Origin of the sequence: Bacteroides sp. AM32-11AC (assembly GCF_003603515.1) — a bacterium.
Taxonomy (GTDB): Bacteria; Bacteroidota; Bacteroidia; order Bacteroidales; family Bacteroidaceae; genus Bacteroides; species Bacteroides uniformis.
On the sequence record NZ_QTNH01000005.1, the window covers coordinates 173,014 to 230,684 of the forward strand.

At 46.1% G+C, this 57,671-nt stretch carries 48 protein-coding genes and 1 tRNA gene (2 of these 49 only partly in view); 22 read left to right on the plus strand and 27 right to left on the minus strand.

Translation table 11 applies throughout. From position 1 onward, the window contains the following. The 4 genes from DW800_RS07155 to DW800_RS07170 all read right to left on the minus strand — a co-directional run. Nucleotides 1-762, minus strand: the 5' portion of a protein-coding gene (locus DW800_RS07155; protein ID WP_119957933.1) for a DUF1295 domain-containing protein. The gene continues 9 nt to the left of window position 1, outside the view; only the first 762 of its 771 coding nucleotides appear in the window; it begins with the start codon at nucleotides 760-762; its stop codon lies beyond the left edge, outside the window. 246 nt (nucleotides 763-1,008) lie between these two features. Further along, a complete protein-coding gene (locus tag DW800_RS07160; protein WP_009037962.1) occupies nucleotides 1,009-2,352 on the minus strand; it encodes a citrate/2-methylcitrate synthase in 1,344 nt (447 codons plus the stop codon). Between the two features lie 12 nt (nucleotides 2,353-2,364). Then, nucleotides 2,365-3,525 carry an NADP-dependent isocitrate dehydrogenase gene (icd, locus tag DW800_RS07165; protein WP_117680586.1) on the minus strand — a complete coding sequence of 387 codons (1,161 nt, stop codon included), beginning with the start codon at nucleotides 3,523-3,525 and terminating at the stop codon, nucleotides 2,365-2,367. Nucleotides 3,526-3,528: 3 nt separating this feature from the next. Further along, entirely contained in the window at nucleotides 3,529-5,772 is a 2,244-nt protein-coding gene (locus tag DW800_RS07170; RefSeq protein WP_119957934.1) for an aconitate hydratase, read from the minus strand. Between the two features lie 132 nt (nucleotides 5,773-5,904). On the opposite strand from DW800_RS07170, the gene DW800_RS07175 reads away from it, so the two are divergent. Beyond that, the gene (locus DW800_RS07175) at nucleotides 5,905-7,800 is read left to right on the plus strand and encodes an AAA domain-containing protein (protein ID WP_034529520.1); all 1,896 of its coding nucleotides are present in this window, start codon (nucleotides 5,905-5,907) and stop codon (nucleotides 7,798-7,800) included. Nucleotides 7,801-7,861: 61 nt separating this feature from the next. Here the strand turns inward: DW800_RS07175 and ilvC are convergent, their stop codons facing one another. From ilvC to ilvD, 5 genes are all read right to left on the minus strand, one after another. Next, on the minus strand, nucleotides 7,862-8,905 hold the full coding sequence (gene ilvC / locus DW800_RS07180) for a ketol-acid reductoisomerase (RefSeq protein ID WP_005833131.1): 1,044 nt from the start codon (nucleotides 8,903-8,905) through the stop codon (nucleotides 7,862-7,864). A 50-nt stretch (nucleotides 8,906-8,955) separates the two neighbouring features. Next, nucleotides 8,956-9,705, minus strand: a complete 750-nt coding sequence (locus tag DW800_RS07185) for an acyl-[acyl-carrier-protein] thioesterase (protein ID WP_034523242.1) — start codon at nucleotides 9,703-9,705, stop codon at nucleotides 8,956-8,958. Then, a complete protein-coding gene (gene ilvN / locus DW800_RS07190; protein WP_044467844.1) occupies nucleotides 9,705-10,265 on the minus strand; it encodes an acetolactate synthase small subunit in 561 nt (186 codons plus the stop codon). Before ilvN ends, DW800_RS07185 begins: the two co-directional genes overlap by 1 nt. A 32-nt stretch (nucleotides 10,266-10,297) precedes the next feature. Then, nucleotides 10,298-12,049, minus strand: a complete 1,752-nt coding sequence (ilvB, locus tag DW800_RS07195; RefSeq protein WP_009037958.1) for a biosynthetic-type acetolactate synthase large subunit — start codon at nucleotides 12,047-12,049, stop codon at nucleotides 10,298-10,300. 84 nt (nucleotides 12,050-12,133) lie between these two features. Next, on the minus strand, nucleotides 12,134-13,936 hold the full coding sequence (gene ilvD / locus DW800_RS07200; RefSeq protein WP_057281611.1) for a dihydroxy-acid dehydratase: 1,803 nt from the start codon (nucleotides 13,934-13,936) through the stop codon (nucleotides 12,134-12,136). Nucleotides 13,937-14,426: 490 nt separating this feature from the next. Here ilvD and DW800_RS07205 point away from each other — a divergent pair, with 490 nt between their 5' ends. Next, entirely contained in the window at nucleotides 14,427-14,999 is a 573-nt protein-coding gene (locus DW800_RS07205; RefSeq protein WP_119957935.1) for a peptidylprolyl isomerase, read from the plus strand. A gap of 113 nt (nucleotides 15,000-15,112) precedes the next feature. Here the strand turns inward: DW800_RS07205 and DW800_RS07210 are convergent, their stop codons facing one another. From DW800_RS07210 to DW800_RS07220, 3 genes are all read right to left on the minus strand, one after another. Next, on the minus strand, nucleotides 15,113-16,393 hold the full coding sequence (locus DW800_RS07210; RefSeq protein WP_117749856.1) for a serine dehydratase subunit alpha family protein: 1,281 nt from the start codon (nucleotides 16,391-16,393) through the stop codon (nucleotides 15,113-15,115). Between the two features lie 149 nt (nucleotides 16,394-16,542). Continuing rightward, nucleotides 16,543-17,877: a DUF4925 domain-containing protein gene (locus DW800_RS07215; RefSeq protein WP_117749857.1), complete on the minus strand. Its 1,335-nt coding sequence runs from the start codon at nucleotides 17,875-17,877 to the stop codon at nucleotides 16,543-16,545. A gap of 177 nt (nucleotides 17,878-18,054) precedes the next feature. After that, nucleotides 18,055-19,689, minus strand: a complete 1,635-nt coding sequence (locus DW800_RS07220) for a DUF4925 domain-containing protein (RefSeq protein WP_117749858.1) — start codon at nucleotides 19,687-19,689, stop codon at nucleotides 18,055-18,057. A gap of 524 nt (nucleotides 19,690-20,213) precedes the next feature. On the opposite strand from DW800_RS07220, the gene aroC reads away from it, so the two are divergent. Genes aroC through DW800_RS07240 form a run of 4 tightly spaced genes read left to right on the plus strand, consistent with a single transcriptional unit; the run spans nucleotide 20,214 to nucleotide 24,319 of the window. Continuing rightward, complete coding sequence (aroC, locus tag DW800_RS07225) at nucleotides 20,214-21,290, plus strand: chorismate synthase (protein ID WP_008664052.1); 1,077 nt, start codon at nucleotides 20,214-20,216, stop codon at nucleotides 21,288-21,290. 9 nt (nucleotides 21,291-21,299) lie between these two features. Beyond that, nucleotides 21,300-22,655: a dipeptidase gene (locus DW800_RS07230; RefSeq protein ID WP_119957936.1), complete on the plus strand. Its 1,356-nt coding sequence runs from the start codon at nucleotides 21,300-21,302 to the stop codon at nucleotides 22,653-22,655. A gap of 15 nt (nucleotides 22,656-22,670) precedes the next feature. Then, nucleotides 22,671-23,750, plus strand: a complete 1,080-nt coding sequence (locus tag DW800_RS07235) for an anhydro-N-acetylmuramic acid kinase (RefSeq protein ID WP_057252977.1) — start codon at nucleotides 22,671-22,673, stop codon at nucleotides 23,748-23,750. Nucleotides 23,751-23,764: 14 nt separating this feature from the next. Beyond that, a complete protein-coding gene (locus DW800_RS07240; protein WP_005827192.1) occupies nucleotides 23,765-24,319 on the plus strand; it encodes an NUDIX hydrolase in 555 nt (184 codons plus the stop codon). Nucleotides 24,320-24,330: 11 nt separating this feature from the next. On the opposite strand, the gene DW800_RS07245 is transcribed toward DW800_RS07240, so the two are convergent. From DW800_RS07245 to mutA, 3 genes are all read right to left on the minus strand, one after another. Continuing rightward, the gene (locus DW800_RS07245) at nucleotides 24,331-26,520 is read right to left on the minus strand and encodes a DNA topoisomerase 3 (RefSeq protein WP_117749936.1); all 2,190 of its coding nucleotides are present in this window, start codon (nucleotides 26,518-26,520) and stop codon (nucleotides 24,331-24,333) included. 314 nt (nucleotides 26,521-26,834) lie between these two features. Then, the gene (gene scpA, locus DW800_RS07255) at nucleotides 26,835-28,982 is read right to left on the minus strand and encodes a methylmalonyl-CoA mutase (protein WP_117963686.1); all 2,148 of its coding nucleotides are present in this window, start codon (nucleotides 28,980-28,982) and stop codon (nucleotides 26,835-26,837) included. A gap of 46 nt (nucleotides 28,983-29,028) precedes the next feature. Further along, nucleotides 29,029-30,927 carry a methylmalonyl-CoA mutase small subunit gene (gene mutA / locus DW800_RS07260; protein WP_022401430.1) on the minus strand — a complete coding sequence of 633 codons (1,899 nt, stop codon included), beginning with the start codon at nucleotides 30,925-30,927 and terminating at the stop codon, nucleotides 29,029-29,031. A 270-nt stretch (nucleotides 30,928-31,197) separates the two neighbouring features. On the opposite strand from mutA, the gene DW800_RS07265 reads away from it, so the two are divergent. Then, nucleotides 31,198-32,859, plus strand: coding sequence for a putative transporter (locus tag DW800_RS07265; protein WP_005827199.1), 1,662 nt, complete (start codon nucleotides 31,198-31,200; stop codon nucleotides 32,857-32,859). Nucleotides 32,860-32,935: 76 nt separating this feature from the next. On the opposite strand, the gene DW800_RS07270 is transcribed toward DW800_RS07265, so the two are convergent. Next, nucleotides 32,936-33,565 carry an AAA family ATPase gene (locus DW800_RS07270; protein WP_034532845.1) on the minus strand — a complete coding sequence of 210 codons (630 nt, stop codon included), beginning with the start codon at nucleotides 33,563-33,565 and terminating at the stop codon, nucleotides 32,936-32,938. Between the two features lie 104 nt (nucleotides 33,566-33,669). Then, nucleotides 33,670-35,022: an MATE family efflux transporter gene (locus DW800_RS07275; RefSeq protein WP_005827205.1), complete on the minus strand. Its 1,353-nt coding sequence runs from the start codon at nucleotides 35,020-35,022 to the stop codon at nucleotides 33,670-33,672. A 257-nt stretch (nucleotides 35,023-35,279) separates the two neighbouring features. Between DW800_RS07275 and DW800_RS07280 the strand changes: the two genes are divergently transcribed. The 5 genes from DW800_RS07280 to DW800_RS07300 all read left to right on the plus strand — a co-directional run bounded on the left by DW800_RS07280 (nucleotide 35,280) and on the right by DW800_RS07300 (nucleotide 40,876). Next, nucleotides 35,280-35,687 (plus strand): HU family DNA-binding protein, encoded by a 408-nt coding sequence (locus tag DW800_RS07280; RefSeq protein ID WP_005827207.1) that lies wholly within the window; start codon nucleotides 35,280-35,282, stop codon nucleotides 35,685-35,687. Between the two features lie 94 nt (nucleotides 35,688-35,781). Next, nucleotides 35,782-37,512: a lysine--tRNA ligase gene (gene lysS, locus DW800_RS07285; protein ID WP_005827209.1), complete on the plus strand. Its 1,731-nt coding sequence runs from the start codon at nucleotides 35,782-35,784 to the stop codon at nucleotides 37,510-37,512. A gap of 98 nt (nucleotides 37,513-37,610) precedes the next feature. Next, on the plus strand, nucleotides 37,611-38,606 hold the full coding sequence (locus DW800_RS07290; protein WP_044467854.1) for an NAD(P)H-dependent glycerol-3-phosphate dehydrogenase: 996 nt from the start codon (nucleotides 37,611-37,613) through the stop codon (nucleotides 38,604-38,606). A gap of 47 nt (nucleotides 38,607-38,653) precedes the next feature. Continuing rightward, entirely contained in the window at nucleotides 38,654-39,991 is a 1,338-nt protein-coding gene (locus DW800_RS07295) for a glucose-6-phosphate isomerase (protein WP_008664064.1), read from the plus strand. Between the two features lie 129 nt (nucleotides 39,992-40,120). Further along, on the plus strand, nucleotides 40,121-40,876 hold the full coding sequence (locus tag DW800_RS07300; protein ID WP_008664065.1) for an HAD family hydrolase: 756 nt from the start codon (nucleotides 40,121-40,123) through the stop codon (nucleotides 40,874-40,876). A 55-nt stretch (nucleotides 40,877-40,931) separates the two neighbouring features. Here DW800_RS07300 and DW800_RS07305 read toward each other — a convergent pair whose 3' ends face one another. After that, nucleotides 40,932-41,558, minus strand: a complete 627-nt coding sequence (locus DW800_RS07305; protein ID WP_119957946.1) for a hypothetical protein — start codon at nucleotides 41,556-41,558, stop codon at nucleotides 40,932-40,934. Between the two features lie 202 nt (nucleotides 41,559-41,760). Here DW800_RS07305 and DW800_RS07315 point away from each other — a divergent pair, with 202 nt between their 5' ends. Then, the gene (locus tag DW800_RS07315) at nucleotides 41,761-42,198 is read left to right on the plus strand and encodes a PepSY-like domain-containing protein (protein ID WP_005827221.1); all 438 of its coding nucleotides are present in this window, start codon (nucleotides 41,761-41,763) and stop codon (nucleotides 42,196-42,198) included. Between the two features lie 418 nt (nucleotides 42,199-42,616). Here the strand turns inward: DW800_RS07315 and DW800_RS07320 are convergent, their stop codons facing one another. From DW800_RS07320 to DW800_RS07340, 5 genes are all read right to left on the minus strand, one after another. Continuing rightward, entirely contained in the window at nucleotides 42,617-43,498 is an 882-nt protein-coding gene (locus DW800_RS07320) for an alpha/beta hydrolase (protein WP_119957937.1), read from the minus strand. 108 nt (nucleotides 43,499-43,606) lie between these two features. Further along, nucleotides 43,607-44,437: a MerR family transcriptional regulator gene (locus DW800_RS07325; protein WP_005833169.1), complete on the minus strand. Its 831-nt coding sequence runs from the start codon at nucleotides 44,435-44,437 to the stop codon at nucleotides 43,607-43,609. 90 nt (nucleotides 44,438-44,527) lie between these two features. Then, entirely contained in the window at nucleotides 44,528-45,001 is a 474-nt protein-coding gene (locus DW800_RS07330) for a hypothetical protein (RefSeq protein WP_005833171.1), read from the minus strand. Nucleotides 45,002-45,007: 6 nt separating this feature from the next. Then, the gene (msrA, locus tag DW800_RS07335) at nucleotides 45,008-45,649 is read right to left on the minus strand and encodes a peptide-methionine (S)-S-oxide reductase MsrA (RefSeq protein WP_034522775.1); all 642 of its coding nucleotides are present in this window, start codon (nucleotides 45,647-45,649) and stop codon (nucleotides 45,008-45,010) included. Between the two features lie 121 nt (nucleotides 45,650-45,770). Continuing rightward, nucleotides 45,771-45,843 (minus strand) — tRNA-Arg (locus DW800_RS07340). A gap of 212 nt (nucleotides 45,844-46,055) precedes the next feature. On the opposite strand from DW800_RS07340, the gene asnA reads away from it, so the two are divergent. Both asnA and ung read left to right on the plus strand, forming a co-directional pair. Further along, nucleotides 46,056-47,093, plus strand: a complete 1,038-nt coding sequence (gene asnA / locus DW800_RS07345; RefSeq protein WP_008664075.1) for an aspartate--ammonia ligase — start codon at nucleotides 46,056-46,058, stop codon at nucleotides 47,091-47,093. Nucleotides 47,094-47,197: 104 nt separating this feature from the next. Then, nucleotides 47,198-47,860, plus strand: coding sequence for a uracil-DNA glycosylase (ung, locus tag DW800_RS07350; RefSeq protein ID WP_005827240.1), 663 nt, complete (start codon nucleotides 47,198-47,200; stop codon nucleotides 47,858-47,860). 3 nt (nucleotides 47,861-47,863) lie between these two features. On the opposite strand, the gene DW800_RS07355 is transcribed toward ung, so the two are convergent. From DW800_RS07355 to DW800_RS07365, 3 genes are all read right to left on the minus strand, one after another. Further along, a complete protein-coding gene (locus DW800_RS07355) occupies nucleotides 47,864-50,641 on the minus strand; it encodes a putative LPS assembly protein LptD (protein ID WP_057097558.1) in 2,778 nt (925 codons plus the stop codon). A 79-nt stretch (nucleotides 50,642-50,720) separates the two neighbouring features. Continuing rightward, nucleotides 50,721-51,257 (minus strand): HD domain-containing protein, encoded by a 537-nt coding sequence (locus tag DW800_RS07360; protein WP_005827246.1) that lies wholly within the window; start codon nucleotides 51,255-51,257, stop codon nucleotides 50,721-50,723. A gap of 20 nt (nucleotides 51,258-51,277) precedes the next feature. Further along, nucleotides 51,278-53,011 carry an ArnT family glycosyltransferase gene (locus tag DW800_RS07365; protein WP_044467807.1) on the minus strand — a complete coding sequence of 578 codons (1,734 nt, stop codon included), beginning with the start codon at nucleotides 53,009-53,011 and terminating at the stop codon, nucleotides 51,278-51,280. A gap of 187 nt (nucleotides 53,012-53,198) precedes the next feature. Between DW800_RS07365 and DW800_RS07370 the strand changes: the two genes are divergently transcribed. From DW800_RS07370 to DW800_RS07400, 7 genes are all read left to right on the plus strand, one after another. Then, the gene (locus DW800_RS07370; protein WP_005833184.1) at nucleotides 53,199-53,576 is read left to right on the plus strand and encodes a GtrA family protein; all 378 of its coding nucleotides are present in this window, start codon (nucleotides 53,199-53,201) and stop codon (nucleotides 53,574-53,576) included. A 51-nt stretch (nucleotides 53,577-53,627) separates the two neighbouring features. Beyond that, nucleotides 53,628-54,599, plus strand: a complete 972-nt coding sequence (locus DW800_RS07375) for a glycosyltransferase family 2 protein (RefSeq protein WP_022401421.1) — start codon at nucleotides 53,628-53,630, stop codon at nucleotides 54,597-54,599. A gap of 358 nt (nucleotides 54,600-54,957) precedes the next feature. Then, nucleotides 54,958-55,245, plus strand: a complete 288-nt coding sequence (locus DW800_RS07380) for a hypothetical protein (RefSeq protein WP_117703633.1) — start codon at nucleotides 54,958-54,960, stop codon at nucleotides 55,243-55,245. Between the two features lie 256 nt (nucleotides 55,246-55,501). Continuing rightward, entirely contained in the window at nucleotides 55,502-55,984 is a 483-nt protein-coding gene (locus DW800_RS07385; RefSeq protein WP_087331997.1) for a GNAT family N-acetyltransferase, read from the plus strand. Further along, the gene (locus DW800_RS07390) at nucleotides 55,981-56,340 is read left to right on the plus strand and encodes a DUF3795 domain-containing protein (RefSeq protein WP_117703632.1); all 360 of its coding nucleotides are present in this window, start codon (nucleotides 55,981-55,983) and stop codon (nucleotides 56,338-56,340) included. The genes DW800_RS07385 and DW800_RS07390 overlap by 4 nt, the downstream gene beginning before the upstream one ends. Before the next feature lie 31 nt (nucleotides 56,341-56,371). After that, nucleotides 56,372-56,953, plus strand: a complete 582-nt coding sequence (locus DW800_RS07395) for a Crp/Fnr family transcriptional regulator (RefSeq protein WP_117703631.1) — start codon at nucleotides 56,372-56,374, stop codon at nucleotides 56,951-56,953. Nucleotides 56,954-57,094: 141 nt separating this feature from the next. Then, nucleotides 57,095-57,370 (plus strand): hypothetical protein, encoded by a 276-nt coding sequence (locus DW800_RS07400; protein ID WP_005833197.1) that lies wholly within the window; start codon nucleotides 57,095-57,097, stop codon nucleotides 57,368-57,370. Between the two features lie 12 nt (nucleotides 57,371-57,382). Here the strand turns inward: DW800_RS07400 and DW800_RS07405 are convergent, their stop codons facing one another. Then, on the minus strand, nucleotides 57,383-57,671 hold the final stretch of the coding sequence (locus tag DW800_RS07405) for a transporter (RefSeq protein ID WP_117599994.1). 665 nt of this gene lie beyond the right edge of the window; the window shows 289 of its 954 coding nt (coding positions 666-954); the start codon falls outside the window, past its right edge; it ends in the stop codon at nucleotides 57,383-57,385.

The following is a 57,671-nucleotide window of genomic DNA, read 5'->3' on the forward strand; positions in this document are numbered from 1 at the left end:
AAATGGAATGATGCGTTTGCGCTTTCCTACCGCCTCATCGCCAAACTCCTCCCGATAACGGCGGTGAATGGCATCGGCACGGGGAACAAGGTTGGCAAACGTCCACCAGACGAACACCCAAGCGGCAGGGGAAGCTGTGAGTATGGCAAACCCCGTCCATTCCACCAGCTCACCGAAATAATTGGCAGAAGTGACATATCGGTAAAGTCCTTTTCCGGGAAGGTAGTGCTTCGTATCACCCGGCTTGCGCAAATGGCGTATCACGTAGTCGGAATGCAAATTGACGAACATACCCGCAAAAAACAGAATGATTCCCAACAAGGCATGAGGTTTCAGCAAATAGGCCCAGCCATCGGCATACAAGCCTTCGGGAGCGAAATAGAACAAACCGCCCGCCTGCATCATCCCGTTCAAAAGGTTGAAGACGATACCCATCGCCATAATAGCTACCGGCATCCGGCTTTTACCTTTCAGCAGGAACGGAAAAATAAAGGCCCGCTGAAGATAGTGCAACTGAAACAGCAGGAAGAAGAAATATACCGGCACGGTAAATCCCGCTCCACTCTTCCCCCACAACCCAAACATGACGATGAATACCGGCGCTTCCATAAGCACCCACGCCAGTTTATTATTGATGGAGATTCCCCACGAGGCAGTACGGAACATGCCATAACCCGCTTTGACAAAATAGAGTGCAATAAAGACAACCAATGCCACAGCACTCATTACCCACAGAAATATCTGAAAAGTTTCCTGATTCATAGTTCTTTATTTATGCGAAGCAAAGATAAAGAAAACTCACAACAAACAAATCGTTTTCCCCGGATAATTGTTTTTTCATGCAAAAACCAGTGTTTTTTACTGAGAAGATTAAGCAGTAGAGATACGAAAATCTAATCGTTCCATCATAGAGTAAATTTCATTCCACCATGGAGAAAAAATCGTTCCACCATGGTGGAACGATTTTTCCCCCGTGATGGAACGATTTAAAAGATACAAGTCTAATCCTTACCGTTTCTTAATGGGCACATAAGCCACCTCATCCAAAACATTCTTATAGGCAGGACGGATAATACGCTTGCCTTCAAAGTTCAATTCTTCATTGCGATGTGCACACCAACCGACAATACGTGCCATGGCGAACAAAGGCGTGAAGATTTCCTGCGGCAGCCCAATCATCTCGTAGACAAAGCCCGAATAGAAATCCACATTACTCGAAACCGTCTTGCCATTATTCTTCACACGGCCAAACACATCAATGGCGCGCTCCTCGAGCAGTTCAAGGAAAGCGAACTCGCGTTCTTTCCCTTTTTCGCGGGCAAGGTCGCGGGCAAGCTCCTTCAGCAGAATGGCGCGCGGGTCGGAAATGGTATAGACGGCATGTCCGATACCATATATCAAGCCGGTCTTGTTATAGGCTTCCTTGTTGAGCATGCGGGTGAAGTAAGTATCAATCTCATCCACGTTCGTCCAGTCCTGAATGTTTTCCTGCAGATGGTGGAACATATCGGCAACCTGGATATTGGCACCTCCATGAAGCGGCCCTTTCAAGGAACCGATACCTGCCGCTATCGAAGAGTAAGTATCCGTCCCGGTAGAAGAAGTGACACGTACGGTAAAAGTGGAGTTGTTACCACCACCGTGCTCGGCCTGAAGAACCAGCAGCAGGTCGAGCGTGCGGGCATCCAGCTCCGTGTAGTCCTTCTTCAGCATATAGAGGAAATTCTCGGCAATGGAAAGGTTTTCCTGCGGATGGCGGATATGCAATGAACGGCCATGGGTGGCATGGCGAAGCATGTTATAGGCATACGCAATGATGGTCGGGAATTTCGAAATAAGCTCAATGCTCTGCCGCATCAGATTATCGCGGGAAGTGTCATCTGCATCAGGGTCAAAACGATACATCTCGAGCACGCTGCGCGCCAGGATGTTCATAATGTTGTTTCCTTCGAGTTCAATGATATTCATCTTGGTCTTCTGCTCCAGCGGCATGTTGTCGTTGATGAGTTCACGGAAAGAAGAGAGTTCTTCCTTGTCGGGCAGGCGACCGGAAAGCAATAAGTAGGCAATTTCCTCAAAACCGAAACGCTTCTCTTTGATGATGGCGTGTGCCAAGTCATCCACATCATAACCGCGGTAGAACAATTTGCCGGGAATAGGCTTCAGCCCTCCACCGGGGATGCGTTCATAGCCAACCACATTGCCTATTTTGGTCAACCCCACCAAGACTCCCGTGCCGTCCTCATTACGCAAACCGCGCTTCACATCAAACTTCCTGAACAGTTCATTCTCAATCCGGGTAGCTTCCTTCAAATCTTCGGAAAGCTTGTAAATCAGATACTCCTTCTTCATAATCGTTTCGTTTTATTCGTTATTCCCATTTTCTATTCTCCTTACAATCTCCCGGGTGAAAGCCGAAGTGGACAGCGAGACGCCACCCGGCATAAAACGGGCCAAGTCGGCAGTAGCACGGGCTTCTGTGAAACTTTGCTCCAAGGCGTTCTCTATAAGAGAGGCTGCTTCCTTCCAACCCAGATATTCAAGCATCATCACAGCGGAAAGGATGATGGAACAGGGATTCACAATGTCTTTCCCGGCAATGTTCGGAGCCGTCCCGTGAGTAGCCTCAAAAATGGCATGCCCCGTTTTATAGTTGATATTCGCACCCGGTGCAATGCCGATGCCGCCTACCATGGCAGCCAGTTGGTCGGACACATAATCGCCGTTCAGATTCAACGTGGCAATCACGGAATATTCTTCGGGGATAAGCAACGTGTTCTGCAAGAATGCATCGGCAATGCAGTCCTTGATGACCAGACGCCCTTCTGCCAGCTCTTTACCAAACTCACATTCTGCCAGCTCGTACCCCCACTTCTTGAAACCGCCTTCCGTAAATTTCATGATGTTTCCTTTGTGTACCAAGGTCACGGAAGGCAGATGATGCTCAAGCGCGTATTGGCAGGCGGCACGCACCAAGCGCTCTGTTCCTTCTCTTGAAACGGGCTTCACGCCAAACGAGGAGGTTTCGGGAAAACGGACTTTTGTCACCCCCATGTCATCATGGAGAAAACGATAGAACTTTTCAGCCTCCGGAGTTCCGGCTTCCCATTCGATGCCTGCATAAATATCCTCGGTATTCTCACGGAATACGCACATATCCACCTTCTGCGGCTCTTTGAGTGGAGAAACAATACCCTTATACCAACGTACCGGACGTTGGCAGACATACAAATCAAGCGTCTGACGCAATGCCACGTTCAACGAACGGATACCTCCGCCGACAGGTGTTGTCAAAGGACCTTTGATGCCCACCTTATAAGTGCGGAAGGCTTCCATCGTTTCATCCGGCAGCCAGGAGCCGGTTTCGTGGAAAGCACGTTCTCCTGCCAGCACTTCTTTCCATTCAATGCCACGCCGGTCACCATAGGATTTCCTGACAGCGGCATTCACGACAGCCTGCATGGATGGGGTCACTTCTGCTCCCACTCCATCGCCGGAAATAAAAGGTACAGTAATTTTTTCCATATTCTATCTTGCATTAAGTGCAGAACCGGCCCGGAACCAGGCTATCTGCTGTTCGTTATACGTATGTTGTACTTCAAAACTTTCTTTACTCCCGTCCTCGTGATGAAGAACCACCTTCAACGTACGTCCCGAAGCAAAATCTTTCAACCCCATGACAGAAATCAGGTCGCGTTCCCGAATCTTGTCATAATCGGCCTTATCCGTAAAGGTCAGTGCCAACATGCCTTGTTTCTTTAAATTCGTCTCATGGATACGGGCAAAGCTTTTCGCCAAAATGACGCGTACATTCAAGAAGCGTGGTTCCATGGCAGCATGCTCACGGCTGGACCCTTCACCATAATTCTCTTCGGCAACGACAATGGAAGGGATACCTTCGGCCTTATACAGCTTCGCAGTGCCTGACACTGTTCCATAGGTATTGGTGGAGCGGTTCCAAACCTTGTTCGTCTCTCCATTGAAAGCATTGACAGCCCCCATCAGCATATTGTCCGAAATATTCTCCAAATGTCCCCGGAAACGGAGCCATGGCCCCGCCATAGAGATGTGGTCGGTGGTACATTTCCCTTGCACTTTAATCAATAAGGGCATATTCAGCAAGTCCATGCCATCCCAGGCAGGGAAGGGAGTCAGCAGTTGCAAGCGCTGTGAATGAGGATTGACCGTAATTTCCGTCTGTCCTTTGCCTGGAGCAATGTATCCTTCCTTTCCTCCTATAAACCCGTGTGCCGGCAGTTCTTCACCGACCGGTTCGGACAGTTTCACAACCTCTCCTTTGGCATTGACCAGCGTATCCCTCAACGGGTCGAAACAAAGGTCACCGGCAATGGTCAGCGCCATCGTTATCTCCGGGGAAGCGACGTAAGCAAAAGTGTTGGGATTTCCATCGGCACGTTTGGCAAAATTACGGTTAAAAGAGGTGACGATGGAATTTTTTCGTTCAGGGTCATCAGTATGGCGCTTCCACTGGCCAATACAAGGTCCGCAGGCATTCGCCATTATCGTTGCGCCAATATCTTCGAAAGCGGCAATCATGCCGTCGCGTTCAGCAGTGGCACGTATCTGCTCCGAACCGGGGTTGACAATCAGCGAGGAAGCAACCTTCAAATTCTTTTCCTTTACCTGCCGGGCAAGGGAGGCTGCGCGGCTCAAATCCTGATAGGACGAATTGGTACACGACCCTATCAGGCCGACTTCCATCCGGCGGGGATAGTTATTGGTTATCACTACCTCGGCAAATTTCGATATCGGTGTTGCTGCATCCGGCGTAAAGGGCCCGTTGATATACGGTTCCAACAGCGAGAGGTCTATTTCAATGATGCGGTCGTAATATTTTTCCGGATTTGCCAGCACTTCGTCGTCGGCGCGAAGGTCGGCAGCTACGGAAGCAGCCATTTTTGCCACTTCTTCACGTCCGGTAGCCTTCAAATAAGTACCCATGCGCTCATCGTAAGGGAAAAGGGAGGTAGTCGCCCCCACCTCTGCCCCCATATTGCAGATGGTAGCCTTTCCAGTGGCAGACAATGAAGCGGTTCCCGGTCCAAAATATTCAATGATGGCATTGGTTCCCCCTTTTACAGTAAGAATACCCGCCAACTTCAGAATAACATCTTTGGGAGCTACCCAGCCACTCAATTTACCCTTCAAGTGTACGCCTATCAGACGCGGCATTTTCAATTCCCATTCCATGCCAGTCATCACATCCACCGCATCGGCACCACCCACACCAATGGCCACCATGCCCAAACCTCCGGCATTGGGCGTATGAGAGTCCGTGCCTACCATCATTCCACCCGGAAATGCGTAGTTCTCCAATACCACCTGGTGAATAATGCCTGCTCCCGGCTGCCAAAAACCTATGCCATAGCGGGAAGAAACATCACGGAGAAAATTATAGACCTCCTCGTTGGTCTTCGTAGCAGTCGCAACATCTTCTTTTGCACCTTTATATGCTTGAATCAAATGGTCACAGTGCACAGTGGAAGGCACGGCAACCTGCTCACGGCCTGCATTCATAAATTGCAATAAGGCCATTTGAGCCGTTGCATCCTGCATGGCCACACGGTCGGGACGGAAATTCACATAGTCTTCTCCCCGTCTGTAGTTCTTCACTTTATCCCCATCATACAAATGAGCATACAAAATTTTCTCTGCTAAAGTCATCGGACGCCGCAGTACGTTCCGTACGCGTTCTATCTTCTCCGAATAAGCGGCATAAAACGTTTTGAGCATCGTTAAATCATATACCATAACCACTATTTTTTAGTTTTTCATTATTGTAAAGATTACAAATTAATATCATAAACAAATAAAAAGGCTGAATAGTTTAACAAAATAAAGCATTTTTTCCGTCGGAAGCGAAGAATGATTACCTTTGCAACCATGAAGGAACAAGATTCAAATAGTCCTATTATTCACCTCCAACAGCAGCAACTTTTGCTGCGCATGGAATACGAATACGAAAAAGAGGAATTCAAACGCCAAACCGAAAACATGGGGATTGCCCGGAAAGTGAAACGGGGACTTTGCTGGTATCCTGCCACTCCGGGACGAAGTTACTATAATTCACTGAATCAATTAGTAATAGAAATTACACACACAGAAAATACCGATATAGAACATAATTTTGAGTTCGGCCGTCCCGTATGTTTTTTCCGCCAGTCTGCCGATGGAAAAATAACCTATATGAACTTCACCGCTACCGTAAGCTATGCCGACGAGACACGGATGGTAGCGATAATGCCCGGAGCCGGTGCCGTTATGGAAGTGCAGGAAACGGACAACCTCGGCGTGCAACTTTATTTCGACGAAACATCCTATCGGACCATGTTCGAAGCCTTGGAAGATACGTTACGCTCCAAAGGCAACCGCCTGGCCGAATTGCGGGACATATTGCTGGGAACCTCGAAAGCCGGTTTCCGAGAGCTCTACCCCGTACGGTTTCCCTGGCTGAACTCCACGCAGGAGACAGCTGTAAACAAAGTGCTGTGTGCCCGCGACGTGGCCATTGTACATGGTCCTCCGGGAACCGGAAAAACGACCACCTTAGTGGAAGCCATCTACGAAACCCTGCATCGGGAACCGCAGGTACTGGTATGTGCCCAAAGCAATACCGCCGTCGACTGGATTTCGGAAAAACTTGTGGACCGTGGCGTCAATGTCCTGCGTATCGGCAATCCGACCCGTGTCAACGACAAGATGCTTTCCTTTACCTACGAGCGTCGTTTCGAGAACCATCCGCTTTATCCGGAACTGTGGAGCATCCGGAAAAATCTCCGTGAACTGGGCAGCCGTGCCCGCCGTGGCAGCTATGACGAACGCGAAGGAGTACGCAGCCGTATGAGCCGCCTGCGCGACCGCGCCACCGCATTGGAAATACAAATCAATTCAGAGCTTTTTGATGGGGCACATGTCATAGCCTCCACGCTGGTAAGCAGCAATCACCGGCTGCTGAACGGACGCCGTTTCGGCACCCTTTTCATTGATGAAGCAGCCCAGGCCTTAGAGGCTGCCTGCTGGATAGCTATCCGAAAAGCAGACCGCGTGGTATTGGCGGGTGACCACTGCCAACTTCCACCCACCATAAAATGCTACGAAGCCGCCCGTGGAGGTCTGGAACGAACATTGATGGAGAAAGTGGTGTCCAACAAACCTGCCGTTGTCTCTTTGCTGAAAGTGCAATACCGCATGCACGAGGAAATCATGAAATTTCCTTCCCAATGGTTTTATAATGGCGAGTTGGAAGCCGCTCCCGAAGTGCGTTACCGGGGCATCCTGGACTGGGATACCCCCATCCACTGGATTGACACCTCCGAAATGGATTTCAAAGAAGAATTTGTGGGAGAGACTTTCGGGCGCATTAATAAGGCGGAAGCGGACCTGCTCCTATCAGAACTGAAAATCTACATCAACCGTATCAGTGGCAACCGCATTCTGGAAGAAAAAATAGACTTCGGCATCATCTCCCCTTACAAGGCACAAGTGCAATATCTCCGCAACAAGATAAAGGCAGACGCTTCACTCAAGCCTTATCGCAGCTTGTTCACTGTAAATACGGTGGATGGCTTCCAAGGGCAAGAGCGCGATGTTATCTTCATCAGCCTTGTCCGTGCCAACGAAGAAGGGCAGATAGGATTCCTGAATGATTTAAGGAGAATGAATGTAGCCATCACCCGGGCACGTATGAAGCTGGTGATAATGGGAGAGGCAGATACGCTGAAACATCACGGTTTTTACCGGAAGCTACTGGAGTTTATTCAAAATATAGGGAATCAATAATAAAGAAATACCCCCTCCGGTAACACCGAAGAGGGTATTTCACCTATTTATATAAAGCTGATTAATTGTTTTCCGGACGAAGTTTACGAACTGTAACAGCTGTCTGCCACATTTCGCTTTCACGCAAGGCTTTCAATTCTGCATTCAGCTTCTCACGATAATCGGGTTTGGAGTTACTGTCGATAGAAATCTGAGCTTCGTTGCCCGACTTCACACTTGCATACAATTTCTGTACAACCGGCTTGATGGCATCATGAAACGGGGTCATCCAATCCAGCGCACCACGCTGTGCCGTAGTAGAACAGTTGGCATACATCCAGTCCATACCGTTCTTGGCAAACAATGGCATCAAAGATTGAGTCAACTCTTCCACTGTTTCATTGAATGCTTCAGAAGGAGTATGGCCGTTTTCGCGCAATACTTCATACTGAGCCAACAGCAATCCCTGGATAGCACCCATCAATGAACCGCGTTCACCGGTCAAGTCGGAAGTGGCTTCGCGGATGAAAGTTGTCTCGAACAAATATCCCGAACCAATACCGATACCCAGTGCAATCGTCTTGTCAAAAGCCTTACCCGTAGCATCCTGATAGACGGCATATGATGAGTTCAAGCCACGCCCTTCGAGGAACATGGTACGAAGTGAAGTACCGGAACCTTTGGGAGCAACCATAATAACATCAATATCTTTAGGAGGAACCACGCCGGTACGGTCGTTCCAGGTAATAGCAAAACCATGAGAGAAGTAAAGAGCCTTTCCGGGAGTCAAATAAGGTTTGATAGTCGGCCATACAGACATTACAGCTGCGTCAGACAACAGACACATGACGATAGTACCTTTCTGGCAAGCCTCTTCGATGCCGAACAAAGTCTCACCCGGTACCCATCCGTCAGCCACCGCCTTTTCGTATGTCTTACCCGGACGTTGTCCTACAATCACATTGAAACCGTTATCACGCAAGTTGCAAGCCTGGCCCGGGCCTTGTACGCCATAACCGATTACTGCAATTGTTTCATCTTTCAAAATCTCACGTGCTTTTTCCAAAGGAAATTCTTCGCGGGTCATTACATTCTCAATAACACCGCCAAAATTCAATTGTGCCATTTTTTGTTTTAATTTTTATTTGTGGCTTACGCCAACGTTGATAAATTTATTTATTTCTCTGTAAATATCACTTTAGAGCGACAGACCACTTCGCTGCCATTCTTTTTCACCTCCACATCGTAAACGCCCTCACCGGCATCATCCATGAACAAAGTCAACTCATCCCCATAATAGCTTTCGGCTACATATGCCATTTCAAAACGACGGATGCGCTTCTCCTTATACATCTCTATCGGGAACAAATCAAGGATATGCTCGATGTAACGGATGCTGTTCACATGCCCGTTAATGTCAATATCACTGTATTTGGCTACCAAAGCAGCAACCGGTTCCTTTGAGGCCACCTTTATCCGCGAAGGTTTTTCTATCGGGCAAGGCTCATCGCAAACATAATCTACAATGCTGCCACTATGAAGAGCCAGCAAATCTGCCGGCTTACGGGTATTCATGCTAATCATCGCCCAAACGGAACGTGCATACCCAATCTTCTTACCCTCCTTATCGATGATAGCGAAATTACGGTCTGTAAAAAGGCGATAGACATTCTCCACCCAAGTCTGAATGGAGAAATCTTCGTACTGATAAGGCATTTCATCCAGTTCGACAGCCAGACGGGACAATACCCAAGTATAATTGTCCTCGTTTAGAGTCGCGATGCCAAAACCGCGGTCGCTGGCATGGAAACCCGCACAATTCAACAAATGGTTGCCCAATACTCCCATTGTCAGCCGTCCGGTAAAGTCGACATGAAACGGTTCGGCAACAAACTTGTAGGTACCTATTTTATTGTTCTCGCTTATCATGATTCCTGGTGTGTACTTTGACGATATTTTGCTTCACGGTCCGCCAGATATTCATTGACACGCTCAAAGCAGCTGGTCGTAATGGCTACGCGACCCGAACGGACGAACTGAAGTACGCAATCCAACTGGCGCAACTCCTCATAAAGATTGGTGATTTCCTCACTCATGCCATTCTTCTCAACAATGGCAAATACAGCATTCACCTCCACAATACGGGCATTGTACTTACGGATTACTTTAGACACCTCCGGTTTTTCTTCCAGCGTAGGGGTCGTTATTTTATAAAGGGCAATCTCGTGCTGATAGATTTCATCATCCGTGAAATAATGGGCTTGCAGCACATCTATTTTCTTGGTAATCTGCTTGGTCACCTTTTCAATGGTATCCTTGTCCGTCCAAGCGGTAATGGTATATTTATGTACCCCCTTGATGGAGGAGGCCGATACATTCAAACTCTCGATGTTTATCTGCCGGCGGGTAAACACAGCCGTCACCTGATTCAGCAAACCGGCAAAGTTTTCCGAATGAACAATGATTGTATATAGTTTTTTATCCATAGATAGAGTAAATTCTTTAATTTCGCATGACTTCAGCATTCCAACAACATCTGATTGACCGAACCGCCCGGAGGTGTCATCGGCATTACATTTCCTTCTTCCTCCACACAAGCTTCGAGCAGGAACGGTCCGTCAGTCGCTATCATCTCGTCAATCGCTTTTGCCAGCTCCTCGCGGGTCATTACCCTGCGTGCAGGAATATCATATGCCGAAGCAATCTTCATATAATCCGGATTCATCATCGGAGTAAACGAATAACGACGATTGAAAAACATCGCCTGCCATTGACGAACATTGCCCAAGAAGTTATTGTTCAACAGAATCATCTTCACCGGAGCCTTTTGTTCCATGATGGTACCCAGTTCCTGCAGGTTCATCTGCAAGCCGCCGTCTCCCATGAATACGCATACCGTGCGGTCCGGACGTCCAAAAGTGGCACCGATAGCTGCCGGAAGGCCGAAGCCCATAGTACCCAGGCCACCGGAAGTAACAATGCTACGTTCCTTGCTGTATTTGAAATAACGGGCGGACATCATCTGATTCTGGCCGACATCAGTCACCAATATCGCCTCGTTATGGGTAGCCTCACTCACAGCACGCACCACCTCACCCATGCTTAGCGCTTTTCCTGCCGGATGTAATTCCGGACGGATTACCTTTTCCTCTTCCACTTCCTCGTATTGCCGGAAACTGTCAATCCATTCCTGATGGTTGGCGGGTTCCAGCAATTGGGTAACGGCAGCCAGTGTCTCTTTGCAATCTCCCAGGACAGCAACATCGGTCTTTACATTCTTATCTATTTCGGCAGGGTCAATATCAAAGTGGATAATCTTCGCCTGCTTGGCATATGTTTCCAATTTACCCGTCACACGGTCATCAAAGCGCATGCCTACGGCGATAAGGACATCACATTTATTGGTATTGATATTGGGCCCCAGGTTACCGTGCATACCAAGCATTCCTTTGTTCAACGGATGGTTCGTAGGTAATGCGGAAAGTCCCAATAAAGTGCATCCGGCAGGCATTCCGGCTTTCTCAATGAAAGCACGAAGCTCTTGCTGGGCTTCTCCCAGCTCCACGCCTTGTCCTACCAGCACCAAAGGCCGTTCCGCACCATTTATTAATTCAGCAGCCTTCCGTATGGCCTCCGGCTCCATTTCGGGAACGGGAAGATAGCTACGGACATAGTCCACCTTAGTAGGCGCATATTCTGTTTTCTCCACTTGGGCGTTTTTAGCAAAATCCAGCACGACCGGTCCCGGACGTCCGCTCTTTGCCACATAGAAAGCACGTGCCACTGCCCAGGCCACATCTTCTGCACGACGAATCTGGTAACTCCATTTCGTGATAGGCTGAGTAATGCCTACCAAGTCCACTTCCTGAAATGCATCCGTACCCAAGAAGTTCGTCCCTACCTGGCCGGCAATGACAACGATAGGCGTACTGTCAATCATGGCATCTGCAATGCCCGTGATAGTATTGGTAGCACCCGGTCCACTGGTAACCAGACAAACGCCAACCTCGCCCGACACACGTGCAAAGCCTTGCGCCGCATGGGTGGCTCCTTGTTCATGGCGAACCAGGATATGGTTCAATTCCTTCCGGTGGTCGTATAAGGCATCGAATACCGGCATGATGCTCCCTCCCGGATAACCGAAAATAGTCTTTACTCCCTGATGCTCCAGAGAGCGCATCAATGCTTCTGCGCCTGTTATTAGAGCCTCACCCCGACCCTCTCCTTGGGAGAGGGAGGAAAAGTTACTCTTTTTATTATTATCAGCCATACTTTATCTTTTTATTAAAAACTTCGGAAATTTGTATCATTCCCTCCTCCCCTCTCTTTCGGAGAGGGGTCGGGGGTGAGGCCTTTAATCAATCAACCTCACAGCCCCTTTGTCAGCGGAACTCACCATACTGGCATATGCTTTCAATGCTTTGGAGACTTCACGGTTGCGGGTTACCGGAGTCATAGGGCGTGCTGCAAGCTCTTCATCCGTCAACTTCACATTGATAGAACGGTTCGGTATATCAATTTCGATAATATCCCCATCCTTAATCTTACCGATATTACCACCGGCAGCCGCTTCGGGAGAAACATGTCCGATACTCAGTCCGGAAGTACCACCACTAAAACGCCCGTCAGTAATCAATGCACACTCCTTACCCAGATGGCGGGATTTGATATAAGAAGTAGGATAAAGCATCTCCTGCATACCCGGTCCACCTTTCGGTCCTTCGTGAGTAATGACGACGACGTCTCCACTGACTACCTTTCCACCCAAAATACCATCGCAAGCCGCATCTTGTGAGTCGAAAACTTTCGCCGGCCCCGTAAATTTCCAGATACTCTCGTCTACACCGGCAGTCTTAACAACGCAACCGTCCTGAGCTATATTTCCTTTCAAAACCGCCAGACCGCCATCCTTGCTGTATGCATGTTCCAAATCACGGATACAACCGGTCGCACGGTCCGTATCGAGTTCCTTATAAGACGCATTTTGTGAGCCGAGTACCAGATTGAACTTTCCGGCTGCCGCACTGGAGTATTTCTTGATTGCCTCTTTACATACATTAGGGCTGGTAATACTATACCGGTCGATTGCCTCTGCCAACGTCATTCCATCCACACGGCGGACATTCGTATCGACCAATCCGCCCTTGGCAAGCTCATCCATGATGGCAATGATGCCACCGGCACGGTTAACGTCTTGTACATGATACTTTTGGGTATTGGGAGCCACCTTGCATAAGCAGGGGGTCTTGCGGGAGAGCATGTCAATGTCGTCCATCTTAAAATCCGCTCCAGCTTCGTGAGCCACAGCCAACAAATGAAGTACCGTATTAGTGGAACCGCCCATCGCAATATCCAGCGTCATGGCATTCAAAAATGCCTCGCGGGTAGCAATACTGCGCGGGAGTACACTCTCATCCCCTTCTTCATAATATCTAAAGGCATTCTCTACAATCAACCTGGCTGCATCCTCAAATAGTTTCTTGCGATTTTCGTGAGTGGCTACAATCGTGCCGTTACCGGGCAGTGCCAATCCAATCGCTTCATTCAAGCAATTCATGGAATTAGCGGTAAACATGCCTGAGCAGCATCCGCAAGTGGGGCAGGCATGTTGCTCAATCTGTGCCACCTCTTTATCGCCCACACTTTCATCAGCAGATTTAATCATGGCATCAATCAAATCCAAATGCTGTCCGTTCCATTCCCCGGCTTCCATCGGACCGCCTGAAACAAACACAGTCGGTATATTCAGCCTCATAGCCGCCATCAGCATCCCCGGAGTAATCTTGTCACAGTTACTGATGCAAACCATAGCATCTGCCTTATGGGCATTTACCATATACTCCACACTATCGGCAATGATATCCCTTGAAGGCAGGGAATAAAGCATTCCGTCGTGCCCCATAGCGATACCGTCGTCAATGGCAATCGTATTGAACTCCGCAGCAAAACATCCCCGCTTTTCAATCTCTTCCTTTACAAACTGGCCTATTTCGTGCAGGTGTACATGCCCGGGGACGAATTGTGTAAAGGAATTGACTATAGCTATAATGGGCTTACCCATCTGTTCTTTCTTCATACCATTCGCCGTCCACAATGCACGGGCTCCCGCCATGCGACGACCTTGTGTGCTGAACGAGCTGCGTAACTGATGCTTCATTTTCAAATCTCCTTTTAATGAAAAAGCCTCTCCCACTATAGTGAGAAAGGCTTAATAAATTATCTTCTAACATACGAATACATACATAACCTTTCTCACGCTCTTGATGCCACCACCACGACGCGAATAATATGCAGGACTGCCAGGTTAATAGATGTATGTAAATTCATAACTTAATTCTTCTTTTTTGTTTCAAATGTGCTGCAAAGGTAAGGGCTTTTTTATAATCTCCAAACAAATTGAATAAAAAAATAAGATAAATATGAATAATCGTAAGAAAATATCGTCCTAAAATCCTATTTTATCACTTAACAGTTCTAAATAGAACCATTCGGACAGCCAATGTAAATGTATTGCCAATCATTGAAACCATTTAATAATCTGAAAATTACCAAAGGCTCTCTACATCCCGAAACAAATAATTCGTATCTTTGTCTCTTCAAATACTCAAAAAAACAGTATTTACTAATTAAATAAAGATAGAAAATTAATGGAAACAGTAGAAAACAAGTACATCACCGTAGCATATAAGCTGTACTCAATCGAAAACGGAGAAAAAGATTTCGAAGAAGAAGCACCCGTAGAGCATCCTTTTCAGTTTATCTCAGGTCTGGGAATGACACTCGAACCCTTTGAAGCCCAGATAAAAGACTTGCAGATAGGCGATAAATTCGACTTTACCATTCCGGCATCAGAAGCTTATGGTGAATATGACGACGACCATGTTATTGACCTCCCCAAAGAAATCTTCATGATAGAAGGAGAATTCGACAGCGACCGTGTAGTGGAAGGCGCCGTCATCCCCTTGATGACTTCTGAAGGTCAACGCATCAATGGAAGTGTAGTAGAAGTAAAGGAAGACGTAGTTGTAATGGACATGAATCATCCACTCGCAGGTTGTGATTTGAACTTTACCGGAGAAGTGGTGGAAAGCCGTTCGGCTACGAACGAAGAGCTTGCTGAAGTTGCCCGTATGATGGGTGGCGGTTGCGGCAGCTGCGGTTGTGGTGACTGTGGCGACGGATGCGGCGACCATGAATGTGGAGGCGGATGCTGCCACTAAAGAATTAAGAATTAAGAATTAAGAATTAAAAATTAAAGAATCAGACTACACAGTATTAAGCATGCCGCATGGTAATTCTTTAATTTTTAATTCTTTAATTTTCAAATTCTATATTATTTACTTGTCATTATCTCCAATACCAATTTATCCGTTTCATTCATTCCTTTAGAACCGATTTTTGTCAGATTACGGATACTCTGATCCACATCCTCATCAATAATACCTTCTACGGAAGTCACACAACGGTTTTCCATGGCCATGATGGCTGAAAGCACTGCGGTTGAAACTCCGGTAGTTACTTTCAATGCACAACTGGGTTTGGCACCATCACAAATCATTCCGGTAAGATTGGCAATCATGTTCTGTACAGCATATGACACCTGCTCGTATGTGCCTCCCATCAGCCAAGTTATACCGCAACTGGAACCCGTGGCAGCAACCACACAACCGCATAAGGCAGATAACCGTCCCAAACTCTGCTTGATATAAATTACCGTCAAATGACTCAACATCAAAGCACGGATAATTTCCTCCTCCGACTTTCCGTTCTCTTCTGCATAAACAAGTACCGGTAAAGTAGCTGAAATACCTTGGTTACCACTGCCTGAATTACTCATCACCGGAATCATGGCACCTGCCATACGAGCATCGCATGCACCAGAGGTATAAGACAAGATATGAGAGAACACACTGTCTCCCATAATTTTATGTTCATAGGTACCACGAAGTATTTTCCCCAAAGCATGACCGTAATCACCCTCAAAAGAACGCTCGGCCGCAGCCTTATTCAAACGGGCTGTCTCGAGAATGAATCGAATCTCGTCCAACGGAGTGGTCATTGCAAAATCATAGACTTTACGTAAAGACAAATCAAGAGCTTTTTCCTCTGCTTCTGTAGAGACCTCTGCTTGCCTGCTCAACAATATATCATTGTTGAGCGCTATATATATAAAGGTAGTATGCCCACCCGCAATGACTGCTGTAGATTTATCTTCTCCCGCCTCACAACAAACTTCAATATAAAGTTTCTCTTCAATGCCATCTTTTAATGATATATGGATTCGCTTCTCATCAATAAAACGCTTTCCTTCTTCCACGGTATCAGAAGTGCTATCCTTCAAAACTTCCAATTGATATGCTGATTTACCGATTAAGGCTCCCAATGCCACAGCAATAGGTAATCCAATCATACCGGTACCAGGAATCCCCACCCCCATTGCATTCTTCAAGATATTAGCACTTAAAAGGACTGTTATCTTTTCCGGACGTTTACCAAGAACCTCTGTAGCTTTTGCCACACATAATGCCACAGCTATAGGCTCTGTGCAACCTATGGCAGGAACCACCTCAGATTTAACTAAAGCATTGATCTGTCGTCTTTCAATTTCTGTCATTTTGTTTCCACTGTTTGATTATTCAATATGCAAATGTAGGAAAAAACTAATAAAAAAATCAGATTCGACAGCAAAACATAAGTCAAAAAGAAAGAGGGTGCTAATTGAAAATACCCTCTTCTTTCGCTTGCAACGCTATTTTAACAAGACTACTTAGAAACTTTATGAGAACCTGATGAAATATCAATTCCTATTTTGAATACGGTGCTCTCTTTCCACACCTGTTCTAAATCTGTCATAGATTCAATATTCAACATGGTTCTAATGTATTTACCAACCGGACTTCCCAATATCTTTATATCCAAACCATCTATCAAAGCATCCAATTCCGGCAACAATGGATAAATAAGCGGCATCAGCATATCAAAAAAGTCTTTATCGAGATACACATAAATGTTATCTATTGTAACTCCATCAGATACAGTAATCTCAGATATTTCATAATTCAACGGAAAGCCATCCAAAAGATAACCCACTAACTTTTCAACATCTGCATCCGAAATCTTTGTAAGATCCAACTTGGACAAAATTCCTTCGCTACCGAGATTTCCTAAAAGTCCAGACAAGAGGGCCTTTATTTCAGCACCTTTCATTCCTCTTAATCCTTCCAGAATTTCCGTTAAAGCAACCGTATTTTTAGTATCAGCACCATCTTGATTTTCCATGATCTTATTGATAATGCTTGAAAGATTCAATACGAGATTGATATGGTCGCCACTAACATACCAATAAGCAAAATTTGTCGGAGAAGTCACCCAGGAAACATTGCTCGTAGAAGGCAAACTTGACAATATACCTTTAACAATATCAGCTGTTTCAATATTGATTTCTTGTGCATAATCAGCTACAATATTCCCGTCTGCCTTGAACTCTACATCTTTTAGCAGTTTCACCATCACAGCCGACAAAATTCCACTGCCCAAATTGCTTATATTATCAGCTGTTTTACCTCCACTATAAGTTGAAAGTAAATTTATCTTGGCAGGCGCATAAGGTCTCCTTTTCACATCAGTTCCCGTGGTAGTGTAAAGCTTATCACAAAGCAACCACTTCTTCACCAAATCCCCTGAAGTTTCCGTCGTCACTTCAACTTTAGCTTTACCATCCATAGTTATATTACCATTAACTTTCACAGCAATGGAACTAACCAATTCAGATACTACTTTTGTTGTCGGAACAGAGGCCGTCCCCTGATACTGAAAGAGCCCACCTGTTTGTTCTGTAACAACTACATCAATCTCAATCTCATTGACACCTCTGATTGCTTTAGTCAAAGTCAGCACCCCATTATTTTCATCTACCATAGCCAATTTGACACTTGCACCTACTTGCGGTAAAGTATTTGTTGTCAAAGCCAAGTTTCCGGCAGAAATTTCTTGTGTAGGCAGCTTTTTCCAGTTTGGTTTGTCATCATCATCACTACAAGCAGTAAACATACTCATAGAACAAATCAATGCAAATAAGTAAAGCAACTTTTTCTTCATATTTTTAATAGTTTCAGTATATTGAAAGCCTCTAAAAGGGCCATAAAATCTTTTAAATTTAAAGGGCGAAGTACGCTTAAAAAGAATAAAAAAAGTTCTCTCTATCAAATTGAAAAGAGAGAACTCTTTATATAGCTATGGAACTACTTCAAAATACGGTTCCATGCATAAATCAGTTTACTTCGCAATCAAATCCAATCCCAAATTAAATTCTGAGGTTTGAGCAGAAAGATTCCAATAGTTACCAATCAACTGCACAAATATTCCTGCAGCCTTAGCTTCTTCCGGCAATATGCCAGAGGCAGCCAAAGCATCCCAAATATAAGTAAAATCAGATGCATAAACAGGACTTCCCCAATCATCAACTTCTCCCGTATCGGTCATTTTGAACAACGGGTCGAATACATCCTTATCTAAATATAAATATGTATGTCCATCTTTTGAAACCGGTACCATAGGAAAACCATTCTTAACCATACCCAGCAAATGCTCAAAAGAAGCATCACTAACCTTGTCTAAATCAAATCCAACAGTCTTCAAAAGTTCTTTAATCATAGCCGGCTGACCGTTCAACACTTGTTCTATGATTCCACTAAGATTACCCATATTTTCACCTCCGACTGTAGCTAAAATGGAAGCAATATCAAGTTTTACATAAATTTTGCCATCTTTCGGGAACCAATAGGCCAAATTCTTAGGTGAAGTTGTCCAACCACTTTCCGCTACTAAATCCTTAATTGTATCTTGTGCAGGAAAAGCACCGGACATGATGACTCCCATCATCCAACTCGCTTCAAAAACGATATTGGGCTTAGCAACATAATCGGCAGTAATATTACCATCCGCTGACAAAGTTACACCATGCAAAGTCTGTGGCAGCAAAGCTCCTCCCAAACATCTGAACAAGCCAGTCATCAGGTCAACATATTCTTCCGGTTTTTCCGTTACTACACCCTCTTCCATTACATTTGCTTTCCAAGTAGAATAAAGAGCTCCGGCAACTGGATAATTGGCCAATGTCATTCCCATACATTCAAAGCCTTCAACTGTTGAATAGGGTGCGAGTTCATAAGTCTTTGCCCAATCGGATGTATTTGCCAGAGTTGCATTCAACTCCAAAGAAAGCACTCCGGTAGCAGCTGAAAATGAACCTGAATACTTAACCGTATTATTTGCCGCCGTAGTAGCTTCACCAGAAAAACTTCCGGAAGCATCAGGTTGCACATTGGAAATCTTCACTTGATCTTCTCCCGGAACAACACCTTGCAAAACAAGCTCCATATTGCTACCATCCACAGCACTCAAAACAGCCGTTTTCCCAACCATTACTGAGCCACCATATTTCAATGCCAGCTTTTCTCCATTGTAAGTACCTACATATAATCCCAATCCAGAAGCTTTCATATCAACTTTGATAGATCCATCCAAATAAACAGTGCCGCTTACTTCAACAGTCATGATAGCCGGAACGCTTGCAGTTTCTTTCGTTATGGCTGGAGCTGTATTCAATTTTGCAGTACCTGCAAAAATAAAAGAATCACCTGATTGTTTCTGTAATTCAACATTAACAGGCACATTCTCATAACCTGGAATTACATTTTTCAAGGTTAAAATACCCTCAGATTCATTTTTAACAGACATTTGAACAGAACCAGAGGTTGATTTCACGCCATTGACAGTCAAATCAGCCTTATCTCCAGACAACTCTGTCTGAGGAATTTGCTGCCAAGTATCATCATCGTCATCACTACAAGCCGTGAATAAACTCATTGAACAGATCAATGCAAATAAATAAAATAAATTCTTTTTCATACTTTTTTGAGTACTTGTTTAGTTAATAAAAAGCTTCCAAAGAAGCTATTAATTTCCCAATTTTAAATCAAAGGTGCAAAGTAACACTTTTCAAGAATACCAGACAAGGTCTTTTCTAAAAAAAGGATGTTCTTTTTTTAAGGTACGTTTTACTAACATATTAAAGATAATCATTACTATTTTTAATTTTAATTAGCCGGGTACCGGAAACCAACTACTTTTTCCACCAATTATAATTCATTAGACTAAGGTCATACTTTCGTTATACCCAGGTTATACTTTCGCTATACAATGGTTTAACGAAAGTATAACCTGGGTATAACGAATAAATTTATGCGACCCAAAGATTAAGATCTGCCCTAATACGGCATAAAATCTTCGTCACAAGGGACTATTGTTTGCAAAAAAATGTATTCTGTTCAAACGAATCCCAAAAAAAGTTGTTATCTTTATAAAGTCAAAAGCATTTCTTATAAAGCGTATTGGCACATTAACCTCATATATAAACCTTTAAAGCATTTGATATGTTCAACTCATTTGGAAATATTCTCCGTCTTACCAGTTTTGGGGAATCGCACGGTAAGGGCGTGGGAGGAGTGATAGACGGATTCCCTGCAGGAATAGTCATTGATATGGATTTCGTCCAGGCAGAGCTCGACCGACGCCGCCCCGGACAGTCACGTATCACTACCGCCCGGAAAGAAGGTGATAAAGTGGAGTTCCTCTCCGGCATCTTCGAAGGAAAATCCACAGGCTGCCCCATAGGATTCATTGTATGGAACCAAAACCAACATTCTGACGATTACAATAATCTGAAAGAAGTCTACCGACCGTCACATGCCGACTATACTTATAAAGTGAAATATGGCATCCGCGACCACCGCGGAGGTGGACGTTCATCAGCCCGTGAAACAATCTCGCGTGTAGTAGCGGGTGCCCTGGCCAAATTGGCGCTGAAGCAGCTGGGTATACACATCACGGCGTACACTTCACAAGTAGGTCCTATCCGCCTTGAAGAAAATTATACCGCATACGACCTCGACCTGATAGAGACCAATCCGGTCCGCTGCCCCGACCCGGCGAAGGCAAAAGAAATGGAAGAACTCATCTTCAAGATAAAGGGAGAAGGAGATACCATCGGAGGAGTGGTGACTTGTGTCGTCAAAGGATGCCCCATCGGACTGGGACAACCCGTATTCGGCAAGCTCCATGCAGCACTTGGAGCAGCCATGCTCAGCATCAATGCAGCAAAAGCATTCGAGTATGGAGACGGTTTCAAGGGATTAAAGCAGAAAGGCTCGGAGCAGAATGATGTGTTCTACAACAATAACGGACGTATCGAGACCCGCACCAATCATTCGGGCGGTATACAAGGTGGAATCAGTAACGGGCAAGACATCTATTTCCGTGTAGCCTTCAAACCCGTGGCAACCGTACTGATGGAGCAACACACCGTGAACATTGACGGTGTAGACACCACCCTGAAAGCCCGAGGACGCCATGACCCGTGCGTATTGCCACGCGCAGTACCCATCGTGGAAGCAATGACAGCAATGACATTGTTGGATTATTACCTGATTGACAGAACAACACAACTATAATATTCACCCATGGAAATAAAGAAATACATCACCGAGAACGAGCCTAAAATGCTGGAAGACTTGTTCAGCCTCATTCGCATTCCAAGCATCAGTGCCAAACCCGAGCATCACGACGATATGCTTGCCTGCGCCGAACGCTGGGCACAGTTGCTGCTCGAAGCCGGAGCGGATGAAGCCCTCGTAATGCCCTCCAAAGGTAACCCGATTGTTTTTGGACAGAAAATCGTAGACCCGGACGCCAAGACCGTATTGGTATATGCCCACTACGACGTGATGCCAGCCGAACCTCTCGAACTTTGGAAAAGCGCCCCCTTTGAGCCGGAAATACGCGACGGACATATCTGGGCACGTGGTGCTGATGATGACAAAGGGCAATCTTTCATACAAGTGAAAGCGTTTGAATACCTCGTACGCAACGAACTGCTGCAAACCAACGTAAAATTCATCTTCGAAGGAGAAGAAGAAATCGGTTCGCCCAGCTTAGAAAGCTTCTGCCAGGAGCACAAAGAGTTGCTGAAAGCAGACGTCATTCTGGTTTCGGACACCAGCATGCTTGGTGCAGACCTGCCTTCACTGACCACCGGACTGCGCGGACTAGCCTATTGGGAAATAGAAGTGACCGGCCCCAACCGCGACCTACACAGCGGTCACTTCGGCGGTGCTGTTGCCAACCCCATCAATGTACTTTGCCAGATAATCAGCCAAGTGACGGACGCAGAGGGACGTATCACCGTACCGGGCTTCTATGACGATGTGGAAGAAGTTCCCCAAGCCGAGCGCGACATGATAGCCCGCATTCCTTTCGACGAAGAGAAATACAAAAAGGCTATCCATGTAAAAGCACTTTTCGGAGAGAAAGGTTACAGTACGCTGGAACGTAACAGTTGCCGTCCGTCTTTCGACGTATGCGGCATCTGGGGCGGATATACGGGTGAAGGGTCCAAGACCGTGCTCCCATCCAAGGCATACGCCAAGGTATCCTGCCGGTTGGTTCCCCACCAGGACCACCACAAGATATCCCGGCTCTTTGCCGACTACATTCTGGACATAGCGCCGGATTCAGTACAGGTAAAAGTCACTCCGATGCATGGAGGCCAAGGATATGTATGTCCCATCACCCTACCCGCCTACCAAGCCGCCGAAAAAGGTTTTGAAAAAGCTTTTGGAAAGAAACCGCTGGCAGTGCGTCGGGGTGGAAGTATCCCCATCATCTCCACTTTCGAGCAAGTACTGGGCATCAAAACCGTTCTGATGGGCTTCGGGCTCGAATCCAACGCCATCCACTCACCTAATGAGAATATACCGTTGGACATCTTCCGTAAAGGAATAGAAGCTGTTGTCGAATTCTACCTCAATTATAAATAAAACAAGAAAATCAGGATGAAAGACTTCCAAATTCAAGCCATCGGCCTGATGTCCGGCACTTCCCTTGACGGGCTGGACGTATGTTGTTGCACTTTCCGGCAGCAAGCCGGAAAATGGTCTTTCCACATAGACTGTGCAAAAGGCTATAGCTACCCCGACGCCATGAAGCAGATATTGGGTACCGGTGCACAGACAATGAGTGCTTTGGAGTTCATCACTTTCCACAGCTCCTATGGAAAGTTTCTCGGTGAACGTGTCAACGAGTTCATGCAAGAATTTGGAGTCCACCCCGATATTATCGCCTCCCACGGGCATACCATCTTCCATGAGCCTCAAAAGAGAATCATGTACCAAATAGGTGACGGAGCCGCCATTGCCGCTGAAACCCGTATACCTACCGTTTCGGATTTCCGGCGGCTGGACATCATGCTGGGTGGGCAGGGCGCTCCACTCGTACCTATTGGCGACCGGTTGCTTTTTGCCGACTACGACTTCTGTTTGAATATCGGCGGTTTCTCCAACATCTCATTCGAGCAGGACGGGCGGCGCATCGCTTTTGACATCAGTCCGGTGAATTACGTCATCAACCATTACTGCCGGCAAATAGGATTGGAATTTGACCGTGACGGCGAGATAGCACGGCAAGGCAACATCTGCCAAGAACTGCTGGACGAACTGAACGGAATGGATTTCTACCATCAGTCCGGACCGAAGTCATTGGGACGGGAGTGGGTGGAAACGCTGGTATATCCCATGCTCGAGCGTTATGGCTTGAGTATGGAGAATATGCTACGTACCTTTTACGAGCATGCCGCCTGGCAAATATCACGCATCATCACCGCCCGCCCCTTGCCCGATGGTAACGGAAAACTGCTGATTACCGGTGGAGGTGCATTCAACAAGTTCCTCATAGAACGTATCGACGCCTTGTGTCCGTGTGAAATCGTGATTCCCAGCCGGCAAATCATAGAATACAAGGAAGCCCTAATCTTTGCTTTCCTGGGTGCCCTCTATATGGTGGACACACCCGGATGCCTCGCCTCGGTGACGGGAGCCACGACAGATAATATCGGAGGGATGCTGTTTAAAATATAGTCAATTTTACCATTATGGAAAAATCAAAAGACACCTGGACCGTCTTATCCAGCGAATACCTTCATCGGGCTCCGTGGCTCACTGTGCGTAAGGACCATGTAGTGCTACCCAACGGCAACCACATCCCCTCCTATTATATATTGGAATATCCAAACTGGGTGAATACCATTGCCATCACCCGTGATGGACAATTTGTCTTTATCCGCCAATACCGGCATGGCATACAAGAAACGTCCTATGAGCTCTGTGCAGGGGTATGCGAAGAAGAGGACGGCTCTCCGATGGTTTCCGCACAACGGGAACTTTTGGAAGAAACCGGCTATGGAAACGGAGTATGGAAAGAGTTCATGCAAATCTCTCCCAATCCAAGTACCCACACCAACATTACCTACTGTTTCCTGGCTACGGACGTGGAGAAAATCTCCGAGCAACAGTTGGAAGATACGGAAAACCTAACCGTACACCTGCTTTCCTTGCAAGAGGTCAAGGAATTGCTGCAGCAAGGAAGCATCCGCCAGGCGCTGATGGCTGCTCCCCTCTGGAAATACATGGCGGAGAGAATTATTTAATGTGATTACCCTTATTCAAACGGCTTACGGAATGTGCATCCGGATTTCCATTCGGAACAACCGTAAGCCGTTTTCCCCTTGATAACGGTACCTTTTCCGCAAAGCGGACAAGGCTGACCGACGAAATCGTCAGCTTGTACGGGAACCTCCACACTTGAAGCTGCCACAGCGCCCGAAGCCTGTTCCCTCTTTTTACCTGCGGCGGCAGACTTTCTCGGTGCTCTTTTCTTCGGCTCCTTTTTCGGCTTATCGGCAGCCTCTGTCTTGGCAGAAGCCTTACTGCCCTTTTCGGGAGCAGGCGCTTGGATGGTGATGTGGCGGTTGCTGTTATCAGAAAGTACACTCATCACGACTTCCGATACCATCTGCTTCAATTCTTCCAAGAATTGTCCGGCATTGTAAGTTCGTTTTTCTATCTCACGCAGTTTCTTCTCCCAAATACCGGTCAGTTCCGCCGACTTCAACAGCTCCTCATGGATAATCTGTATCAGCTCCACACCGGTAGGAGTGGCTATCAGGTTCTTCTTTTCCTTGCGGATATAGTTTCGTTTGAACAGCGTCTCGATGATGGCTGCACGGGTAGACGGACGACCGATACCATTTTCCTTCAGCGCATCACGCAGTTCGTCGTTATCCACCAGCTTGCCCGCCGTTTCCATAGCACGCAGCAGGGTGGCTTCCGTATAAGGCCGGGGCGGCTGCGTCCACTTCTCATATAAATCGGGAACGTGCGGCCCGCTTTCTCCTTTCACAAAAGCCGGAAGCACATTCTCCTCTTCTCCCTTTTCCTCTTTCTCCTCCTGCGATTGTGCCGAGGGGGTGCCGAAGATAACACGCCAACCCGGTTCCAGAATCTGCTTGCCGGTGGCCTTGAACTCTATGCTCTCTACCTCTCCCAATACGGTGGTAGTGGCAAACTTACAATCGGGATAGAATACAGCAATGAAACGGCATGCTATCAAATCGAATACGCGACGCTCCATATCCGTCAGATTCTGCGGATGCTGGCCGGTAGGAATAATGGCGTGGTGGTCTGTTACCTTCGAGTTATCGAAAACCTTTTTGGACTTCAACAATGCAGTTCCTGTCAAAGGGGCTGTAAATGTCTCGTAATCACGCAGACCTTTCAAGATGCCAGGGCATTTGGGATAGATGTCATCACTCAAATAGGTAGTGTCTACACGTGGATAGGTAGCCACTTTCTTCTCATACAAAGACTGGATGATTTTCAGCGTCTCATCAGCGGAATAGGCAAACTTCCTGTTACATTCCACTTGCAAAGAAGTCAAGTCAAACAAGCGGAGTGGCGCCTCCCTCCCCTCTTTCTTGGTGACATCCGTCACGGTAAAAGGAGAATTCTTAATCTGGTTCAATAAAACAAGCCCACGTTCGCGGTCGGTAATGGGGTCGATGCCCCGGTTCTCTTCTTCTTTTTTAGGTTTCTTCCCGGCAGCTATAGCCTCTTTCTGCTTCTCGGCTTCCAGTACCAGTTCCTCCTCACTTTTCCGGAGGATGGCGGAGAAAGTGGTATCTCGATAGACGGTCTTCAGCTCCCAGTATTGCTTGGGAACAAAATTCTGTATTTCCAGCTGACGGTTTACAATCAATGCCAGCGTCGGTGTCTGCACACGACCGATAGAAAGCACCTGCCGGTTCTGCCCGTATTTTATGGTATAAAGACGGGTGGCATTCATCCCCAGCAACCAGTCGCCGATGGCACGCGACAAGCCTGCTTCGTACAAAGGCTGGAAATCCGACGCATCGCGCAGCTTGGCAAAGCCCTCGCGGATAGCCTCCTCCGTCAACGAAGAAATCCAGAGGCGTTTCACCGGGCAACGCGCCCCGGCCTTCTGCATCACCCAGCGCTGTATCAATTCTCCCTCCTGACCGGCATCACCGCAGTTTATAATCATATCGGCATGTTGCATGAGGTTCTCTATCGTATGGAACTGGCGCTCGTATGTGGGATTACTAATCAGCTTAATGCCGAAACGGGGAGGTATCATGGGCAGGCTTCCCAAGCTCCATGACTTCCAATTAGGGGTATATTCATGCGGCTCTTTCAGCGTACAAAGATGACCGAATGTCCAGGTCACCTGGTATCCATTTCCTTCGATGTATCCATCTTTCTTTTCTCTCGCTCCCAATACATCGGCTATGTCACGCGCCACAGAGGGCTTTTCGGCAATACAAACTATCATTCGCTATTTTATTTAGTGGGACAAAGGTAATAAAAAGGGGGCAAGAACGAAACGATAAGCAAGGAACGATAACATAGACCTGGTAATTTTTTCTCCCCAAAAGCTGACATATGAACATAAAAAAAGGAGTACCGCTGTACTCCAACCTTTGTTAACCTTAAATCTAATACTATGAAAAACACATTGCAAAGATACGGACTTCTGATAAATCTGCAAATTATCCAACTAAAAAAGTATGTTCTATAACACAGATTAAGAAAAAAAGACGGATATGCAAACGCACACCGTCCTTTTTTAACATTTAACGTGTCGGATTATTCTTCATCCAACAAAATCTCCAATATCTGGCAAGCAGCCTTGGCAACCGGAGTACCGGGGCCGAAGATAGCAGCTACGCCTGCCTTGTAAAGGAAGTCATAGTCTTGTGCGGGGATTACACCACCGGCAATCACTACGATGTCCTCACGTCCCAACTTCTTGAGTTCTTCGATAATCTGCGGAACCAATGTCTTGTGTCCGGCAGCCAATGAAGAAACTCCCACTACATGAACGTCGTTCTCAACCGCTTCGCGGGCAGCCTCGGCCGGTGTCTGGAACAAGGGTCCCATATCCACATCAAAACCACAGTCGGCATATCCGGTTGCAACAACCTTGGCACCGCGGTCGTGGCCGTCCTGCCCCATCTTTGCTACCATGATACGAGGCTGACGTCCCTCTTTCTTCGCAAACTTCTCCGCCAATTCACAAGCACGGTGGAAGTCGCTGTCATTCTTACTTTCTGATGAATACACGCCTGATATAGTTCTAATTACTGCTTTATAACGTCCTACAATCTTTTCGCAAGCATAAGAGATTTCTCCCAAAGTAGCACGGACACGAGCTGCCTCGACTGCCAGTTCCAGCAAGTTGCCCTTACCAGTCTTTACGCATTCAGTGATAGCTCCCAACGCCTTGTCTACTTCTGCCTGGTTACGTCCTTCCTTCAGACGCTTCAGGTTTTCAATCTGTTCCTGACGAACTGCCGTATTGTCAATTTCAAGAATATCAATCGGAGCTTCTTTCTCCAGACGATACTTGTTCACACCGACAATGGTCTGTGAACCGCTGTCGATACGAGCTTGTGTACGCGCAGCAGCCTCTTCGATACGCATTTTGGGAATGCCGGTTTCGATGGCTTTTGCCATACCGCCCAGTTTCTCTACTTCCTGAATCAATTCCCAAGCCTTGTGAGCCAACTCATTGGTCAAACTTTCCACATAATAAGAGCCACCCCATGGGTCTACATTCTTGCAAATGTAAGTTTCTTCCTGAATATAAATCTGCGTATTACGTGCAATACGTGCAGAGAAATCCGTCGGCAAGGCAATAGCCTCGTCAAGAGCATTGGTATGCAGTGACTGAGTATGTCCCAATGCAGCAGCCATCGCCTCGATACAAGTACGGCCCACATTGTTGAACGGGTCTTGCTCTGTCAGCGACCAGCCGGAAGTCTGGGAGTGCGTACGCAAAGCCAGCGACTTCGGATTCTTCGGGTTGAACTGCTTCACAATCTTTGCCCACAACATACGTGCGGCACGCATTTTGGCAATTTCCATAAAGTGGTTCGTTCCGATGGCCCAGAAGAAAGAGAGACGCGGTGCGAAAGCATCGATGTCAATACCCGCAGCCGTTCCGGCACGCAGATATTCCAAACCGTCTGCCAGGGTGTAAGCCAACTCGATGTCTGCCGTAGCACCCGCTTCCTGCATGTGGTAGCCGGAGATGGAGATAGAGTTGAACTTAGGCATTTTCTGGGAAGTATATTCAAAGATGTCAGAGATAATCTTCATAGAGAATGCAGGCGGGTAGATATAGGTATTACGCACCATGAATTCCTTCAAGATATCGTTCTGGATAGTACCAGCCATTTCTTCCAACTTGGCACCCTGCTCCAGACCTGCGTTGATGTAGAATGCCATAACAGGAAGTACGGCACCGTTCATAGTCATAGAGACGGACATCTTGTTCAAAGGAATTCCATCGAACAACACCTTCATATTCTCCAAGGAACAGATAGATACACCTGCCTTACCAACGTCACCCACTACACGTTCGTGGTCGGGGTCGTAGCCACGGTGAGTGGCCAAGTCGAAAGCTACGGACAAACCTTTCTGTCCGGAAGCCAAATTACGACGGTAAAAGGCATTTGATTCTTCCGCTGTGGAAAAGCCTGCATACTGGCGGATGGTCCAAGGACGCAACGTATACATCACCGAGTACGGACCACGCAGATAAGGAGGAAGCCCGGCAGCATAGCCCAAGTGTTCCATTCCCTCAAGGTCTTCTTTTGTATAAACAGGCTTCACCTCAATGTGTTCCGGCGTTTTCCAATCAGCATGGATGCCGTTAGCCTTTTGCCACTCAGCACCGTTGACGGGCTGAAAAGCGGCATATATATCTAAGTTTTTAAAATCTTTTCGCATCATGTTATTTACGATTTGACGATTTACGATTTACGATTGAAGTTGCTTACTTCAAAAGTTTGGCGTTGAATTCTTTTAATGTCTCTAATACGTTGACACGGACATGGATAAAGTTCTCGATACCGGCAGCCTTCAAGTCGTCCATGCAAGCAGGAGCACCGGCTACGATAAACATGGCACGGCCATTCAGAGCCTTGAAGGCAGGAACAGCATATTCTGCATATTCATCATCACTTGAACACAATACCACGATGTCGGCCTTGGCAGCCATAGCTGCTTCTATACCTTCTTCTACGGTGGGGAAACCGAGGTTATCCACAACTTCGTATCCGGCACAAGCCAGAAAGTTGCAAGAGTACTGTGCACGTGCCTGGCGCATGGCCAGATTACCGATAGTCAGCATAAACGCTTTCGGGCGTTTGCCGGAAGCCTCTGTTTCGAGACGCAACGCTTCAAATTCACTGGCAGCACGGTCAAAGTTCAGTGTCGGAACATCTTTTTCGCAGGTATGTCCGCCGCCGCAACAGCAAGTAGCCTCAACCGGTTTCTTATCTCCCGCCTTTTCATTAAAGTTGGGGAACTGGTTAGTACCCAACAGCACTTCCTTGCGCTTGGCAACTGCGGCATGACGCGCCTTGTTGCTCTCGTTTACGGCAGCCTGCACTTTTCCGGCTTTCACGGAAGCATAGAAACCACCGTCTTCTTCTACAGCGAGGAAGAGGTCCCAAGCCTGCTTGGCAATAGAGACGGTCAAATTCTCAATATAGTAAGAACCTGCAGCTGGGTCAATAACTTTATCGAAGTGCGATTCTTCTTTCAACAGCAGTTGTTGGTTACGCGCCATACGCTCAGAGAATTCGTTAGGAGCATCATAAGTCTTGTCGAACGGAGTAACCGTCATTGAGTCAACGCCGGCAAGGGCGGCACTCATCGCCTCAGTCTGCGTACGCAACAAGTTTACGTGTGCATCAAACAAAGTCAAGTTGAATGAAGAAGTTTCCGCATGAATCTTCATCTTGGCTGCACAGCGGCATTCGTTATCTTTACCCTTGTTGTCGCAGTCGCGCAGACACTCGGGACTGTAAGAAGCCACAATATTAGCCCACAGCATACGTGCAGCGCGGAATTTGGCTATTTCAAGGAAGTAGTTGGAACTGATACCGAAATTGAACTTAATCTTCTTGGCTACCATTGCAGCCGGCAGACCGGCATCAACCAACTGATTCATATATTCATTACCCCAAGCCAAAGCATAACCCAGTTCCTGGAAAATATAAGAACCCGCATTGTTTAATGTCAACGCGTTCACATTCAATACACGGTATTTCGGAAGGGAAGCGGTAGCCTCGAGCAGCGCCTTGGCTGTTGACACCATATCACCTTTTTCTTTACCTTTGGCCAGCATCTTGTTGAAGTAGTCATAGTTGATGGAGCCCCGCAATTTCGTCAAGTCATAATCCTTTTTCTGGAAATAAGCGACAAGAAGTTCTGCAAGTTCCACCACATGCCCCTGGCAGGTAGAGAAATTCAACTCGACACATTCCGCGCAGATATCTTTCAACAAAGTTTCAATATACTCTGCGTTCAATTCCTTGGCCTTTACATGGAAAGAGAGTGAATCTACACCTTTATTCAAGATGTCCAACGCCTTGGCATTGGCCTCTTTGGGGCATTCCACTTTGATTTCCTGACGAACAAGCCATTCATTGTTGTCTTTCTTGGTACCTCTGAGATAAGGAAACTCGCCGGGAAGAGCATCTGTTGTCTTCAAACCTTCCAAGTCCTCCATACGGTAGAAAGGTTTCACCTTAAATCCTTCGTTTGTCCTCCAAACGAGCTTCTTCTCGAAATCCGCCCCTTTCAGGTCTGCGGTAACTTTCTCCATCCACTGCTCAGTGGAAACGGGAGAAAAGTCGGAGAAGAGTTTTTCTTTACTGTCTGCCATAGTTTATTTAAAATTTAAATAGATGAATACTATTCATTTTTGTCATCAAGAGACTTGCAAATATAAGGAAATACTTAGAACAAAATCTTTTTTTAGAGAAAATTGCACTAACAGATGACTCCGTGCCCATACGGATTCAGCGTATTCACCGGAAGCATACTCTACTTTTGCAAAGTTGATATAGCAAAAAGTACCACAAAGCCTTTGCCACCTCCTTTTTATTAAGTATTTTTGCGCGAAATTTTAAAAAACGACATATTAATAGGTACTATGAATTGGTTAGAAAGCTTGCTATGGGACTCTTCATCTGTCGCTCACATCGTTTGTTTGTATGCATTCGTAATATCTGTGGGCGTATTGCTGGGTAAGATTAAGATTTTCGGGGTATCGTTGGGGGTTACATTCGTCCTCTTTGCCGGTATCCTGATGGGCCATTTTGGCTTCACGGGCGAAACACACATTTTGCATTTCATCCGCGAATTCGGTTTGATTTTATTTGTATTCTGTATCGGTCTGCAAGTCGGGCCCTCCTTTTTTTCTTCCTTTAAGAAAGGGGGTATGCGGCTGAACATGCTTGCTGTCGGTATCGTGTTGCTGAATATCGCAGTAGCATTGAGCATCTACTTCATTGACGGAGGGATAGACCTGCCAATGATAGTAGGTATTCTCTATGGTGCCGTAACCAATACTCCGGGTCTGGGTGCCGCACAAGAAGCCCTGAACCAGATAAACTATACGGGAGACCCCATTGCATTGGGATATGCCTGCGCCTATCCGCTTGGTGTGGTAGGTATCATAGGTTCCATCATAGCCATCCGCTATATTTGCCGGGTGAACCTCAAGAAGGAGGAACAGGAACTCAATACGCAGGAAGCAGATGTAAAGCATCAGCCGCACATGCTTCACCTCGAGGTACGCAATGAATCAATTTCCGGAAAGACCCTGCTCCAGATAAAGGATTTTCTGGGACGCCCGTTTGTATGTTCGCGCATACGCCACGAGGGGCACGTCAGTATCCCCAATCATGAAACAATATTCCACGTAGGAGACCAGCTCTTCATCGTATGTTCCGAAGAAGATGCCGAAGCGGTAACCGCCTTTATCGGAAAAGAAATACACGTAGACTGGGAAAAACAGGACACTCCGATGGTTTCCCGCCGTATCCTCGTCACTAAATCTGAAATCAATGGCAAGAAACTGGGAAGCCTCCACTTCCGCAGCATGTACGGTGTAAATGTAACCCGTATCAACCGTTCGGGTATGGACTTGTTTGCCGATCCCAATCTGGTACTTCAGGTAGGTGACCGTGTAATGGTGGTAGGCCAGCAGGATGCCGTAGAACGTGTAGCCGGCGTATTGGGTAATCAGTTGAAACGTTTGGACACTCCGAATATCGTAACTATTTTTGTGGGAATCTTTTTGGGAATCCTGCTGGGAAGCCTCCCTATTGCATTCCCGGGTATGCCGACACCGGTTAAGTTAGGTCTTGCTGGTGGTCCGCTGGTAGTTGCCATCCTCATCGGACGTTTCGGTCACAAAATGCATCTTGTGACGTACACCACCATGAGTGCCAACTTGATGTTGCGTGAAATCGGTATCGTGCTCTTCCTTGCCAGTGTCGGTATAGAAGCTGGTGAGCATTTTGTACAAACAGTAGTAGAAGGTAGCGGATTACTGTATGTAGGCTATGGATTCCTGATAACTGTTATCCCCTTGTTGATAATCGGTATGATAGCCCGTTTCTACTGCAAAGTGAACTACTTCACCCTGATGGGTTTGATAGCAGGTAGCAACACAGACCCTCCCGCATTGGCATACGCCAATCAGACATCAGGCAATGATGCTCCGGCAGTAGGTTACTCCACGGTATATCCATTGACAATGTTCCTGCGTATTCTGGCGGGACAGATGATATTACTGACAATGATGTAGGAGGAATTAAGGAATTAAAATTAAAGGCTGCGTAGTTGGGTTAAACCAACATTGCGCAGCCTTTAATTTTAATTCCTTAAAGTTTCAGCTTCTTCTTGACGAACTCTTCTATAAAGTCCACCGTAGCTTCAATACCCAATACGGAAGAATCGATACACAAGTGGTATGTTTCGGCAGCTCCCCATTTTTTGTAGCTGTAGTAGTTATAGTATTCGGCACGCTTCTTGTCCGCTTTGTTCATCATCTCCTCCGCTTCACGCTCAGTAATGGAATACATTCGGCAAATACGCTTGATGCGCTCCTCATTGGAGCAGGAAATGAAGACATTGACACAGCGTGGATGTTCTCGCAGGATGTAATCGGCACAACGCCCCACAAACAAGCAGGACTTCTCCTCCGCCAATCTGCGTATCACGTCACTCTGCACTTTGAACAGAGCATCATTACTCAAGCAATTCGTGGCTGGGATAGCCCCGTCACTGACAAAAGGGAAACGCATGCCGAAGAGCCCTCCAATAATACCTTGTGAAGCTTTCTCATCAGCTTTCTCAAAAAACTCACAACACAGTCCACTCTCTTCAGAAGCCAACCTAATCAGTTCCTTATCATAAAAGTCAATACCCAGACGGGCAGCCAGTTTCTCGCCTATCTCCCGTCCGCCACTGCCCAGTTGACGGCCTATATTGATTATAAAATTATTGCCCATACGCTTGTTCATCTATTGGTTTGCAGATAGCAAATATAAATATTCTTACGGAATATCTGCAGAAAGTAGGAAGAAAAATTCAAAGCCTCTCCCCCGACCCATCCCTACAAGGGAGAGGTTCTGAATTTGCGGAATTGACAAACCAACATCACCAATGCTATCAAACTTGCAAGCAAATCGGATACCGGCATGCTGTACCACACTCCTGCCACTCCGAAAAACTGCGGCAGGACAAGCAGGCAAGGAAGCAGGATCAGCATCTGCCGGGTGAGGGAAAGGAATATCGCTTTGCCTGCCATGCCTATGCTCTGGAAAAAGTTGGAAGTCACCATCTGGAAACCAATAATCGGGAAGAACATTACCGTAATACGCAGTCCCGTGACCGAAAGCTCTGTCAGTTCCGCATCCGATGTAAAGATGCCCACCACCAGGTCCGGCACCAGCATACCGACCAGAAAGCCGAAAGTGGTCACTGCCGTGGCATAGATTATCGTCAGTCTCAGCACCTTGTTCACCCGTCCGTACAGCTTCGCCCCAAAGTTATATCCGGCAATAGGCTGCATTCCCTGATTCAGCCCCATCACAATCATCACTACAATGAAAACCAGACGGTTCACGATGCCGAAAGCCCCGATAGCCAAGTCGCCGCCATACTTCTTCAACCCCTGATTGATAATGATAACGATGAAGCAGGCTGCCAGGTTCATCAGGAAAGGAGACATGCCGATAGCAAGCGAATCGAATACAATCTTACGTTTCAGACGGAATATCCCCCGGTGGAAATGCAACAGCTCGTCCTTATTGCTGAAAAGCTTGAACTGCCACGTCAAAGAGATGACTTGCGCCACAATGGTAGCGACGGCAGCGCCACGTATGCCCCAGCCGAAACCATAGATAAACACCGGGTCGAGTATGGTATTGATAACCACCGTGGCTATGGTGGCATACATCGCCTTCTGCGGATGCCCTGAAGAGCGTAGCACTGCATTCAGCCCCAGATAGAGGTGCGTAACGGCATTTCCCAAAAGGATAATCTGCATATAATCCCTGGCGTAGCCCACCGTCTGGTCACTGCCTCCGAAGAAATAGAGAATCGGGTCGAGAAAGAGCATGACAATGATGGTAAAGGCCACTCCCAGCACCATGTTCAGCACAAAGACATTGCCCAGCACACGCTGTGCCGTGTCATAATCCCTCTGCCCCAGCTTGACGGAAATCAGTGTAGAGGCTCCCACACCCACCAGCGAGCCGAACGCCGCAGCCAGATTCATCAACGGGAAAGTCAACGCCAATCCCGAAATAGCCATCGTCCCAACGCCGTGACCGATGAAGATACTGTCTACCATATTATATAAAGAGGATGCCGTCATTGCGATGATTGCCGGAACGGCATATTGCATCAAGAGTTTACCTATACTTTCCGTCCCCAACGCCGAGGGAGTCTTTTGTCCTGCCATATTATATACCTATTTCTTTTTAGCGGGTGCAAAGGTACTCTTTTTTTAAAACAGAACAGCAGAAAAAACACCTTAAACCTGCACACTATGCGGATGATTTATGCTATCTTTGCGATTCAATGATAAATCATAAGATATGATTACCATAATCATACCGTATGATTGATATAATCATACCGTATGATTGGCACATTCATACCGTATGAACCATGCCTGACCTACCGGTTGAGCCGGACACATAATAACAACAAGCCCCCATGGCATTCTATAAGAAAGTAAAACAGAAAGGCGACGACAAATGGCACCCAAGAGCCGTCACCAAAGGACATCCCTATACAACGGATGAAATAGCCCGATTATTGTCGGAAATGTCTACGGTAACCCCGGGAGATACTTATGCAGTATTAATGAACCTTGGTGAAGTGCTGGGCAAGCTGATGAGCTCGGGACACTCCGTAAAGCTAAAGGGCATCGGGACGTTCTACTACACCTGCCGTTCGGAAGGCACCGGGGTAGACACCCCAGAAGAAGTGAGTCCGGCGCAAATCACTGCGGTGCAGATACGCTTCATCCCCGAATACTACCGCGGGCAATGCGGACAAGTGACGGAACGCACCCTCCTCTCCCCGCATATCGAATGGGTAGATACCGAAGGAGAGGATTAATGTCACTCCCCGTTCCCTATATTTCAAGGAAAAAGGTTCGCTATCTGAAAAATGTTTCGTACTTTTGTACCCAAATTGAGTGAAATATAGCGAAATGAACGTATTAGAACTAAGTGAACAAGAAATCATTCGTCGCAACAGCATGAATGAACTTCGCGCGATGGGCATTGAGCCTTATCCCGCAGCAGAGTATGTAACAAATGCTTTCTCTACCGATATTAAAGCTGAATTCAACGACGATGCAGAGCCTCGCCAAGTGTCCGTTGCCGGACGTATCATGAGCCGCCGTATCATGGGTAAAGCATCTTTCATCGAATTGCAGGACTCCAAAGGACGCATCCAGGTATATATCACCCGCGATGACATCTGCCCGGACGAGGACAAGGAGATGTACAACACCGTGTTCAAACGTTTGCTCGATTTAGGCGACTTCATCGGTATCGAAGGATTCGTATTCCGTACCCAGATGGGCGAAATCAGCATCCATGCCAAGAAGCTGACCGTACTTGCAAAGAGCATCAAGCCCCTGCCTATCGTGAAATATAAGGATGGTGTGGCTTACGACTCTTTCGAGGACCCCGAACTGCGCTACCGTCAGCGTTATGTAGACCTTATCGTAAACGACGGCGTGAAAGAAAAATTCCTGAAGCGTGCCACCGTCATCAAGACCATGCGTGCCGTGCTGGATGAAGCCGGCTACACGGAAGTGGAGACGCCGATTCTTCAATCCATCCCCGGTGGAGCAAGCGCCCGTCCGTTCATCACCCACCATAACTCTCTGGATATGGACCTCTACCTGCGTATCGCCACCGAGCTTTACTTGAAGCGACTGATTGTGGGCGGATTCGAAGGTGTATATGAAATAGGCAAGAACTTCCGTAACGAGGGTATGGACAAGAACCATAACCCGGAATTCACTTGTATGGAGCTGTACGTGCAGTACAAGGACTACAACTGGATGATGAGCTTTACGGAGAAATTGCTGGAACGCATCTGTATCGCCGTAAACGGCTGTACAGAAACCGAGATAGACGGCAAGACCATCAGCTTCAAAGCTCCCTACCGCCGTCTGCCCATCCTGGAAGCCATCAAGGAAAAGACCGGATACGACCTCGAAGGAAAGAGCGAGGACGAAATCCGCCAGGTGTGCAAGGAACTGAATATGGAGATTGACGACACCATGGGCAAGGGTAAGCTGATTGATGAAATCTTCGGCGAATTCTGCGAAGGTACTTTCATACAGCCCACTTTCATCACCGATTATCCCGTAGAGATGAGCCCGCTGACCAAGATGCACCGCAGCAAGCCGGGACTGACCGAACGCTTCGAGCTGATGGTGAACGGCAAGGAACTTGCCAACGCTTACAGCGAGCTGAACGACCCGATAGACCAGGAAGAACGCTTCAAAGACCAACTCCGCTTGAGCGAAAAGGGAGACGACGAAGCGATGTTCATCGACCAGGACTTCCTGAAAGCATTGCAATACGGTATGCCTCCCACATCGGGCATCGGTATCGGCATCGACCGTCTGACCATGTTAATGACGGGCGAATCCTTTATCCAAGAAGTGCTTTTCTTCCCGCAGATGCGTCCGGAAAAGGTTATCCCCAAAGATGCTCCTGCACGATACACAGAGCTGGGCATCCCCGAAGACTGGGTGGCTGTAATCCAGAAAGCCGGCTACAACCTGGTGAGTGACATGAAAGATGTGAATCCGCAAAAACTCCACATGGACATCTGCGGTATCAACAAGAAATATAAATTGGAACTGGCAAACCCGACCGTAAACGAAGTTGCTGACTGGGTCGGAAGAATTAAGAATTAAAAATTAAAGAATTAAATAGGCAAGATTAAAGATAAGAGGAGGAGGAAGGTACTCCTTTCCCCTCTTTTAATTTTTAATTTTTAATTATTAATTTCGATATGAAACTACCCGGTAAGATAGCCATCATGGGCGGAGGAAGTTGGGCAACTGCCATTGCAAAAATGGTTCTGGCCCAAGCGGAGTCTATAAATTGGTACATGCGACGCGATGACCGTATTGCCGACTTCAAACGGCTTGGTCATAACCCTGCCTACTTGACGGGCGTCAAGTTTGATACCAAGCGTATCAACTTCAACTCCAACATCAATGATGTCGTGAAAGAATCTGATACGCTCATCTTCGTTACACCTTCCCCTTATCTGAAGGTTCACTTGAAGAAACTGAAGACTAAGATTAAGGATAAATTCATCATCACTGCCATTAAAGGTATTGTGCCCGATGACAACTTGATTGTCTCGGAATATTTCACTAAGGAATATGGCGTCCCAGCTGAGAATATTGCTGTATTGGCAGGTCCCTGCCATGCGGAAGAAGTGGCTCTGGAACGCCTTTCTTATTTGACCATTGCTTGTCCCGACACCGACAAGGCTTGCACCATTGCCCGCAAACTGGCCAGTTCATTCATCAAGACCTCTGTCAGTAATGACGTTGCCGGCATTGAATACAGTTCGGTGCTGAAGAATGTATATGCCATTGCAGCCGGTATTTGCAGCGGTCTGAAATATGGCGACAACTTTCAGGCTGTGCTTATGTCCAATGCCATACAGGAAATGAACAGATTCCTGCAAACGGTACATCCACTGAACAGAAACGTAAATGATTCCGTTTATTTAGGTGACCTGCTGGTGACGGGATATTCCAATTTCAGCCGTAACCGCACATTCGGCACGATGATTGGCAAGGGATACTCCGTGAAAAGCGCGCAGATTGAGATGGAAATGATTGCTGAAGGATATTACGGTACAAAATGTATCAAGGAAATCAACAAGCATTATCATGTCAACATGCCTATTGTAGATGCAGTATACAACATTCTGTATGAGCGTATCTCGCCGACGATTGAAATCAAGCTGCTTACCGATTCATTCCGGTAAGCGTGAAAAAGATAAAACGAAATACTGAATTTAAAACCTAGAATATTATGATTAGTTTGAACATTGAAAAGACTCTTGGATTCATCTCCAAAGAAAACGTTTTCGCCTATGAAGCCCAAGTAAAGGCTGCACAGGAAGCATTAGAGAATGGTACCGGTAAGGGCAACGACTTCTTAGGCTGGCTGCACCTCCCCTCTTCCATCACTAAAGAGCACCTGGCCGACCTAAAGACTACCGCACAGACGTTGCGTGACAACTGCGAGGTAGTAGTAGTTGCCGGTATTGGCGGAAGTTACCTCGGTGCACGTGCGGTGATAGAGGCTTTGTCAAACAGCTTCACTTGGTTGCAAGACAAGAAAACGGCTCCGGTCATTCTGTATGCAGGACACAATATCGGTGAAGATTATCTATATGAACTCACCGAATACTTGAAAGACAAGAAATTCGGTGTTATCAACATCTCCAAATCCGGTACTACCACTGAAACGGCCTTGGCGTTCCGTCTGTTGAAAAAGCAATGCGAAGACCAACGCGGCAAGGATATGGCAAAGAAGGTTATCGTTGCCATCACCGATGCCAAAAAGGGCGCTGCCCGCGTAACGGCCGACAACGAAGGCTACAAATCCTTCATCATCCCCGATAACGTGGGCGGACGTTTCTCCGTACTGACTCCGGTAGGCTTGCTGCCCATCGCAATAGCAGGTTTCGACATTGAGAAACTGGTTGCAGGTGCAGTTGCCATGGAAAAGGCTTGTGGAAAAGATGTTCCGTTTGCAGAAAATCCTGCTGCCATCTATGCAGCTACGCGTAACGAGCTCTACAAGAACGGTAAGAAAATTGAAATCCTCGTAAACTACAATCCCAAACTGCACTACGTAAGCGAATGGTGGAAGCAGCTTTATGGTGAATCCGAAGGTAAGGAAAACAAGGGTATCTTCCCTGCTGCCGTAGATTTCTCCACCGACCTGCACTCCATGGGACAATGGATTCAGGAAGGCGAACGTACCATCTACGAAACTGTCATCTCCGTGGAGAAGACACAGCACTCCCTGCAAGTACCTTCGGACGAAGCCAACCTCGACGGACTGAACTTCCTGGCAGGCAAGCACGTGGACGAAGTGAACAAGATGGCTGAATTGGGCACACAGCTTGCCCACGTTGACGGCGGCGTACCCAACATGCGCATCGTTATCCCTGCACTGAATGAAGAAAGCATCGGAGGTCTGCTCTACTTCTTTGAAATAGCTTGCGGTATCAGCGGTTATATTTTGGGAGTCAATCCGTTCAACCAACCGGGTGTGGAAGCATACAAGAAGAATATGTTTGCATTGCTGAACAAGCCCGGCTACGAAGAAGAGTCCAAAGCTATCCAGGCAAGACTTTGATAAATTAAGAATTGAGAGTTGAGAATTGAGAAATGGCTGCACAACAAGTGCGAAGAGAACCGTTCCCCGATTCTCAACTCTCTATTTATCTACCCCGCATTTTTAAATTCTCAATCCCCAATCTACCAAGTGTTCGAAAACTCTATCGCCCGTTATCTGGAAAAGCACGGGCACCCCTACATCCAACTGAAAGCCGTTCTTTTTGACATGGACGGTGTGTTATTCAACTCCATGCCCTACCATGCCGATGCCTGGCATAAAGTAATGGAACGTCATGGCCTGCACTTGAGCCGTGAAGAGGCATACATGCACGAGGGACGTACCGGAGCCTCCACCATCAACATCGTTTATCAACGCCAGTATGGCAAGGATGCCACTCCCGAGATGATAGAAAGCATCTATGCAGAGAAAAGCGCCGAATTCAGTACCCACCCGGAACCGGAACGTATGCCGGGTGCTTGGGAAGTGCTGCAAAAGGTAAAAGCGGCAGGACTTATTCCGGTACTTGTCACCGGTTCGGGCCAACACTCCCTGCTGAACCGCCTTGCCCACAACTTCCCTGGTATGTTTCAGCGCGACCACATGGTGACCGCCTTTGATGTGAAATACGGAAAGCCTCATCCTGAGCCTTATCTAATGGGACTGGAAAAAGCCGGAGTACAAGCCAACGAAGCTATAGTTGTAGAAAATGCACCTATCGGAGTACAAGCCGGAACAGCAGCCGGCATATTCACTGTGGCAGTCAATACCGGTCCGCTGGACAGGCAGGTATTACTGGATGCCGGAGCAGATTTATTGTTTCCGTCCATGCAGGCGCTTTGTGACGACTGGGAAAGGTTGCAAACCGCATTAGATGCCAGTAATAGCCTTCGCCACAAAGATTGACGGCGACCCAAACAATATAACAGTTGATTGGAGCTTATATAACCAAGTAATACCATTACTTGATATACAGAAGACATCTATTGTCTTTCTTCTTAAAGCGCTCCAATCTACCCATTTTCTCCTTCTCGGTTTCTTTAATAGGGAACGTTATTCTACAGGTATCTTTATCATAATCATACAATTCTCTGGCAGGAACTACATAAACAGATTCCGGACTGTCACCACACCATCCAAAGCCAAAAACATAAAACAAGTTTTTTATCGGACGGTTCAACAGATTGGAATTCATATACCCCTCGTACTTTTCAATGTCTTTTATATCGAGATAAAAACCTATCTTACTTCGCCATTTACATTCTACAGCTATAATATCTCCAACTTCATGAATGGTACTCGTTGTGGTAACACACTCCATCAACAAATCCGGAGATGATGAAGACAGAGGCCTATACCCCTCAATGTATTTATCACCTCTCCAATCTAAAAGCCGCCAAAATATTTTCTTATCACATAGATCCGGATAACCTTCTTTACTAATATTAGAGTTCTTCACAACCCATTCCTCAAATCTATCTCCTAAATATTTACTTTTCTTCCTTTCTTTAAAATATTGAAAGGTATCCATAAACCGATATTGGAAAACACCTACAAAATCATCGATAAACTGATTTAATATTTTCATAGCCATAATAGTCTATTGTGTCTTTAAATAATATTCATTGCAAACAAAAATTCATAGGTGAAGAGCCGCAACACCCATTTTCAAAAATAGATTTTTTTTCATTTCCAAAAATAGAGTTTTTTTCCCAATTCTTTCCAGATTTCCTTCCCATCTTTGTAATACAGAAAACAAATAAAGTATTAATTATTAAAAATAGAGAAGTATGAAAAAATTAGTTATGATGTTGGTTTGTATGTTTGCAGTGCACACAATGGTAATGGCGGATAATGATAAGCCGATAGAGGTGAGCCAGTTGCCGGCGAAGGCGCAGACATTTATCAAGACTTATTTTAAAGACCATAAAGTGGCAATGGCTAAATTGGAGTCGGGAATGTTTTATAAAAGCTATGATGTGGTGTTCACGAATGGGGAGAAGGTAGAATTTGATAAATCGGGGGAATGGAAAGAGGTACGATGCAGACAAAGTGAAGTTCCTGTACAGATTGTACCGGAAGCGATACGTAACTATGTAAAGACCAATTATCCGGATGCAAGAATTCTTCAGATTGAGTACGATGACAATGAGTATGAGATAAAGTTGTCTAATCGTTGGGAAATTACATTTGACTCTAAAATGAGGGTGATTGACATTGACGATTGATGACAAGAAAGATTTAGAATATGTAGATTATAAAGTATCAAGAAACTGAAAACAGTTGCTTGGAGAGGGTTTCTCCAGGCAACTGTTTTTTTTTATGCACTTCCGTACGGTAGCAGGGCATATGGTGCTGCGCTCATTGTACAACAGTGGTTGTACTACTATTCCAATTGCCCGGAGTCAACGAAGCCCCGGCTGCACTTTTGCAGTTTTTTAATCAGTGTGTCCGGAGAAGGACACTCAACCTTCTCCGGAGCTGAAAATACTGATTTATAAGGAAATGGCGCTTCTCGGCGCTTCCTGCCGGAAGGCGACTCAGGCTATGACGCTTTCAGGATTTTGGCAGACCTCACCATGGTATAGGTAGTCTCCTTAGTACAATGGCGCATATCATTCAGCTTACTGAAAAATAGAGTTTTTTTCAGAGAGGTTTGTTCGGCAGAGAAATTCCAACCGCAGAACGGAAGAACAACGTTTTCAGTCCGTCATAAAATCCCGGAAGAGCAACCGTTCCATGCGTCTCTTCCGGGAACTTTTTTGATACCACCCGCAAATGCCGCTTCTCCATACGAGGAACTGCACTCCCTATAAAATCATCTGTCAGGGGAAAGTGGATCAGCTTCCTATCAAGACGCGGCTGAGTGGCAAACGCAACATACAGTTGCTTTCCTGAAAAGTCAACCTTATCTACCTGCCGTTCTACCTGTTTCTGAAAATATCCTTTATCCCACCATAAACTGGGGTCTATGGCGATGTATGTATCAAATGCACTGGGATAATTCAGCAAAACATGCAGCGTGAACAACCCGGCATAAGAATGTCCAGCCAACAAGTGTTGTCCATTCACCGGCAAGTCTTGTTCCACTGCGAGGCGTAGCTCCTCCGTCAGAAAACGGCAAAATTGTCCTGCCCCACCCCCTTCCGGTTTATCGCCCGGACGGACAGTTCCGTCACGCCGGGCAGCGGAACAGGTTGGCGTAAAGTCTCTGGTTCTGTTTGTATTCAGGACAGCCACAACGATACAGGGCGGTAAGGAAGAAACTTTGGAGGTGGAAAACAAGCGAGTAAAACCTACCACCGAATGAAAAAAAGAATCACCGTCCAGCAAATAAAGAACCGGATAACTTTCCTCTTTTTCACCCGGGCGGGTTGCAGGTACATACACCCAATATTCTCTAGCCTCATTCAAGACATGCGAAAACAAAGTGTGGCGAGTCCCGATAGAAATAGCTTCTTGCGCTCTCAGCGGAAAACCGAGCCAAGTGACAACTACCAATATGAACAGAATATGCAGGCTTCTCATTTCAATTCTTTTTTCAGTCTGCAAAGTTCGCAGAAAATAAGTTGACTACCTATCCCTATTTTTAGGTATTCTCACGGTTGAAAGCTTTCCGCAGAAATCAAAGGCTGATTAAGAAAGTTTGATGGGCAACTGAATTTCCGTCATCCATTCATCCACCGTTTCTTTGTTCCAAATGCCGTCAATATGGCAAAACCGGGCACGGTCAATGACCTCGTATCCATTTGTCTCGGCATACGCAAAAAGCTCGGCGAAAGTTTCGGGCATATGCTCATAAGCACCGTAATGGTTGACACAGAGCGCAACCGGCACTTCCGGAAGTTCCTTGAATTTAATCAGTTCCGAATCTTCCTTGCGTTCAGCCACCGCTTCAAAAAACTCGATATCAATATCAACCCCATATTCCTCATTATATTCCACCGTGAAACAATATTCCGGGGCAGGACATTCACAACCCAAACGGTACATTTCAGGCCCGATGATATTCGGACAAAGATTGAACAGCTCCTGATAAGAGTCTATTTTACGGCGATGGGTAGCAAAAATTCTTGAAGGGAGGGATTTCTTAAACACTTTTTCCATAACATTCTCTTGTTTATGGAGTAAATTTTCCAATTTGGCAAGTTCGGTCTGCCGCCATATCAAGTGTTCAATCTCGTTTTTGCAACGTTCTATTTTAACCTTCAACAATTCAGCATCCGGAAATTCCTTGCCATCGGCAAACAACTCGGATATCTCTTCGAGGCTGAACCCTAATTGCTTGAGGTAAACAATACGGCTCATACACCGGAGCTGGCTGATGTCGTAATAGCGATACCCCGTCCACTCATCCACTTCAACGGGTATCATCAATCCTATCTCTTCATAATGACGAAGCGTCTTAACGGTCACCTGGCAAAGTTTGGAAAACTCTCCGATTTTAAACTTCATTTTATTCTTCATAAACTCATGAGCATTTTGTTTATGATGCAAAGATAGGTCCTGCCCTTAGGGACGAGTCAAGAGATTGCTTCAAAAAAAACACATATTTCACTATTCACAACGGCAATAGGTGTTTGCACCGCACGTACAATGGGGTAACAACTGCCCACTCAGTTCATCGCGGTAAAATTCATACAGCCGCCGGTACATGGTTTCATAGAGTGCGGCAATTTGTTGCTCCTGCTCACTTTCATTTTGAAAACGATTTTTAAAGGGGTCTTCAAAATTAAAATGCACCTGCTGCTTGGCATCCAGAGTGATAAACTTCAGTTCTTCTCCGGCTTCTTTACATAGGGTAATCACGTAGTCCCACGACCGGTGCGTATAGGTCCCGACACCAGACGGTTTCTTGCGAGACACGCTGAAACCATTCTGTTCCATCACATTGCACACGGCATCGGGAACGCAGTTCCCCTCCATAATTCCTGCCGTAGAGATATTCATTCCCCTGCCAAATGCATGCAGGAGTTCCTGCGCGATACGGCTGCGGCACGTATCTTCATTACTTATTAACAGTATATCCATTGTCCGTTACTTTTCCAGGTTTAAATACTCGCCATCTCCTTCTTTCTTCATCTTCGCTTTACGTGCCAGGTCGAACAAGGTGGGGTTAATGTGGCAATATCCACCAGGATTTTTGTCCAGATAGTCTTGATGATAATCTTCGGCGAGATAGAAGTTCTTCAAAGGCTCTATCTCTACAACCAACGGACGGGAGTAGTTGGCAGCCAGCCGGTCAACGGTTTCACGAATAACGGGCAGGTCGGCGGTATCCGTATAATAGATACCCGTGCGATACTGTGTACCTCTATCCCCCCCTTGCTTATTGAGGCTGGTAGGGTCAATCGTTTTGAAATAAAGGTCGATAAGGAAAGGCAAGTCCACCTCATCGGGATCATACTGTACTTTTACGGTTTCGGCAAAGTCCGTGGTACCGGTACATACCTGCTGATAGGTAGGATTGGCTATATTTCCATTGGCATATCCCACCTGGGTAGCCTCCACACCTTCTATTTGTTTCAGGAAATGTTCGGTACCCCAAAAACATCCTCCTGCCAGATAAATCTCTTTCATTGGTTTCATGTCTGTTCTCCTTTCTGACCGTCCTTCCGGCTTACCGGCATAGGACAGACAAGTCATTAACATTGCAAAAATAAATATTATTTGTTTCATACCTCTAACTCTATGGAAATTATAACAAGAAAGAGAACCGTATGGTTGACTTTTCTGGATGTATTGTATAAAAAGAAACTCCCTTTGCAAAGTATTCATGCAAAGGGAGTTCCTTTCTTTGTGACCCCGGTGCGATTCAAACGCACGACCTTCAGAACCGGAATCTGACGCTCTATTCACTAAGCTACGGAGCCAAATGTGGATGCAAAAGTATAAAAAAATTAGCAGATTCCTAACATTCAAACGCTTTTTATATCAAACCGAGGAATATTTTTATTATTACTTTGAGAAGACTAACCGCAATTACACAAACATTTTGTTCTTTTTTCCCACAAAACAGAAGCAAGTATCAATATTATTCCTATCTTTGCCGAGCAATTTAATAGAAGTTATACTGAATAAATTTATGAGCTACCTGATAACACCTGAAGGTTACAAACCTTTATTGGACCTAAAACAGACTGAATTAGGGATTAAACAAATTAAAGAGTTCTTCCAATTGAACCTCTCTTCCGAACTGCGCCTGCGACGTGTGACAGCTCCACTGTTCGTATTGAAAGGAATGGGTATCAATGACGACCTCAATGGAGTGGAACGTGCCGTAACTTTCCCTATCAAAGATTTGGGCGACGCCAAAGCTGAAGTGGTGCACTCCCTCGCCAAATGGAAACGCCTCACGCTTGCCGAATACCATATCGAACCGGGATATGGCATCTACACAGACATGAATGCCATCCGTGCCGATGAAGAACTGGGCAATCTGCATTCCCTTTATGTAGACCAGTGGGACTGGGAACGCGTCATTACTGCCGAAGACCGCAATGTGGAATTCCTCAAGGAGATAGTAACCCGTATCTATGCAGCTATGGTGCGCACAGAATATATGGTATATGAGATGTATCCGCAAATCAAGCCTTGCCTGCCCCAGAAACTTCACTTTATCCATGCCGAAGAATTGCGCCAACTGTATCCGGACTTGGAACCCAAATGCCGCGAACATGCCATTTGCAAGAAATACGGTGCAGTGTTCATCATCGGTATCGGATGCAAGCTGAGCGACGGCAAGAAGCACGACGGACGCGCCCCGGACTACGACGACTATACCAGCAAAGGGCTGAACGACCTCCCCGGACTGAACGGTGACCTCCTGCTATGGGACCACATCCTGCAACGCAGCATCGAACTTTCCTCCATGGGTATCCGCGTAGACAAGGAAGCCCTGCTTCGCCAGCTCAAAGAGGAAGGCGAAGAGGAACGCCTGGAACTTTACTTCCACAAACGCTTGATGAATGATACACTGCCGCTTTCCATCGGTGGCGGTATAGGGCAGTCCCGCCTCTGTATGTTCTATCTGCGCAAGGCGCATATCGGTGAGATACAAGCCAGTATCTGGCCGGAAGATATGCGCAAAGAGTGCAAGGAACACAATATACACCTGATTTGATATACATTTATCCCGTCATATAATATAAAGTTCACCCCCTCAAAAGGTTGGACTTTATTTTTTATTTTGTACTTTAGCATCCGAAACTACTAACAGATCCAATTATGAATGTTCAAATAGAAGAAAGCTGGAAAGCACATCTGCAACCTGAATTTGAGAAAGATTATTTCCGTACATTGACTGATTTTGTACGGGACGAATATGGGAAATATGCAATATATCCTCCGGGAAAGCTGATATTCAATGCATTCAACCTATGCCCTTTTGACAAAGTAAAAGTCGTGATAATCGGTCAAGACCCCTATCATGGTCCGGGACAAGCACACGGACTTTGTTTCTCCGTAAATGACGGTGTTCCTTTCCCTCCTTCCTTACTTAATATTTTCAAGGAAATAAAAAATGACATTGGCACTGATGCCCCCACTACCGGCAATCTGACACGCTGGGCAGAGCAAGGCATATTGCTGCTCAATGCTACCCTCACCGTACGTGCACACCAAGCCGGTTCTCACCAAAACCGAGGTTGGGAAACATTTACAGATGCGGCTATCCGCATTCTCGCCGAAGAAAAAGAGCATCTTGTATTTATTCTTTGGGGAGCCTACGCCCAACGTAAAGGGGCATTCATCGACCGTAGCCGACATCTGGTACTCACCTCGGCACATCCATCTCCCCTATCCGCTTATAACGGCTTCTTCGGGAACAAGCATTTCAGCAAAACAAACGAGTATTTGCGGGAACATGGAGAGACGGAAATAATTTGGTAAACATCAATACCACTGAATATTACTCTGAGTCTGGCTTCTCTGTTCCCATTTCAAGTCTTGCAGGATACTTGCATTGGCACGGATGGTAAAGTTATAGTATTTCCAGCGTCCGAAAGGTGATATGGCAGCCGTCATGCTGAAACAGTGCAGGTCACGTGTGATGTTGAAAGCGGTCTGCGTTATCTCCTTCGCATTGAAGTCATAACCGGAATTGAAGCTGACAGCCCATTTATTGGTAAGCTTGACGTTACCGTTTATATTAAGGGAATTCAGGCTGAATTTGTACGGATAGCGCATGTTCTTACGATTAATGGGCTTACTGGTGTCTTCCGTAATATTGAAACCGGTACTGAAGTTGATAGACCAAGGCATCTTGAATACCTGATAGCCGTCAGCATCGGCAGCAGCCTTTTCCTTCTTCTTCTTCGGAGTGCCGTCCTCGGTGGTTTCGCCCTCCATGTCACTGTCTCCCTCCGTCGAGGCATTCTGGTCTTGGTCCTGCTCCTCGTCATCCTTCTGACCGGTGAAGAAGTTCCTTATTTTCTTCCACGAATCATTGTTCACGGTCCAACTGAACGACGTACCATATCCCGACCAACGACCGAAACGGCCATACGACCATTCCGTACGGTTACCGGGCACCACCCTTCCGTTCTCATCAAACTCGTAAGCATAAGTGGCAAAGGTAGAGCTCATACTCAACGTATAACTCTTGCTCAACTTCAGACGGAGATTAAAGCTCAAGTCACTCCAAGGACGCACCTGGGCAGCCGTGTTGTAACTGATACCCATACTCAAATCGTCAATCAGGCTCACCTTGCGGATAGAGTCATTCTTATCCTTGAACTTCATTTCAAGGTTATTGGAGATATTGAAACTGATAAGCCCCTGCTTTCCTCCACTTGGCGGACTGAACACCTGACCGGCATAATAGGAATACTGCACGGTATCGCGAATGCCGTTCTGGTCTTTTATATAAGAGTCATAATAGCCAAAACGGGACGAAGTGAAATCGGGTGCAGCGCTGAAACTGATGGAGGGAGTGATGACGTGACGTATCTGTATCTCCTTCTTCTTCATAAACAATGGCTTGTACATACCATAAACTTTGGTATTGATACCCAGACTGGCACTGTAGTCGTATACACGGTGAAAACCGTAGGTCGTATCATTCACCTCCTTGCCTTGCTCATCGTCCCAGTCCTTCTTCACCTTGCGGGTGTACCAACGCTCCGTATAGTTTACGGTAGGCGTCACATTGAAGTACTTGAACAAAGTAAACGTGGCACTTACCGGAATCTCATGCTGCATACCGTTCTCCCAATCGCGTATCAGGTTCTTCTTGAACAACAGATTGTCCTTCGTCTTGATACTGTTCTTCACACGGCCAGTATAGCGAACGGAAATCTTCTCATACCACTTTTCATCTCCCACTGCATGTTTGCGCTTGAAAGGGAAAATGGTACTCAAGGAAATGGTCATGTCCGGTAAAGTCACCGCGATAGAGGAGTCGCGCATGGTCTGGGCAATATTACCTGAAGCGGAGATGCTCAGATGCTGGTCGGGAAAGTTACGCGAATAGCTGACACTGGAAGTCTTGGTATTCTGCGACATTGCCTGGGAGTTGTACATATTGCCGATATTGGTACGCTCATAACTACTGGTAGCAAAGTTCACACTGGCAGAAAAGGTAGAATTCGGACTCGCTTTCGGGTCCTGCCGGTGAGACCACACCACCTTGAAGTCTTTGGCAACCGAGTAGTCGGGCAAGCCTTTGTCACCGGTCTTGGTCACCTGATAGCTTGCCTGCAGCAAACCGGAATATTTGTAACGCTTCACATAGTTCGACTCCATATTCAGCGCCCAAGAACCTTTCGTGAAGATATCCGCCCGCAGCTTCAAGTCCATTTGGTCACTGATGGCGAAGTAATATCCACCGTCCGTCAGACCGAAGCCACGATTGGAGTCATCCATATAGGTAGGCATCAGAAAACCGGACTGGTAACTGCTAGAAAACGGGAAAAAGAAAAATGGAACGGCAAGCGGAAGCGGCACATCCTCTACTACCAGATAGGCAGGTCCCGTCACCACGTTCTTTTTCGGACGTACCTTGGCATAAGTCATCTGCATATAAAAATGGGGGTGGTCATGATGGTCACAAGTCGTGTAACGACCGCTCCTCATATAGAGTTCATCATTATTCCCTTTCTTGGCATTATTACCGGTCACGTATCCCTCGCCCTGCTGGCTGACAACATTGCTGATAAGACCTCTTTTACTCTTGAAGTTATAACGGATAGTATCGGTTTCGTAGGAGGTGTCCCCGTCTTTGAAGACCGGTCTTCCCTTGGCTGTTCCTACAGAATCGACCACGCCACGGGCAAAAACCGTACTGTTGTCCATATCCATAGAGATGACATCAGCCTCCAGGTCAGCACCCGGATAACTCACCTTTCCCTGGCCGTAAAGATGGGCAAAGCCACTCTGCGTAAATACAATGGAGTCATTGGCTTCGTAGGCTACGGGAGCATCCAATGCATCCTTCTTGGGAGGCGCAGCCGCTACCGTATCTTGTTGCAACGAATCGGCAGGAAGCCCCTTTCCCCCTTGCAGGGAGTCTCCCATCTGCAAACTATCCCCTACCTGCAACGTGTCTGTCCGCTGAATATTCGGAGGCGCGACCTTCGCTCTACGGCGCTGAGAAGCAGCCCCACCGGAGAGAAGAAGCAAGACGAATAGTAGTATGAATGATATGAATGTATTTGCTTTCAATGGCGTCATTAACTAATAGTTTACGCTTGGAGGGGCAAAAGTACATAATTTATACGGATAATCTCCCTTTTTAAAGAAATTTAGATTGCTACAAGAACTGTTCGCACCAATTATCAAAGCGCCGTACCCCTTCTTCACCATAACGTTCCAAACTTTTACGGGCTTTTTCTACACTTTTCTCCTTTTCCAAATGAGTTTTTGAATAAAACTTATCGGCAAAACAGATAGCTTGTTCTTCCAAGCTGACCGGAACCATTTCACGATGCGGTACGGGCAAATCCTGCGCAATGATTCCCTCCAATGAAAGTCCGGCACCCGTATGGCGTTCACAAACCAAAGCATGGCGGGGATAGCCTTCGCCGCGTATCAGGTCGGCTCCCAAATAACCGTGACAGATATAAGGCTTGTCGCCAAAACAATGGATACCTGCCGCATCTGTAAGAAAAATGCCTATATCGTGCAGCATGGCAGCCTCGTACAGAAAATCCTTATCCAATGAAAGTTCCGGATGGCGGTCGGCAATCCATAACGACTTGTCGGCTACGGAACGGCTGTGCGTCAACAGTATATGCCGCAACTCATTCTCTTCCGGATAATATTTGTTAATGATATCTATCGGATTCATTTTAAGTTATGAGTTATAAATTATGGGTTATGAATGTCAATCGCCCTAAATTTATACATGCAGATTTCATTACGCATATCACAACTGCGTCTGTCTGTACGGAATATCTTTTCCAGATGATACGTCTGTTCCAGCTCTCCCAACATATTCTCCTCCTCCTTTACGGGAACCAACAAATAGCCCTCCCCGCTGGACGGACGTTCCTTTTCAATGTGCCGCATGCGGTCTTTCAGATAGAAGTTAACACCATAGAAACTCATTTTCGAGTAAGAATAGACCACACCTTCCGGAACATACGTATTGACCCTTTCAGCCAAATGTTTATCTGATTTCACAGCCAGCACCGTGGGCTGATAAACCGAATCCAATGATACGAAAAGGCAGAGCATACATCCTGCTATGCCATATAATAATGACCGGCTATCCGCACGCTTTATCACCATGCGTAATGTGCAGACAGCGGCTACTACGGGAAGCGCTACCAGGAGCCACTTGGGAACAGACAAAGCCACATCCTCCAACGCATGCATAAAGGCTACATTCTCAGCGGCATGGCGTCCGCTTCCAAAAACGCTGTCGGGAACCAGGCCGAGACGAACTACGACAAAAACAAGCGTAAGCAACAAGCCCAAAGAAGCAAAGATGATTGCACAAATCCTGAAAACTCGTGCCCCCTTTTGTACCAAAGCCAACAGATACTCAGCTATCAGCACTGCCATAAACGGATAGATGGGAAGCAGATAAACGCTCCGCTTACTCTTGGGGATGCAGTAGAAGACAAAGATTATCAGAATGACCAGCCACGTGAACAATTGTACCGGAGACTGGTTGCGGAAAGCAGTCCAGCCCTTCTTCAACCGCAACAGCAGGGTCTCCCCTTCCGGCAGACAACGCATGTTTTTCCACTTCAAGCCAAACAAGGAAATTACCAGAACCAACGTCCAGGGAATCCATCCCCAAATCAAAGTCAGGAAATTATACCATATAGGATTTTCATGGGACTCGTAGGACATTTTGCCCATAAACCGCCCGGTATTCTCCTCCAGAACCAAATCGAGGAACGGTTGTCCACCTTGTCTGTAAGCTACGTATACCCAAGCTAAATAAGGAACAAAAGAAAGCAAGCCGATACCTACCAACGAGAAAAACGCTTTCCAGAAAGAACGTCCGCGCAACAACTGATACACACCGATACACGCGCAAGGGAATATGGAGCCTACCGGCCCTTTGGTCAACGTGGCACATCCCATCAGCAACACCGCAAGCCAGGGCACTCCGCGGCATCCCTTCTCATCCCAGCGGAACAGCAGACAAAGGGAAATAACGATAAAGGCAACCTGAACCATATCGACCCGACAAGCGACAGCCGCCCGATGCACCTCGAAAGAAGACAAAAGAAGAATAGAGGCCAGAAACGCCGTTTGAACGTTTTTACGTTTTGCCACAAAGGCAAAGAACATCAACTGCATGGCTAAAAAAGCCAATGCAGACGGGAAACGGGCGGAAAACTCCGTCACCTCTCCAAAAAGGGAAGAGACGGCGGCTATTGACCAGTAGAAGAAAGGGGGTTTATAAGCAATATCAGTACCATAGTTCACCGGAAGTATCCAGTTTCCACTTTCCAGCATAGAAAGGGCAACAATCGCCTCCCGCGGTTCCCCCTTGGAATAAAAAATGGTTTCTCCCAGAAAGGGAACAACCACAAGCACACTCAGCAGCGCAATAAACCAGAACGCCTTCTTTCTGTCCGACATACCTTATTTGTTTTTTATGTTTTCTGGACGCAAAGATAGCGCAAACCGAAAGCAGATGCAAATTTATTTGCAATTTGCTGAGATGCAGCTTAATTTCGCAAAGCAAAATTACAAATAATTCTGAAACAATGCCTAACTTTGCCGCCCCAATGATAATGGCAACAGAGAGTAGATATTTAATGTTAAGATGAAGCGGCTGAAACAACTACCGGAATTTGTACGCTTCGTAATGGTGGGCATCTTTGCGACAGCTCTGCACTACGGATTGTATTTTGTATTACAACGGGTTATCAATGTAAACATAGCCTATACACTGGGATATGCTCTCAGCTTCATCGCCAATTTCTATCTGACTGCTTACTTTACCTTCGGCCGGAAGCCCTCATGGAGAAAAGCCTTCGGATTTGGAGGGGCACACTTATGCAGCTATCTGCTACACATGGGGTTGCTGAACCTCTCTCTCTGGATGGGCATCCCCAAACCTCTGGCCCCCATTCCGGTTTTCGCCATCGCCATTCCGGTCAACTTCTTACTCGTACGTTTCGTTTTCAAAAGAAAAGAGTGATAATTTGTTTTTCTCCCGATTTCTTACGAATATTGCAAAAAGATTTGTTCTATGATGGAAAACTCTCCCATACTCGCCGTTGTCGTACCTTGCTACAAAGAAGAGGCAGTGCTGCATGAAACCCATAAACGATTGAGCCAATTATTCGACCGGCTGATACAAGCCCGGCAAATTTCCCCGGAAAGCTATATATTATATGTAAACGACGGAAGCACCGACCAGACATGGGCTATCATCAAAGAACTGCACCAAAATACGGCCTATGCCTGCGGACTGAACCTGGCAGGAAACGTAGGACACCAGAATGCCCTGCTAGCAGGACTCAATGCAGTAAAAGAGCGTTGCGAGATAGCCATCTCCATTGATGCAGACTTGCAAGATGACATCCAGGTGATTCCGGACATGATAAACAGCTATAAAGCGGGCAATGACATCGTTTATGGCGTACGTAAAGAACGGAAGACCGACACTTTCTTCAAACGCAACACCGCTTTGGTCTTTTATCGGCTGATGAAGGCAATGGGGGTAAAATCCGTCTACAACCATGCCGACTACCGCCTGATGAGCCAGCGGGCTATACAACACCTATGCCGCTTCCGCGAGCGCAACCTTTTTCTTCGGGGGCTGGTTCCCCTCATCGGCTACCAGACGGACAGCGTGTACTACAATCGTGACAAGCGTTTTGCCGGAGAATCAAAGTACCCTTTCCGGAAGATGCTTAATTTTGCCATCGACGGTATCACTTCCTTTTCCGTCAAACCAGTCCGTATGATTTTTTGGATAGGCTGCATCTTTATTCTTGTGGCACTGTGTGTCACCGGATGGACACTTCACTCTTACACACAGCATAACGCCGTCCCCGGATGGTCATCACTGATGATTTCCGTCTGGCTGGTAGGAGGTGTGATACTTGTGTCGCTGGGGATTGTAGGCGAATACATCGGCAAAATATACATTGAGGTGAAGGACCGACCGCGCTACAATGAAGAAGAACTGCTGATGCCGTCCGGCAAAACAGAATAAAAGAAGCCCATCATCATTCTACACAAAAGTTTTAAAAAGGAAAAACACTTGTCACGCTATCACACTATAATAAAGGTATAGGGAACAGTGTGTGTCTTTCTTGCCGACAAGTTGGCAAGATTTTGCCACCGCGTTGGCAAAACTTTGCCATAGGCATGGCAAAAGTTTGCCAAAAGCATGGCAATGGGTTGGCAAAATTACTCTCTGGCAGACAATGAGTTAACATAACTATCAAAATAGTATCGTCACATCAGTTTATATCAAAAAACACAAAATCGCTTGCGAAAGCGACATAAATGCCGTATCTTAGTACACGTGCAAGCAAACCATTTTGCTTACACATGATAAAAATCTGCTTATGGGAACATTAGGCTGCATCAATGACATGCTACAAAGGGATAAAGAGAACCGTGCTCTCCGCAAGTTGAGCAGAGGACGGATGCGGGAACACTACAAATACCTTGTAGACAGAAAAGGTCCTGAGAGAGCCGATGTAACCATTGAGGAAATAGAAAAAATCCGAAGAAATACTACTGAAAAGGAATTGTCAGATAAAGAACATCTATTCAAGGCAAAGACGATTCTTGCAGCATGTGCTTTAGTCTTGCTTCTATTGGGAGTGCTTTGTTATAAATTGTTCTTATAAGCAGGTCTGAAACCGATTGGCAAGAAATCTACCCGGTTAAATTCATCAGCCATTGGCTGGCGATTGAAAGCAGATTCCCATGCTTCATAAAAAATTCGCATACTTTTTATATTCGAAGCAGAGAATCAACAACTTGGTTTCCTAAACCAATAAATTAGAAATGAAAAGATTATCTTTGCAAACACAATAAATACATTGAAAGACTTTCTGTTAAAACATGGAACATCTAAAAGCATATATTTTAGCACTTAAAAACATGAATACAGATTTTACAATTAGAATTGCCCAACAGTCTGATGCCCTTGAACTTATGAGTTTGTTTCAAGAGACAGTCCTCCATATAAACAAGCGTGACTATTCAGAAGCAGAAGTGGCAGATTGGGCATCGTGTGGAAACGACCTCTCCCACATAAAAGACATGATTAAGACACATTATTTTATTGTGGCAACCAATCAACAGTCACAGATTGTCGGCTTTTCATCCATTACCCACCAAGGATATCTGCATTCTATGTTTGTTCATAAAGATTTTCAAGGTAAAGGCATTGCTACCATACTTCTAAATGAGATAGAACGGTATGCAACCGCAACAGGAATCATGCGAATTACATCAGAAGTAAGCCTGACAGCCCGTCCATTCTTTGAGAAAAGAGGCTATATAGTAGAAGTGGAACAGAAACGCAAAGCTAACCAACTTTATCTCACCAATTTTTGGATGGCGAAAAGGCTGGCTGAATGAAATCGTATAACGGACGTATTCCTGCTTGTGGTGTCTTTTGTGGTGGTTGTCCCATATACACAAGAGAAAAAAGTCCCTGCAAAGGAGCAGAACAGAATGGTTCTCGCTGTGAAAAATGTAAAACATTCCATTTATGTTGCTTGGAAAAAAGAATAACACATTGTTTCCAGTGTTCTGATTTCCCATGTACTAAATTCAAAAGATTTACCAAACGTTGGCTAAAATACGGACAAAACTTCATTGAAAACCAGAAGCTTTTAAAAAACGTAGGTGAAGTTAAATTTTTAAAGTATTATAATAAGAGAATCCACAACCAACTTACCAACAATGACAGAAAATCAGGAATAAAACAATAATTTTGTACCTTTCGAAAAACATGTGTTGTAAATGACAGATTTTAATTCATACATGGGCAATATAGACACTGACTTTTTTAGGGAACTGTGTTTAAGAAACGGAGAACTACGGTATTATAAAAGAAATGAGTTTATCCTCCGAGAGGGAGAAGTCGGTTCTTTCTTCGGATTTATTGTATCCGGTGTAATCAAATATACCTGCATCAACCAAACTGAAAACAAAACATATAATGTAGGTTTTTCTTTTGCCAATGAATTTATCTCTGATTATCCCAATTGTTTATATAACATAAAATCTGAATTGAACATACAAGCAATAACCCCATGTAGAATCTACATCTGTTCTTCCGAATTACTTCTACAAGAATTTGAAGAGAACAAAGAAAATCAACGAATAGCCCGTATTGCAGCCGAACAATTATTTTTTCAGTCGTATTCACGTTACTTGGATTTGTTCAGATTTACATCGGAAGAACGCTATCTCCAACTTCTTAAAAAATGTCCAGAAATCCTACAAATGGTACCCCTAAAAGAAATTGCGTCTTACTTGAAAATAACCCCTATTCACATGAGCCGCATCAGACACAAACTGAGTTTTGACGGCAAAGAATAAACATAGGTTTAGAAATTCAACCATTTAACAATATTCCAAGACAATATTGATTCTGTCAGGAAGTTCTCTTTTATCTTTGCCCTATCCTTTGGCTGATTCAGCGAAAGGCAGGAATGAAAGGAGTTAAACAGAGTCCTATATATGAGAACAAGAAAAGTATTTAGAATGCCACTTGATAAAATTCTTTGTTTATCAGCCAATGCTATATTAACCATTATTGCACTATGGAGTATTGCATCAGTCTTTTTCGAAAACGCCACAATTGATTCTATAATAGCCCGTTTCAGCGTGGCTTCTGCCTGCATGGCCAACCTATTTTCAAAACATCGTCTTATCCGGATAATATTCCTCATTATGGCATTTGTACTGATAATTGTTGCAACCGCCCTCTATGTCCATAAAGCAAATAAGATGTAAAATACTCAGCAGTTATTCCGTCTCATTTTTCCTTTTCTTCCACAGCTGATAACTATTGATGATGTTTTGCCACAGCACATACGATCCAGGACCGACGGAAGATAACGGATTAAGATAAGTATAGGCCATCCAGATGGCAAGCACCGTATTCTTTTGCCCCAGCGCCTGCCCTCCACTGATGCGCTCACCATAATGGCCACCGATTCTCTTTCCCAAATAGAATTGTATACAGCAGGTTATCAGTCCCGCCAGGGCTATCAGCAGTTCAACAAATATCGGTGCATCACTATTGACCAATGAA

What these genes read in the sequence shown, in the direction of transcription:
- DW800_RS07160 (WP_009037962.1), bottom strand. Translation starts at nt 2,352, where the DNA reads ATGAAGAAGGAGTATCTGATTTACAAGCTTTCCGAAGATTTGAAGGAA.
- icd (WP_117680586.1), bottom strand. Translation starts at nt 3,525, where the DNA reads ATGGAAAAAATTACTGTACCTTTTATTTCCGGCGATGGAGTGGGAGCA.
- DW800_RS07170 (WP_119957934.1), bottom strand. Translation starts at nt 5,772, where the DNA reads ATGGTATATGATTTAACGATGCTCAAAACGTTTTATGCCGCTTATTCG.
- DW800_RS07175 (WP_034529520.1), top strand. Translation starts at nt 5,905, where the DNA reads ATGAAGGAACAAGATTCAAATAGTCCTATTATTCACCTCCAACAGCAG.
- ilvC (WP_005833131.1), bottom strand. Translation starts at nt 8,905, where the DNA reads ATGGCACAATTGAATTTTGGCGGTGTTATTGAGAATGTAATGACCCGC.
- ilvN (WP_044467844.1), bottom strand. Translation starts at nt 10,265, where the DNA reads ATGGATAAAAAACTATATACAATCATTGTTCATTCGGAAAACTTTGCC.
- ilvB (WP_009037958.1), bottom strand. Translation starts at nt 12,049, where the DNA reads ATGGCTGATAATAATAAAAAGAGTAACTTTTCCTCCCTCTCCCAAGGA.
- ilvD (WP_057281611.1), bottom strand. Translation starts at nt 13,936, where the DNA reads ATGAAGCATCAGTTACGCAGCTCGTTCAGCACACAAGGTCGTCGCATG.
- DW800_RS07205 (WP_119957935.1), top strand. Translation starts at nt 14,427, where the DNA reads ATGGAAACAGTAGAAAACAAGTACATCACCGTAGCATATAAGCTGTAC.
- DW800_RS07210 (WP_117749856.1), bottom strand. Translation starts at nt 16,393, where the DNA reads ATGACAGAAATTGAAAGACGACAGATCAATGCTTTAGTTAAATCTGAG.
- DW800_RS07215 (WP_117749857.1), bottom strand. Translation starts at nt 17,877, where the DNA reads ATGAAGAAAAAGTTGCTTTACTTATTTGCATTGATTTGTTCTATGAGT.
- DW800_RS07220 (WP_117749858.1), bottom strand. Translation starts at nt 19,689, where the DNA reads ATGAAAAAGAATTTATTTTATTTATTTGCATTGATCTGTTCAATGAGT.
- aroC (WP_008664052.1), top strand. Translation starts at nt 20,214, where the DNA reads ATGTTCAACTCATTTGGAAATATTCTCCGTCTTACCAGTTTTGGGGAA.
- DW800_RS07230 (WP_119957936.1), top strand. Translation starts at nt 21,300, where the DNA reads ATGGAAATAAAGAAATACATCACCGAGAACGAGCCTAAAATGCTGGAA.
- DW800_RS07235 (WP_057252977.1), top strand. Translation starts at nt 22,671, where the DNA reads ATGAAAGACTTCCAAATTCAAGCCATCGGCCTGATGTCCGGCACTTCC.
- DW800_RS07240 (WP_005827192.1), top strand. Translation starts at nt 23,765, where the DNA reads ATGGAAAAATCAAAAGACACCTGGACCGTCTTATCCAGCGAATACCTT.
- DW800_RS07245 (WP_117749936.1), bottom strand. Translation starts at nt 26,520, where the DNA reads ATGATAGTTTGTATTGCCGAAAAGCCCTCTGTGGCGCGTGACATAGCC.
- scpA (WP_117963686.1), bottom strand. Translation starts at nt 28,982, where the DNA reads ATGCGAAAAGATTTTAAAAACTTAGATATATATGCCGCTTTTCAGCCC.
- mutA (WP_022401430.1), bottom strand. Translation starts at nt 30,927, where the DNA reads ATGGCAGACAGTAAAGAAAAACTCTTCTCCGACTTTTCTCCCGTTTCC.
- DW800_RS07265 (WP_005827199.1), top strand. Translation starts at nt 31,198, where the DNA reads ATGAATTGGTTAGAAAGCTTGCTATGGGACTCTTCATCTGTCGCTCAC.
- DW800_RS07270 (WP_034532845.1), bottom strand. Translation starts at nt 33,565, where the DNA reads ATGGGCAATAATTTTATAATCAATATAGGCCGTCAACTGGGCAGTGGC.
- DW800_RS07275 (WP_005827205.1), bottom strand. Translation starts at nt 35,022, where the DNA reads ATGGCAGGACAAAAGACTCCCTCGGCGTTGGGGACGGAAAGTATAGGT.
- DW800_RS07280 (WP_005827207.1), top strand. Translation starts at nt 35,280, where the DNA reads ATGGCATTCTATAAGAAAGTAAAACAGAAAGGCGACGACAAATGGCAC.
- lysS (WP_005827209.1), top strand. Translation starts at nt 35,782, where the DNA reads ATGAACGTATTAGAACTAAGTGAACAAGAAATCATTCGTCGCAACAGC.
- DW800_RS07290 (WP_044467854.1), top strand. Translation starts at nt 37,611, where the DNA reads ATGAAACTACCCGGTAAGATAGCCATCATGGGCGGAGGAAGTTGGGCA.
- DW800_RS07295 (WP_008664064.1), top strand. Translation starts at nt 38,654, where the DNA reads ATGATTAGTTTGAACATTGAAAAGACTCTTGGATTCATCTCCAAAGAA.
- DW800_RS07305 (WP_119957946.1), bottom strand. Translation starts at nt 41,558, where the DNA reads ATGAAAATATTAAATCAGTTTATCGATGATTTTGTAGGTGTTTTCCAA.
- DW800_RS07315 (WP_005827221.1), top strand. Translation starts at nt 41,761, where the DNA reads ATGAAAAAATTAGTTATGATGTTGGTTTGTATGTTTGCAGTGCACACA.
- DW800_RS07320 (WP_119957937.1), bottom strand. Translation starts at nt 43,498, where the DNA reads ATGAGAAGCCTGCATATTCTGTTCATATTGGTAGTTGTCACTTGGCTC.
- DW800_RS07325 (WP_005833169.1), bottom strand. Translation starts at nt 44,437, where the DNA reads ATGAAGAATAAAATGAAGTTTAAAATCGGAGAGTTTTCCAAACTTTGC.
- DW800_RS07330 (WP_005833171.1), bottom strand. Translation starts at nt 45,001, where the DNA reads ATGGATATACTGTTAATAAGTAATGAAGATACGTGCCGCAGCCGTATC.
- msrA (WP_034522775.1), bottom strand. Translation starts at nt 45,649, where the DNA reads ATGAAACAAATAATATTTATTTTTGCAATGTTAATGACTTGTCTGTCC.
- asnA (WP_008664075.1), top strand. Translation starts at nt 46,056, where the DNA reads ATGAGCTACCTGATAACACCTGAAGGTTACAAACCTTTATTGGACCTA.
- ung (WP_005827240.1), top strand. Translation starts at nt 47,198, where the DNA reads ATGAATGTTCAAATAGAAGAAAGCTGGAAAGCACATCTGCAACCTGAA.
- DW800_RS07355 (WP_057097558.1), bottom strand. Translation starts at nt 50,641, where the DNA reads ATGACGCCATTGAAAGCAAATACATTCATATCATTCATACTACTATTC.
- DW800_RS07360 (WP_005827246.1), bottom strand. Translation starts at nt 51,257, where the DNA reads ATGAATCCGATAGATATCATTAACAAATATTATCCGGAAGAGAATGAG.
- DW800_RS07365 (WP_044467807.1), bottom strand. Translation starts at nt 53,011, where the DNA reads ATGTCGGACAGAAAGAAGGCGTTCTGGTTTATTGCGCTGCTGAGTGTG.
- DW800_RS07370 (WP_005833184.1), top strand. Translation starts at nt 53,199, where the DNA reads ATGAAGCGGCTGAAACAACTACCGGAATTTGTACGCTTCGTAATGGTG.
- DW800_RS07375 (WP_022401421.1), top strand. Translation starts at nt 53,628, where the DNA reads ATGATGGAAAACTCTCCCATACTCGCCGTTGTCGTACCTTGCTACAAA.
- DW800_RS07380 (WP_117703633.1), top strand. Translation starts at nt 54,958, where the DNA reads ATGGGAACATTAGGCTGCATCAATGACATGCTACAAAGGGATAAAGAG.
- DW800_RS07385 (WP_087331997.1), top strand. Translation starts at nt 55,502, where the DNA reads ATGAATACAGATTTTACAATTAGAATTGCCCAACAGTCTGATGCCCTT.
- DW800_RS07390 (WP_117703632.1), top strand. Translation starts at nt 55,981, where the DNA reads ATGAAATCGTATAACGGACGTATTCCTGCTTGTGGTGTCTTTTGTGGT.
- DW800_RS07395 (WP_117703631.1), top strand. Translation starts at nt 56,372, where the DNA reads ATGACAGATTTTAATTCATACATGGGCAATATAGACACTGACTTTTTT.
- DW800_RS07400 (WP_005833197.1), top strand. Translation starts at nt 57,095, where the DNA reads ATGAGAACAAGAAAAGTATTTAGAATGCCACTTGATAAAATTCTTTGT.